Below are 57,094 nucleotides of genomic sequence, written 5' to 3' on the forward strand. Positions count from 1 at the left end.
GCCGATCGTTGCCTGCTGCCCGGCAATCTGCCTGCGCGCCTCCTCATCGTCGAACAGCCCGGCGTAGCTGGATGTAGCGCCGATCAGTAACAACAACAGCCAGAAAGCGCGCAACGGCACGGTCATTCGCCCTGATAACGTATATCTACACGGCGGTTTTCCGCCCACGAAGCCTCATCGTGCCCGGTAGCCCGTGGTTTCTCTTCTCCCAGGCTGACCGATTCGATCTGGGCTTCCTTCGCTCCTGATAGCGTCATGGCATACTTGACAGCGTCCGCCCGGCGCTGGCCCAGCGCAAGGTTGTACTCGCGGCTGCCGCGCTCGTCGGTGTTTCCTTGCAAGAGCACCCGGGCAGCCGCATTGTTGCGTAGATAGTGCGCGTGAGCCACCACAAGAGGCTTGAATTCATCCTTTACCACATAACTGTCGAAATCGAAATAAATGCTGCGCTTGGACAGGATGCTCTTCGGATCCGTAAGGGGATTGAGCGTCGGGCCGCCTGCCTCTGTCGTAGCCCTGGAGGTTTCGCCCTGCGGTTGCGTGCCCATGGACTTCTCTTCCACTTCCGCGGAAGGCTGGGGAGTGCTGGCGCATGCCGACAACAAACCAATCAATATTACGCCAAAAATTTTTTTCATTTTCGTTTCCTTTAAAGTTGACTAAAACAGCAGCGATAAAAATAGAATAAAAATTATTGCAGGCCCGGTAGGGGTCCCCACGCCGGCTCTCTTATATCACCGGCCTGGGTGGAAAGCTGTTGCCTGGTTTTGCCGTCGCTCGACACAGCGGACAATATACCACGGCCCTTTACCTCGGTTGCATAAAGGATGATCTTGCCGTTGGGGGCGAAGCTGGGGGATTCGTCGAATTTCGAATCAGTCAGCAACTGCACCTGACGCGTGGCAAGATCCTGTATCGCAACATTGAATCTGTCGCCATTACGGTGAATAAAAGCGAAGCTTTTTCCGTCCGGGCTGTAATGCGGACTGACGTTATAACTTCCCTCGAAGGTGAGGCGTTCCGCTGTCGTAGACGCACTTCCTGTCACTGGCATACGATATATCTGGGGGCTGCCGCCACGGTCGGAGGTAAAGATGATATAACGGCCATCGGGCGAAAAACTTGGCTCCGTATCGATGCCGGTACTCTGAGTGATTCTTTGCAGCCCGCTTCCATCCGCATTAATCAAAAAGATTTGCGACCCCCCCATCAGCGATAGCACCACCGCGAGCTTTTTTCCATCCGGCGACCATGCCGGGGCACTGTTGCTTCCTCTGAAATTGGCCACCGCCTTGCGCCCGCGTGACGCAAGCGTTTGCACATAAACAACCGGTTTCTTGTTCTCGAATGATACATAGGCCAGCCGCGTGCCGTCCGGCGACCACGCGGGCGATATGATCGGTTCGGTATATTCAATCACCGGCTGGGCATTGAACCCATCGGCATCCGCCACCTGCAGTGAATATTTTTTTCCCTGCTTCACCACATAGGCGATGCGGGTACTGAACACACCGACATCTCCGGTCAGCTTTTCATAGATCATATCGGCGATTCGATGAGCGGCCGCACGTAATTGCTCCGCAGGAACGGTCTCCGTATAGGCAGCCAACTGCGTCTGCTTTGCCACATCCAATAGCTTGACACGCAATGCCACCTGCCCGCCGGGCAGGATCGTGGTGCTGCCAATGACCAGGGCGCCGGCACCGCGATTCATCCAGTCGGGATAGACGACTTCGACCGGCTCATGCGGCCTAAGACCCCCCGGCTCAACCAGCCTGAACAATCCGCTGCGCTGCAAATCGGCAGCCACCACCGGAGTGATGCCTTGCTGAAGCTTTTCTTCAGCGGCGAAAGGGACGATCGCAATGGGAATCTGCGTTGCGCCACCACCAAAAATTTCAATGTTGAGGGTGGCATGCAGAGGTGTACTGATCAACCACAGGAGTAAGACACCCGCATATCCGGAAAGCCTGTGCAAGCGAATCGGCATGGAACACCTTCGAAAATCTGCAGAAATGCTATAAATTATACCAGTCATTCGTGGTAATGCACCTTGACACTCAAATTACGGAATTGCGGAAACATCGCGGGATCGGGCGGCAATGGAAGCGGTTTCGATAGATAGATTCCACGCTCAACGGCGCTGTCGAAAGCCGCGAAACCACTACTCCTGCTCAGTTTCACATCGAGGATGTCGCCGCCGGGAAGGAGGGTGACATTGAATTCCACGACCGGATTCCCCGGCAGGTCGGGGGGCATGACGATATTTCTTCTTATTTTGGCGAGAATCCGCGCCTTATATTCGGCTATTTCATTCATCAAGCGGGACTGGGCGGCCGCCTGAGCCTGAAGCCTGTCATTTGCTTCCTGCTGTCGCTGAATCTGCTCTATTTCGTCGGCCACCCTTGTCTTCTGCTCCTTCAGCTGGTCCTTCTGTTCTTTATGCTCCTTTTCGGCCGGCTTCTGCTTCTCCGGCGGTTTTTTTTCCACCGGTTTAGGTTTTTCTTTCTCGACCGGCTTGGGTTTCTCGATTTTTTCCTTCAGAGCAATGTCCGGCTTGGCGGGAGGTGGCGTCTCGGCCTTGGGTACCGGCTTGGGCTCAGGCGGCGGCGGAGCCGGCTTGGGTGCTTCCTTGATAGTTGGCTGGACAGGTACCTCTGGCTGGGGCAGGCTGCTCCATAAATCCACCACCATCCCTTCCGGGGGGTAGGTTTTCCAATTCAGGCCGAAAATCATAAGAGCAAAAAAAATGATGTGGACCAGCACGGCTAATACGCCCGCCGGTACCCTTCCCGGTTCGGGAGGCACGGAATTTCGCAGTACCGCCTCGGTCATCGCGTACTCATACGGGGTGCATCTAAAAATGCGGAGTTCTAGGCAAGCTCATTTGCCAACTGCGGACGCGAATAGAAGATGTTGGAGGCCATTGCTCACTTCGGTCTGGCCAGCAACCCCACCTTTTTTACCTGCTGCTGCTGCAAGATATCCATTACGTTCATTACTTCCTCATAGCGGACGCTTTTATCGCCAGCGATCACCACGGGCTGCTCAGTATTTTGTGCCTGTTTCCGTTTGATCGCATCGACCAGTTCCGAGCGGCTTATTTTCTGCTCGCCACCCGGTTTCGCACGATCATGCAACCGAAGACTGCCGTCCGCCTTGATGATCACTTCCAGTGGCGCAACCGGGGGTGTAAGCGATTTGCCGATCTGTGGCAATTCGATCTGGCCCGGGTTGATGAGCGGCGCGGTAATCATGAAAATGATGAGCAGCACCAGCATGACGTCGATATACGGCACGACGTTTATCTCATTCATCAGGCGGCGTCTGCCACGGCGCTCAGCCATGGGACCTTCTCTCCCTCATCCCCCTTATCCCCTTTCTCCCTCTTCCCATTTGCCTCGTCTTCATCCGCTCGCCTGCCGTTGCAAAACGTTCGACAATTCTTCCATGAAGCTTTCGAACCGCGTCGACAACCTGTCGATATTGCTGGCGTAACGGTTGTAAGCGATGACCGCGGGAATGGCGGCAAACAAACCCATTGCGGTCGCGATGAGTGCCTCCGCGATACCGGGCGCGACGTGGGCTATGGTGGCCTGGGTGACGTTGGACAGGCCACGAAATGAATTCATGATTCCCCATACCGTGCCGAACAACCCGACGTAAGGACTGACGGAGCCGACCGTCGCCAGAAATGACAAATGTGATTCCAAGTTGTCCATTTCGCGCTGGTAGGTAGCCCGCATTGCGCGGCGTGTGCTATCCATTACCGTACTGATATCCATTCCGGGCTGGCGTTTGTGTTTGATGAATTCACGAAACCCTGCCTCGAATATCCGTTCCATGCTGCCGGCCGTATGGCGTGAGCTGGCCGCACTCTGAAAAAGCGCGTTGAGATCGGTTCCTTTCCAGAAAACATTCTCGAACTCATCACTCCGCCTCACGGCCTGCCGGATGACGAACAGTTTGCGGAAGATGAACCACCATGACATGAAGGAAGTCACCAGCAACAGCGCCATGACCAGTTGCACCGGCAGGCTGGCACTGCCGATGAGATGGAGAAAGGATAAATCCTGAGTAACCGCGGGACTCATGAAGCGATCCCCAGCTTGGGGCGCAGCGACGCGGGCACGCTCACAGGCTTGAGGGTATCTGCGCCTACACATACTGCCTGGACAGTTGCGCGGGTAAGGATATCCGTACCGCGCATAACCTGCTGCGAGATCGTTATGCGGCTCCGGCCGAGCTCTACCGCCTGCGCGCTGACGTGCAGCAGGTCGTCCAGCAGCGCCGGCTTGAAGTATTCGATGCTAAGTGAGCGAATCATGAAAACCACCTTTTGAACCTGAACCAGTGAATGAATATCGAATCCTAATTCCCGCAGCCACTCATAGCGGGCGCGCTCCATAAAATCGAGGTAGGTCGAATGGTAAACCACCCCGCCCGCATCGGTATCCTGATAGTAGACGCGGACAGGCAGGGAAAAAGCTTCGCCTGAATGAGTGGAAAATTTATCAGCTTCTACCGTTTTATCAGTTCCTATCGTTTTCATACATTAAAACCGGGACATGAAAGACAGCTAAACCGGAATCAAGTAAGACGATCAGGCGCGGCACGTTATTACGAGGTACTTAGAGCGTTTGGCCATCTTCCCACAGCTCCCCGTTTAGCGCGTTCAACCCGATCTTCGGCAGCGCCAGGCCGAAGTGCTGGTAGGCGATAGCCGTGGCCATGCGGCCGCGAGGGGTGCGCTTCATATAGCCCTGCTGGATCAAATAGGGTTCCAGCACATCTTCGATCGTGCCGCGCTCTTCACTGATGGCGGCAGCCAGATTGTCCACTCCCACCGGTCCCCCGCCGAATTTCTCCATGACGGTCAGGAGCAGCTTTCTATCCATGACGTCGAGGCCGATCGCATCGACATCCAGCATGATAAGCGCTGCATCCGCCACCTGCCGGGTAATATGGCCGCTGGCCTTGACTTCGGCGAAATCCCGCACGCGCCGCAGCAACCGGTTGACGATACGCGGTGTACCGCGCGAACGGCGCGCAATCTCCGTCGCGCCTTCGGGCGAGATTTCCGCATTCAGCAAGCTCGCGGATCGCGTCACGATTTTGGTCAGCTCTTCCACCGAGTAAAATTCCAGACGCGAAATGATGCCGAAGCGGTCCCGCAAGGGGTTGGTCAGCATACCGGCCCGAGTGGTGGCCCCAACCAGGGTGAACGGCGGCAAGTCGAGCTTGACCGATCGCGCGGCAGGACCCTCGCCGATCATGATATCAAGCTGATAATCTTCCAGTGCGGGGTAAAGAATTTCCTCTACAACCGGTGAGAGGCGGTGTATTTCGTCAATAAAAAGGACATCGTTGGGTTCAAGGTTGGTCAGCAGCGCCGCCAGATCGCCCGGACGCTCCAGCACGGGACCGGATGTCTGGCGCAGACTCACTCCCATCTCTCTCGCGATGATGTGGGCCAGCGTGGTCTTGCCCAGGCCGGGCGGACCAAACAGCAATACGTGGTCGAGTGCTTCCCGCCGCCGGCGGGCCGCCTCGATGAATATCTGCAACTGTCCGCGGATCTTTTCCTGACCGACGTATTCATCCAGGTGCTTGGGCCGCAGTGCCCGCTCCAGCTCCTCTTCCTTGAAGGAAACGGGCGTGGAGGTGATTATTCGATCAGTCTCAATCATTCAACCTAAGTCCGGCAGTTATAGAGCTACTTTTCTTTTGATAGAAGCTTTAATGCCTGCCGTATACCGTCGGATACGGTGGTGTCTGGGGATAATTGCCTGATCGCCCAATTGGCTTCCCGGTCATTATACCCCAGAGACAATAGGGCATTGAGCACGTCACTTTCGTTCGAGGACAAACGCGTCGCCGCCGGCGTACCCGCCGCACCGGTCAGGCCGGGTTCCAGCTTGTCGCGCAGCTCAAGCAATAACCGTTCGGCGGTTTTCTTGCCGATACCGGGGATCTTGATCAGCCGCCCGCTATCCTGGGCAGCGACCGCTTGACGCAAATCGGCAACGCTCAAGCCGGACAGCAAGGCCAGGGCAGTCCTTGCGCCGACGCCGGAAATTTTCACGAGCTGACGAAAAGCCTGCCGCTCCGCTTCAGTGGCGAAGCCAAAAAGCAAGTGCGCGTCTTCGCGCACGACGAGATGGGTATGAAGCGTTATAAGGTTTCCTGTCGGCGGCAGGTTATAGAAAGTGCTCATCGGCACGTCGATTTCGTAACCGACGCCCTGGACGTCAACCAGCACCAGCGGCGGGAGTTTTTCCAGCAGCAGGCCGGTTATCCTGCCGATCATACCAGTCTCCCGCGTTTCATACGGTAGCCCGCTGTCGAAATCCTGCCCAGCCCCAGTCCCCCATGGGCGTGGCAGATCGCACAGGCCAGGGCGTCCGCGGCGTCCGCGCTGGGGCTGCCGCCAAGCTGCAGCAGCCGCCTGACCATTTCCTGCACCTGTTCTTTTTTCGCGTGGCCTTTGCCGACGACCGCCTGCTTGATCTGCAATGCGGTGTATTCGGCGACAGCGAGATTGTTCAGCACGGCCGTACAAATCGCGGCGCCGCGCGCCTGGCCCAGCATCAGTGTGGATTTCGGATTGACATTGACAAATACCTGCTCTACCGCGACCTGTTCGGGGCGGTGAAGGGCGATGACTTCGTTGAGATGATCCATAATGGACTTCAGGCGCGACGGCAGCTCGCCATCCAGTGTTTTGATACAACCACTGCTGATATAGGACAGCTTGCCGCCCGTTTGATCGATGATCCCGAAACCTGTAATGCGCAGGCCGGGGTCTATGCCTAAGATACGGATTTTTATACCCGTCGGGTAAGAGATCTATTCATCCATCATCGCGGTCGTGTAGACCTCCTGCACATCATCGATATTTTCCAGTGCATCCAGCAGCTTCTGCATTCTTGTTGCATCGTCCCCAGCCAATGTGGTTTCGCTGGCAGGCTTCATGGTCACTTCGCCAAGCTCCGCCTTGAAACCGGCCTTCTCCAAGGCCTCTTTGATCGCAACAAATTCGTAGGGTGCGGTGATGACTTCGATGCTACGGTCATCGTTGACGATAATATCCTCCGCACCGGCGTCAAGCGCCGCCTCCATCAGCTTGTCTTCATCAGTGCCGGGGGCGAATAGCAGCTGTCCGCAATGCTTGAACAAAAATGCCACTGAGCCGTCAGTGCCAAGATTGCCGCCATATTTGGTGAAAGCATGGCGCACATCAGCGACGGTACGCACCCGATTGTCAGTCATGCAGTCGACCAAAACGGCTGCGCCACCGATGCCGTAACCTTCGTAACGAATTTCCTCGTAATCCACGCCCTCGAGATCGCCGCTGCCACGCTTGATCGCGCGCTCGACGTTATCCTTGGGCATGTTGTGTTCATATGCTTTGTCGACGGCCAGACGCAGCCGTGGATTGCTGTTGGGATCACCCCCGCCCATGCGGGCGGAAACGGTAATTTCCTTGATGAGGCGTGTGAAAATCTTGCCGCGCTTGGCGTCCTGCGCGGCCTTCTTGTGTTTGATATTAGCCCACTTGCTGTGACCAGCCATGATGCGTATGCCTATTTCCTGTGTTGAGGTAGTGCAATGTTATCACCCCCGTCCCGCCTCACAAAGCACCATATGCCGTAATGCTATTCCATCGACCAAACCAGTTGCCGATGTTAGGTCGGCCTATCGCGGCCACTGGTAGGGTGTCACATCCACCGGCTGGGGTTTATCGAGAATGATGTTGGAGAGAAGGCGGGCGCTGCCCGGCGCCATGGTAACGCCGTAGCGGTAATGGCCGCTGTTGAGATAAAGATTGGAGATCGAAGGGTGGCGATCGATAACGGGTATATTCGCTGGCGAACCAGGGCGCAACCCCGCCCAATGACCGGAAACAGTTTCTTCGGTCAACGCGGGCACGAGTGCATGTGCCTTTGCGAGCAATATTTGCCGCGCTTCGGTAGTAGGGGATTTGTCGAAACCGGCTTCTTCCAAAGTGCTGCCCGCAAGAATATGTCCATCATGCCGGGGGATCAGATAAAAATAATCCCATTCCTGTAGCAGAATCGTATCGAGCAGGCCGGGCTGCGCCTTGAACAGCAGGATTTGCCCTCGCACCGGCCAAATATCAAGCTTTAACGCGTGCTCGCCCAGAAGCTGGCGACTCCACGGACCAGCGGCCACGATGTAATGGTCCGCGGAATATTCGTCACCCTGGCTCGTGCTGATCGACTGGGTGCGTCCACGCTCCACCCTCAAGCCGGCAACCGCGGTGTGTTCAACGATTTTCCCCCCGGCCAGATTCACCGCCCGTATCAGCGCCTGCAACAAGCGAGGGTTGCGTACCTGGCATACGCCCGGCAGCCAAAATGCCTCCTGGTCGCGGGCAAGCGCCCGAGCGATTTCACGAGAACGCACTCGTGTCATGGGGAAGGCGTTGCGGCCGCACCAGTCTTCTGCCATTTGGTTGCGAGCGTCTTGCCGCAAGCCCTTAGCGTCGCCGGAAGATTCGGGCAGCAACTCGGGCAATACCAGCATGCCGCTGGCCTGATACTCGGGATCGATGCCTGTTTCCGTAGTGAGTGCTTCGATAAATTCGGGAAACAGGCTGTTGCTCAACTGCGCCAATCGGGCCACCGACTGGGGGTAATCCCATGGCAGGAGCGGGGAAAGAATGCCGGCGCCCGCCCATGACGCCTCCAGGCCGCAGCGACTGCGCTCGAGTATTGTCACGCTTGCGCCAGACCGGATCAATTCGTGGGCTGTGGCAAGCCCGGCAATTCCGCCGCCTATGACAATTACGTCGCTGCTCAAATGGTCAATTCCCTAATACACCGGCGTCTCAAAACTGAATTCCTACGATGAACGGGATAGCGAAGCAATTATGCAACAAGCGAGCTTGATCCAAAAAACTTTATATCAAGTAGGTGAGCCGGTATAATGCACTCCCCTCGTATCTATGGGCCGTTAGCTCAGCCGGTAGAGCAGCGGACTTTTAATCCGTTGGTCGGCAGTTCGAATCTGCCACGGCCTACCAAATAAAACAGCAACTTGAATATTGAACGCTGTTTGTCACTCTTAATTAGTAGCCTCATAGTAGTATAAAATTGTAAGCCTAATTCAATAGAATTTTTTAGGCTCTTCTAACCCTTCATGCAACAATGTGTTTTTTGTAAGTCTGAAACGGCACCTTTCACAACGCGCGAGCATATTTTGCCAGAGTCCTTAGGTGGTGGCGATTGGGCGTTACTTCGGGAGGGGCTATTTTGCGATCATTGTCAGAATCGCTTCGGCTCTGAAATCGAACAGCAGGCGCTCAGTGATTATCCATTCTCATTCTTTCGCGTCTTTCTTGGAATTCCCACAAAAAAGCATAAAGCACCGTGGCTCAGATCATGGGAAGGCACTGTGCAGGCAGCCATGAAGGCTGGGCAATTTGGTTATGATCCGGCTCGCTGCTTTGAGCACGCAATGAGCGAAGGTAGGAAGACAGAAATTCGATTACTGGCACATCCGCTCCGGCCCCATATGATTTGCCGCACCCTTCTAAAAATGGGAATTGAAGTGGTTGCAAATGATAGTCCGACAGACGTCTTTCATGAGCGTTACGATGCGGCGCGGGAATACGCCCTAGAAGGGCGTAAGCAGGGCAATTGGTGGTATCTTCAGCGGGAAGACATGCAGGCAGCATCGCGGTTTATCACTCAGGGGGTAAGCTGGGATGATTGGAAGAAAGGGGTTGTCTTATCAGTCACTGAGATTGAGGATAACGCAGAAATGTTCCATCTTCGGTTGCTTTATATGGACCTAATAGTTCCACTGCATCCTCGAATTCAGGCTCCGCTACCAACTGACCTGCGAGAACCCGAGTTTCGGCTTTTTAACATTGAATAGCAAAGAACTAATTCATCAGCTAGCAGAAGATATAAACCCAAGAAGCGGGATTGGGTTGTCTGCCACCGTGCTTACAGCCCTTTACGAAACCAAGAAACTAATGGAGCGACATCTCAGCGAATGAGCCAACGCTGCTGCGACTGACTACTGAGCTTTAACATTGAACGTTGATTACAAGAAAACAACCTAACTGAAATTATCTAATGGGCGAGCTGGGGGTAGAAACGCATCTGAGACCCCATTATTTTTGGGAAAAATCCAAACCCGTTCATTTAATTCTTTGAATTCCCTCAAAGAAATGATTAATTACGTAGTGATCAAACCTGTCAAGATTTTTAACCGAAAGTTTTATAGACTGGGCACCACTTGCAAGAAATTGATCAATACAGTCGTGCAAACTCAGTGTTACATCGGCGAGATCGATTAATCCAGCATGATGAATTTTTCTAGAGATCATTCGCGGCAAGCCATATTCTTCTAGCCTGAAAACGTTTGGTGGCAAGAATGCGAAGGACACTCTTGCTGCAAACGGCGAAATGTCTATAGCCGTCTTAGTGATCTTTCTATAGATTAAGTTAACGTCACTAAGCAGTGATGCCAAATTATGTGTGATCGTGCGCTCCAGTTTAAAAAATTCATCCAGACCTATATCATACTCATTTAGCTCTTCAAGCATCTCTGGAATGGTATTTGTCCAATTATTGCTGATGACCTTCATGAAGGCGACGATCTTGTGATGTTCAGTTCCCCAAATATCAGAGCGTAGCCGAATTGTCTTATATAGCAATCTGTCCCAGTCTTCTGGGTTTTCAGAATTCAGATAGCCAAGCCCATTCCAATCCTTTGCATTGCTATTGATTGCGCTGGCGATATCCCGAATGAGCGTCGAATTGCTACTCTGGAGTTCGTTGCCATTTAACAACTCTGCGACGCTATCCTCATGTAATAACCCTCGCATCTCCTCCTTATACGCGGCAATCTTTGCGATCTGTTCAGGTGTTAGGTCCCTGGAATATTTCACTTCATCTATACTTCCAAGTAACTGATCAGGCAAGGTTAGCTCTAGCTGAGTATTGGTTGTGGCGGGTGGCTCTTCGAGAATATAGATCTTTCCCACAAAATGCCGAAACATGCGTGCGCCACGTCCGATGATATTTTTATACGTGAAGTCATCAAGTTTTGGATTCCCTCGTCCTCCCTTTTTATTGCTCCATATGACTATATTTTCCGCTGAGGTATTTACCCCTTCAATAATGGAGGAGGTTGAGACGATAGTATCTAGGCCATCTGGGTCTTCGAACAGCCTTATTTGAATTTGGCTCAGAGATCGGTGGAGTTGACCGTTGTGTATGCCAACTCCCCGTTTCACTAGCTTTGTTAAGTGCCAGTTTCGACCGTAGTTTGTTGAAAGCCAGGCTTCAAAATCATGAAGCCGCTCAAGTTCTAAGGTCGGAAGTTTGTCAATCAAAAGCGTGGAAAGACTACTAATGTTTGAATAGGTGGCGGCATAGACCAACGTTTTACTTTTCGCAGACTGTAGTAGCTGTATCAAGAACTGACTTTTACGTTCCTCGTTCTTGCCCATTTGTCGGTAGAGCTCATGCTTTTCTAAGAACACGGTATTAAAATTTACTAGTGCAAACTCCATCCCCTTGGTGAAGAAATTGCCTTTCAGGTCGGAAATATTTGGGGCGAGGAAATACTTCTGCTTGGCGATGTCGCCTAATCTCAGAATAGCCCGAAGTAAGGCTGGCGAACGTTCCTTATCAAATACGGGGCTTGCCTTATAGAATTCATCTATCACAAGCAGGTCCAAATCTTGGATCAAGTTGGCATAATGAATTGCTCGCTCTTGTGGAAAAACAAGTATGTTTCTTTCCCCCAGAGGGACATCACCGGTTGTAATAATCTTGTATCGTCCCGAGAACTTTTGCTGAAGCCTTCTTCTTGTTTCATCGGTTAATGCTAGTGTCGGCACGATAATCACCACATTCTTCGGCTGCTTCAATGATATAAATGCATCGATGATGAAGCTCTTACCAAAGCTGGTAGGTGCGCTAACTGCTATATTCTTGCCATCGATCAGCTGTTTAAGAACGGAGGACTGTTCACGATGCAAAGTAACTGGCAGTTCCAAACCAACATCGACCTTAAATGCTTCATACGCACATCTATCTTCCCACGTCGCGGTTTCGGTCTTGAGATAGGGATAGAGACCAGATCGTCTAATCAAACGATTCACGAGCTCTGAATAAGGAATTTGCGTTTTCTCTAGGTAATCCAAAAGTTGGATAAGCTTATCCCTAGCTTCGACTTCCCTATCGAGTTCAAAAAGATCGTTTACTCTTGAGCAGGTATCGAAAATGTCCATATCAAGCTTTATGCTGTCCTACCTTGGTAACAAACCGGCTAATGATGGGGGCCTTATACGGAACGGGAAATAAAATAATGTGAAATCTAATCTCTGCGTATTTAAAAACATCTGAAAGACCTTTCACTTGTTTCTTGAAATATGCTGTTGCTCTCGATTTATGATAATCAGCAATCTGCTCCTTATATTTTTCAGTAAGTTCCTTTGCCTTCTGGGTAATTTCACATTCATGCAAAAGTAATATTGGAATATTGATCTTTGGCTTTAGCTCATCCAGAGACCTACCCTGTGCGAGAGATTCCCTGATCCTCGTCTTGATTTCGCGATCTATATCGAGGTCTTCGATATCTGAGACGTTTGTGATAATCGTATTCTCTTTGCGAAGCTTGTCTGCATGAAGAGAATTCTTTACAGAGTCAACGATCCTTGACAGATTCGCATCCTCAATACATTTGTAGAACTTCGCCTCCCCAAACCAAAGCGTGAAATCCCCATTTTTATGGATTACTATGTGAACGCTATCGGCGCCCTTTGCGTTGTCTTGTGAGTTTTGCTTGTAGAAAATCTTTGGAACTACGGGAAGCGCTTTGTAATGATGTTTCATTATTCCGTACAACACTATTTCAGCCAGTTCACTTCCTTTACCGATGTCACCATCTTTGTCAGTCAATCTCAGGTTTTGTGCAGCTGCGTCAAGTAGTGAATTCTCTTTGCCTGCAAGGCAATTTCGTTCTCGAAGGGACAGCGCGGTTTCTTTGATGTTGTCCCAAATAAAATTATGAAATTTTTTCGCTCGCCATTCGCCATCTTCGAAGTCGTTGATCAGACTTAGGACAGATTTATTGCCAATCGGGCCCTCGAAACGTTCTTTAGCGACATTTGCGAACGAAGTATCAATCAAGACTTCGAATTCCATATGCTCCTTTATTATTAGTAATTTCAAGCTCCATATTCGATTTGCAATTCTAACCTTGCTGCCTTTCAATCTCCCTAGTTCGAGCGTGCTATTTTTTTTATAAGGCCGAGGATGGTCCATTTTTATCGGGTTCAGAGACAACTGCCATTGGACTTTAGTACACCCAAAGCTGAGTAGGGACATTCAGGATTACCCAACTAATGCTGTAAAAAGCAGTTGGAATTCAATTGTCGCTTCTCATCGACAACTAGCTTCCCTTCTTACCGTACTGCGTACAGTTATTGACAGGACTCCAAGGTGGAAGGCCAAATCTGATGCAAGGTGATTACTGCCGCCCTTCCATTTGGAAGCGGCTTAAGCTCAACCAGCCTTTTTAAAATATTTGGCTCATACTCACGCCTAATAGTCCACTGATGAATCCGTGTAGGGAATACCGCGCTCACCCAAGCTATTCCAATGATTTTCTCCCCTTTGGGCTCCCTGTAACGGTTAGGCTCATCATTCCACTGCTTAGCCAGTGATATCGGGAAATCCTTGCGTTTCGCTTCCGGTCCGCCCATCAGCATCACATAACGGTCCCATTCGCCCTTATCCGCCGCTTGCCTCAGCTCCTTCAACTCTCCGGTTACTCCCATTTCACCCATACGGCGCAGCTCGCGCCATATCGTTACAGGCGGCCCGCCAATCTGCTGGAATTGGCGTATGCCCCAAGTGCTCGCCCAGGCTCTTACTCGCTCGGCTGCGGTTTCGGGGTTTCCGCCATCGATATCGCTATCCAAGCCAAATCCATCGATATTCTTAGAGATGTATTTGGCGATATAACCGGCCGCTGTTCCTTTTGATCTATCTATGCGTTCTTCCTTGTAACGGTGCTCTGCCGCGCCCGGCTCGTCGCCATCCTCGCGCAGCGCATAGTCACGGATAATGCTGCCAACCTTTTCGACGTTTTCCTTCGACATGAACAGCAACAGGTGCCAATGCGGCGTACCGTCGTGTTGAGGCTCAGCGACACGAAAACCATAAACATGTATCCCCATACGGTGCAGCTTGGCTCTTATCTGAGTCCAAAGCTTGGCTAGATAGGCTTGCGCTTGTCTCGGTGTCGTTTTGTCGTATTTCGGGTTTTCTTCGCCTGTTGCGGATAACCTCGCATGCATGCGCGAAGGACAGGTGACGGTATAGAACATCGCCTCATGCCCAAGAGACTGAGCAACAGCGTCAAACCCGGCAATACGGGTCATCAATTCAGCACGGCGTATCTTGGGGTTCGATACCGATAGCTCGGCTAATTGCTGTAACGTATATTCCTGCCCAAGCTCATTGATAGCGATGCAATGTTCAAGGACGGCCCGGTTACGGCGGATGCGCTTGCGTCTCCTGTTCAGCGTTTCATCGCTGACGTATTTTCCCTTGCGTCGGTGAACCAATCCCAACCTTACCGCCGCATGCTCGAATTTGCGTACATGGACTTTGCGCAATGCCCTCCGCCACCAATACTCATCCGCAAGGCGAGCTAGAATTCCTGTAGCGGTAATTCCTGTATCGGTAACGGTTACAGGAAGGGGAGAATCGGATTTTCCTGTTACCGTTACAGGAGTCTGCCTGTCTGTAACAGATACCGTTACAGGAAAAGCGGACGTTTTCCTTTCCATTAACGAAACAGGCTGTCTGTCTGTATCCGTTACCGATACGGGAAACTGCTCAATGGAGTTTCCTTTTGTTACTGGTACCGATACCGATACAGAAACTAGAGGGTTTCTTACCGCTTCCGTTACAGCTACGGATAAGGGTTTTACTGACAGAGAAACCGCCTTACCTGTTTTGCCCAGTGGGGTAGCGACTCCATATTTGCTCTCTGCCAGCTGGCAGAGAAACGGGGCTGCGATGGCGGGATTATTGAACCAGCGTTGCAGGCGGAAGAATTGATCAGCTACCTTTCGGGCAAAAACCTCTATTTCCTCATCCGTTGCCAAAAGGCTTAAAGGTGTGCTGACAAGCTGATCGGAAATTGCCGCAAGGTATGCTTCTGCCTTCTCTTCCCCTTGAGCGAGATACAGCCGGGCATACTCTAATGCCATTGGCTCCGCCAGACAGTCGGGGTGTTGGCTGAGAACGTTGGAAGTGAAAGGCTCTTTGTCCTCTTCAACGTAGAGAACAAGGCCATCATCCCAGACGTATGTTCCTTTTGGACTTGGGACAAGCCGGGGAGCAGCACTCATTTGCGGCCTGTATCGCTCGTGGATTTGCGAATGCAGGACTCGATATAACGCTCCAAGTCTTGCAAGCGGTAGCGGACGGCTCTGGAGCCGATCTTTATGAATGGGACCTTTGCTCCGGCCCAGCGGTCGCGCTCCAAAAATGCCTTGCTTAAGCCCAGATACCGGGCAGCCTGACTGGTGTTAAGAAGTGTAGTGTTTTGCATAAGCCCTCCTGATTGATCAAAGCAGGGCTCATGATTTCAGACTCTCAGGGTGAGGCGTTATACCTTTACGGTGCAGCCGTGTACGTCACCATTGCACACGTATACGTATGCGTTGCAGACGTGTAATAGATGAGACTATTGCTGAAGGGAAGGGCGCTGGCCTTTGAGAAGTTTCGAAAGCCCTTCGGTTAGGGTGCGCACTCGGTTATAGTGAGCCAGATGTTCAACCATTTCTGGAGACTTCTCACAGAAGAGTTGGGCGGCATGGCGCTTGGATTTGAATGTTCCGGACGAATAGAAGTCTTGCAGCGCCATAAGAGCGTTATTAGTTTTGCTGTGCCGTTGGATAGCCGCTCGCTGGTTGCGAGTCTTTATTTTCTGGGTGGTCTCGGCCATGCCGGATTCAAACCGGTGAGTGCCTTCAGCCGTCGCTACGGCATCCATAGCCTCGATCAGATACTCTGCTGAACGTGCGCAATTAGCGAGATTAAGGAAAAGGAAGTTTGCATCAGAATCTTTGTAGGGGCCACGAGTAGACGTATACGAAAAACTCGCTTGATCTATGAGGGCTAACGCCAGTACGGCAAAAAAATCCGCCCAGGTTCCATTGGGAAAGCTCTCATCCTCGGTAATGTCGTATTTGGATTGCCGTTCTTTCAACGCGTACGTAATGCTGTATACATTGCGCCTAGTGAGCCAATCGTGGATATTTCCGTCAAGCTTTATAGGTTTCCCATGCTCATCTTTTTCAAACATCTTGTTAATTTTGATATGTACCTCATCTTTTTCACGAGCCGGTGCCGGTGACTGATCGGTCATCCAGTTAATAATTTCTATTGCTGCAAATATCTCTTTCTCTGAACGCTGGGCAAGGAGCGCACGGGCTCGAAATACGATATCGCCGCAAAGTTCCGTGAATTCGGAAGTCAGCTTTCCTTTCAATGGATGAAAATTTTCAAAGCCGAGAATCATGATTGTTTTTTCCGAACTCGAACTGTACCGATATCGGTAACCCGTCTGTAACGGTAACAGTAACAGTAACAGTAACAGTAACTGTATCCGTTACGGTAACGGTATCAAGTGGCGCAGGTAGGCTTGTCTGTATCGGTAACTGTATCTATTACGGTAACGGTATACGTATCTGTATCGGTAACCGCATTCATGCTTGTAAGCAGAAAATTAGTGACCCTTTGCATGGGCTCCCTTAGCCGTTGCACATCGCTGATGATGTAGCCTGCGGTTACATCGTTTGCCATTTTGTGATTCGCTAACCGCTTCAGGGCATAACCCGAGATATCCAAACTTTCCGCAACCGTAATAAAGGTGCGTCTGAGGTCGTGTAATGTGAACTCAACCCCGGATTCCTCGATAACCTTGTTCATCTGCTTTCTTGGTTCGTTCAGATAGCCTTTAATGCCGTCTCCCGGAAAGACGAAAGGACTATCCGTTCTCTCCAGGTAGCGTTTCATAAGCAAATCATGTAAGAAATTGCTCAACGGCAATACATGCGGCTGCCGGTTCTTGGGGTCGGGTATCGTCAACGTCTTCGCCTTCAAATCCACTTGGCTCCATGCAAGGCTTAGCCCTTCCTCACGGCGGAGTCCTGTGAAGAGCAGTAACAACAAATAATCCTTGATTCTGTTGCGGCCTAGAGCGTCATCCTTGAGATTATTTACAGCTCTGAACCATTGGGGCAGGTCATGGGCTTTTATAACCGTATTGCGCCTGTCTACGCGATACCACGAGCGGGTTTGCGAAAGCCGCTTTGTCGGGTTGTTGGCAATGATGGGGTTGCCGGCTGAGTCCTCGTACTTGCCTATCGCAAAATTCAGAAGGGCTCGCACAAAGCGCATGGTGAGGTTTGCTTGGGCAGGGCTGCGCTCGCCTATTTCCCTGTGCTTGCGTTCTATCTGGTCCTTGCTAATTTCGACTAATGGCTTGGTTTGCCAGTCGGCAAGGTAGGTTTTCATCAACCGCTTGTAATCATATACGGTGCGAGATTTTAGGCTACCTCGCGCCTTTAGATACGCTTCAAACACCTCGGATAAAGTTACGCTTTGCGCCCGTTTGGCTTTAGAAACATCATTGGGATTGATATCCCGCGCGATCATGCCAAGGATGTTTTTAGCTTCTTGCCGGGCTTGCTCGGCGGTAAAGATACCGTGATGACCAATGCTGACGCGTATCGTCTTACTGTTGACCTTGCCTTCGGCGATATAGACCTTGCTGCTGGTGCCTACGCGAAGGCCAAAGCCTTTAATCTCTGAATCGCGGTAAAAGATTTGGCCGGTTTCGGGGTAGGGAATCGCATCGACAACGGATTTGGTGAGCTTGGGCATATGGGCTACTGATGAGATTTAGTAGCCGCATAGTAGACCCGATATATAAAGTTGAGTCAAGAAGCTTCAAAGGATATCAAACAATAAGTACTTGTTACATATTAATATTAATAGATCAGTGATGCTTGGTAAAAGGCTTTAAAACAATTAAATCAGAACTTTTAATCCGTTGGTCGGCAGTTCGAATCTGCCACGGCCTACCAATAAAAAAATAATTAGTTACCTCAGACGTGGGCTAATAGCTCACTATCTATGTGACACAAGTGGGGCATTCAGATCTCGCTTGTCTGCTCGACTCTATTCCATTCCTATTCGTTGGTGTTACTGTCGAAGTATTACCGCTTCGTTTATCACTCGCCTAGCGATGGATACCTTATACCTCCCCTAGCTGCCGACAATTACTCCCCTGTTTCCCGGTAGTAAAAACTCTTTATCCCTACTCCGTTAATTTTCCAGTCGGGGTGTCGTATCATCTCTATCCACAAAATGAACCTGCGGGAATTTTGATGGCTGTCAGATATGGAATCATTTTGATAACCGCTACAATCATCTTGGTATACGGGCTTCTGAAACCCGAGCACAACTGGGATATGGTTGCATACGTGGCCGCTGCATTTCATAAAGACGGCTATAGAGGAGGGGACCTAACGAGAGAAACGTACGGGGAAATAAAGAAAGAAGCAAGTACCAAACGATTTTTACCGCTCATAACGGGAGAATATAGAGAAACGGTATTTAAAGACCCCTCTTCTTTGGAACAGCAACTACCATTCTATTCAATTAGAGTCGCTTATATCCAATTGATACGGCTGCTCAAAGACATTGGCTTGAGTTACACAAAATCAACGTATGTAATTAGCGCCGTCTTCGCGTCGTTATCCGTACTAGTGCTCGGCTTGATTATTTTAGAGACGGCTGTCCCCATAGCAATGCTGCCAATTATTGTTGCGGTAACCGGATATACGGAAGTAGCACGGATTTCTACGCCTGATGCAATGGCCGGTTTCTTTTCCCTTGTGGGAATATATAGTTTGATTAGAAGAGGAAAGCTGGTGTTCTTTATCGCGGTCATCCTCCCTTTAATAAGAACAGATTTTATATTGCTGTCAGCGCTTTTAATGACGTTTACCTATTTTCACGGGAATAGGCTTTTTTCATTATTTTCTCTTGTATCTGCTGTTGTTATTTATGTGTTGGTTACTCAGCTAAACGGGAATTACGGATATTTGACGCTTTTTAACTTCACGTTTATCGGTTCTTTTACTCCCTACCCCGCTGATATCGTCATTTCACATAAACTTAGCGATTACCTCATACCTTACGCAAAGTTGTTAGAGAGCCTAATTGCTCATCCCCATTCGGTGGTATACGTGCTCGCGCTTTATTTGCTCTGGCTAAACCACGCTAAGGTAGAGGATAAGCTAGAGTTTTATTGCCTATGCGGCCTGCCATTTCTTTTTATTACCATGCATATGCTTCTATTCCCTTCCGATCACTATCGTTTCTTCGTTTTTTCGGTTTCTTTAATTCTCGTTTGGAGCTTGGACCTTGTTACACGATTAGCAAGAAAATCAGCGACTCTCTCTTCTGCGATTAGGTCCAAAACGTAGACGGGCGCGTATGCTTATATGGAAAATTACCGTAGGAAAATATCGACAGTTTCCATCGCCAGGCTGGGCAATGCTTCACCCATTTCAGGGTATCGTTGACGCTTATGATCGTTTTGCTTTCATCGATCTGATCAGCGCAGCTAACTGACCGTATTGCTCAATCCGAAGTCAACGCCATAGTCTTCTGTGCCTTAATACGGCGAGTCGCAATAAAGAATGTGTGCCGCCGGTCATACTTGCTGACACATTCCTTCCGGTCCAGATGTTCCATGTAAGTGCGCGCCAAGCGTAAATGAGCCTGGGTCAGATCTTCTTCGAGTCGTAATAAGTTGAGTCTGGGCGGCTATGTCGTAGCAGCACCGAAAGTTTGCTGTTCGAGAATAGTTCAGCTACGTCGTCCCGTTGCGCCGACTGATACTCTACTTTACGGCCGTAAACCAGTCCCAGGCAAGTAGCGCCGTGTTCGGCGTATGAGGATAGGGGGCCCCCTTACAAACCCGTGTCGGTATCCAGACGCACAGCAGACGGACCCTTCGTTCTCCAAACGTCCAATTCTGAAACAATGCGTTGAAATTATAACGGCAGAGCTGAGTCCGACAAATGATAAACTTATGGCACGTCAATTACCATATGACGAATGTACGGAATGGAAAAGGATTCCGTAAAATTATCAAGGGCATGCAAACTGGGTAGATCGTGCAGAAATCGATAAATTTGAAGAAAATTTGGCATCAGGTTCTGAATCCTTTCGCGCGTCCGCGGCTAAAGGCGGCTATTCCGGCAGAATTCAACTCCTGTGAGAGGGCGCCTCCCCCTGAACTGGACTGTCATATTTACCGGCGATTGCATGAAGACCTGGCTCACATGGGTGACAATCAGTTGCTTGAGCACTATAACCGCTACGGAAAGCCTGAAGGGCGTGTATCCAATGGGTTAGCCAATCGCAAACAGTTCGCTTCTCTGGTTGCCCCTGGAATGCAGGCGCTTGAGGTTGGTCCCTTTGCAACCCCACTGCTACACGGCGATAACGTTTCGTATTGCGATGTCCTGGACCGGGACGGATTGAAAAAACGGGCTGGAGATTTGGGATTGGATCCTGATTCCGTACCGACCATTCATCATGTTCTTGGACCGCAAGGACTTGACGGTTTTACGGGGGAGTTCGACGCAGTCCTGAGCAGTCACTGCATAGAGCATCAGCCCGATTTGATCCATCACCTTCAGCAGGTGCAGCGCAAGTTAAAAAATGACGGCGGACGTTACTTTATCTTGATCCCAGATAAGCGCTACTGCTTTGACAAACACATTGCCCCATCGACAATAGCTGAAGTTGTACAAGCGCATGAGGAACAGCGCACGGTGCATACTCTCCGCAGCGTGGTCGAACACCGCTCATTAACGACTCATAATAACGCGCGCCGGCACTGGCGGCCGCTTGACGCTGAGCAGCACTTCATCGATCCGGAAAAGGTTCAAAATGCAATAAACGATTGGCGCAACGCGAAAGGCCGCTATATTGACGTTCATGCGTGGTATTTTACCCCTGACAGTTTTAAGGAAATTATCGGCTTACTTCGTTCTCTCAACCTAATCAATCTGACAGCGGAGCGAATTTACAGCACGCGATTCGAGTCAAATGAGTTTTGGGCTGTTCTTAAAAATTAAGCGGACGCGCGGTGTCGGGATGGGCGGTGTCGGGTGCGTATTCCAATTCATTTCTTACCAATTCATTAAACTGGCACGCTAACTTCCCACGCTTCCGGCGGTCCATTCTTGTAAAGCAGCGCCGCCTCTCAGCAACCTCTTGGCGGTGCGGGCCCGTTAGCCTCCCGGTCGGTTAATCGTCTTCGGTCTGCGGACCATCAGGTGGCCATATCAGTTTCGGACTTCATTCAAAGCGGGACGACTCCGAGGGAGAAAGCTTATGTCAGAAATCAATACGGGCGCTGATCGCGTCGTAGACCTTAGCGCTGAATGCGGCAGCCTGCTGGATAATTTCCCCCTCCGCCTGTTCTTGAACCCTTCCCGTTTTATATAACTTCTCACCGATCCTAAAAGCGTTTTCCCACGCGGCGTTACATATGGGTGTGCCAAAAACATTTTTCTTTTGCGCAATATGCGCGGCCAGCCCGCTCAAAAACTTGTCATGAGTACCGGAAAAATAGCCGCCTATGGTACACAATTTGTAATCTTTTTCAGTTGCAATACTTGGGCTGGAAAAGGCCAGAAAAAAGATGGTTAGAAAAAATTTTATTCTCATGATAAGCCCTCAATAAATATTGAATCCTGCCGGCGGCACGCCGCAGGCTAATGAATTAATGCCGCAGAGCGCAGCACCCTATCCGAAGATATGCGCAATATAACTTTTAGCATAATAAATATACGAAAATGGCAGGCAACAGCCTTGCGCGCGTTCTCTAATTTTTAAATATTTTATTTGTTTACTTGCGACTGACCAAAGCCGGCGCTAAGGTAGGAAACATTCACCCAGCGAGAAGACGCATCTTGAGCAGAGGCAAGCACTGGCAGGAATGCAATACAGGCGCACTAACCTGCGGTGGGTGGCGGCGTTCGAGGCCGTTAAGGGTATTTTGGTACTCGCAACGGCCGCCGCCGCTTTTGAATTCTTCCATAAGGATGCTCAGCAGGCTGCCGAGCGGCTGGTCGGCCACTTCCATCTTAACCCCGCCAGTCGTTATCCTCGAATTTTTCTGGAAATGGCTTCCAATCTCACTAACATTCACCTGCTTGCGTTAGGCTTGGGCGCATTGGCCTATGCTGTAATCCGGCTGGTGGAAGCCTATGGGTTATGGCATGGCAAGCGATGGGCCTGGGTATTCGGAATGGCAAGCGCGGGACTTTACATACCGATCGAGGTTTATGAACTCATCAAGCACGTTAACGCGGCAGAGCTGATCCTGTTTCTGGCGAATATAGCGATTTTGGGCGCCTTATGGCTCGGTCGAGCGAAGTAGCGCCGCATATATCCATTCCGCCATCCAATGTGTTATGCCTGCATGGTTACCTGCTTTCCAGCCAGCACGGATACCCTGACGGATGTTTAACTCGGCAAGCCGTGTGATTATAATAGACCGAAACTCTGCCTTTGTGCTTCTAGCCAGACTGTGGGAACGTTAACTAACCGCTCAGCCTTCAAGGTGCTCAATTCATGGTAGTTGCTCAATTCATGGTAGTGTCTTTCAATCCGCTGATCGCCAATTCAGCGCCGGGTATAGCCTGCAAAGGCTGGGCGTGAATATCTCCTTGCTTCCCGTGCGCGCCAAACCTTACATCGCGCCTGCCTGGCTGCGGGGAGGCAATGCGCAAACAATTTATCCCTACCTGCTTTCCCGCCCGTTCATTCCCTTCCGGCGTGAGCGCTGGGAACTCGATGATGGAGATTTCATCGACATCGATTGGCTGGCTGGTCATCATGACGCGCCGCTGGTTGTGCTGTTTCACGGGCTGGAGGGAAGCTCAAGCAGTCATTATGTATTGAGCATCATGGGTATGCTGCAAGACCTGGGCTGGCGTGGTGCCGTTGTCCATTTCCGCGGCTGCTCGGGGTCTCCCAACCGATTGCCGCGCGCTTATCACGCCGGCGATTCAACGGAAATCGACTTGGTGCTTCGCCGGATAGCCGTACAAAACAAACGGCTGGGCTTCGCCGTGCCTGTTTTTGCGGTAGGCGTCTCATTGGGCGGCAATGCCTTGCTGAAATGGCTGGGCGAGCAGGGCAAACAGGCCTCCCGCTTGCTCGACGGCGTAGTAACGATTTCCGTGCCCCTGGATCTGGCCGCCGCAGGGAAGACTCTGGCTTCGGGTTTTAACCTTCTTTATACCCGTCATTTTCTCGATACGCTCAAGCGCAAGGCCTTGGAAAAACTCGATCGCTTTCCCGGCCTCTTCGACGCGGAGGCAGTGGCCGCATGCCAAACGCTGTATGAGTTCGACAATCTTGTGACCGCACCGCTGCACGGCTTTCGAAACACCGAAGATTATTGGGATCGCTCAAGCAGCAAGCCTTGGCTCAAGCACATCGAAGTGCCCACGCTCGTCATTAACGCGCTTAACGATCCCTTTATGCCGCCTTCCGCACTGCCTGGACCACATGACGTTTCATCCGCGGTGGTCCTGGAATTTCCCGAGCAGGGAGGACATGCCGGATTCCTGAATCCGCCTTTCCCCGGCAGACTGACCTGGCTGCCCGAAAGAATCATCAGTTTTTTCGAAGAGCGGGGGGCCGGGCTTGATTACAATCTGCAAGCAAGTAAGGCTGAGCTCGAGGTTTCCCGGATAACATCTTAACCTCTTACGCATACTGTATTGCGCATAGGCTGGGGCTGGGGCTGGGGTGGTGTCGGAAAGTTTTGCCGGCTGACCTTTGAATATATCCTTAGTGTAAAATCAGGGTCTGAAATTTCGATGCCGGATAGAAACCGGGTCGTTTCCTCATAAGCCTGGCCACCAGGTATAAACTCTCCGTAATCACCCAGCCCGGCCTTGCATTGCCATGCCCCAGTCATCCACTTTTGTCCATTTACGCTTGCACAGTGAGTATTCCATCGTAGACGGAATCGTGCGTATCGACGAGGCGGTAGCGAAAGCCGTGGCGGACGGCATGCCGGCACTGGCTTTGACCGATCTTTCAAACGTGTTCGGCCTGGTCAAGTTTTACCAGACAGCCCGCGATCACGGGATCAAGCCGATCATCGGCTGCGATGCCTGGATCACTAACGAGGACGACCGCGACAAGCCCTCACGCATCCTCCTGCTTTGCCAGTCCAATGCCGGCTATCTGCTGTTGTGCCGCCTGCTGTCGCGCGCCTATCGTGAAAACCAGTATAGAGGGCGTGCCGAGATCAGAAAATCCTGGTTCGGGCCAGGGGAGAACGGAACAGAAGGATTGATCGCATTGTCAGGCGGGAATCTGGGCGATATCGGCCAGACGCTGATGCAGAACGGCCCGGCGGAGGCTGAAGCACTGACCCGAGAGTGGATGAGTCTATTTCCCGGCCGCTTTTATATCGAAGTGCAGCGCGCCGGGCATGCGAATGCAGAGATACTGGTGCAGCGCTCGCTGGCGCTGGCATCCGTTTTGCGGCTGCCGGTGGTGGCGACGCAACCCATACAGTTTTTGAATCCAGAAGACTATCGGGCGCACGAAGCGCGAGTGTGCATTGCGGAAGGCTATGTCCTGGGCGATCGCCGCCGCCCGAGGCACTGCACCGAGGAGCAATATTGCAAAACCCAGGCTGAAATGGCGGCATTGTTCGCCGATGTACCGTCCGCCCTTGCGAACACCGTGGAACTGGCCAAGCGCTGCAACCTGACACTGGAATTGGGCGTTAACCGGCTTCCGCTGTTTCCCACTCCCCATAATGAAAGCCTGGAGCTGTATCTGCGCGAGCAGGCGGTTACCGGTCTGGGTGCGCGCATGAAAACACTTTTCCCCGATTCGGTCCGGCGTGAAGCGGAGATGCCGAAATATCGCACGAGGCTGGATTTCGAGGCCGACATCATCGTGCAGATGGGGTTTGCCGGTTATTTCCTGATCGTTGCCGATTTTATCAACTGGGCCAAGAGCAACGACGTGCCGGTGGGGCCGGGCCGAGGCTCTGGCGCCGGATCGCTGGTCGCTTATTCGCTGGGCATTACCGATCTCGACCCGCTGCGCTACGACCTGCTGTTTGAGCGTTTTCTCAATCCGGAACGCGTCTCCATGCCCGACTTCGATATCGACTTTTGCCAGGATGGACGCGAACACGTCATCGAATACGTGAAACAGAAGTACGGCGCCGAAAGTGTTTCCCAGATCGCCACCTTCGGCACCATGGCGGCCAAGGCGGTGGTGCGCGACGTGGGCCGCGTGCTGGATCTGCCGTACAACTTCGTTGACCAACTGGCAAAGCTGGTGCCGTTCGAGCTCGGCATGACCCTGAAAAAAGCACGCGAAGAGGAACCGCAACTGAACCAGCGTGCCCAGGAGGAAGAAGAGGTGCGCAATCTGCTGGAATTGGCCGAGCGCCTCGAGGGCCTCACGCGCAACGTCGGCATGCATGCCGGCGGCGTGCTGATCGCATCGGGAAAAATTACCGACTTTTGCCCGGTTTACTGCACGGATTCTGGCGATTCCGTAATAAGCCAACTCGATAAGGATGATGTGGAGAAAATCGGGCTGGTGAAGTTCGACTTTCTTGGCTTGCGGACTTTGACCATACTCGACTGGACGGTCAGGTATATCCGCCAAGGGGGAAGAACCGTCGAATCGGGAATACAGCAAGCGGAGCCCTCCGAACCTCCTTCGGAACCCTTCGCTCTCGACAACCTCCCGCTGGAGGACCCGGCGACCTATGCATTGCTACGGCAGGGCAACGCTGTCGGAATTTTCCAGTTTGAATCGCGCGGAATGAAAGACCTGTTGCAAAAGGCGAAGCCCGACCGTTTCGAGGACATCATCGCACTCGTGGCGTTATACCGTCCTGGACCGATGTCCCTGATCCCCGAGTTCATCGAGCGCAAGCACGGCAAGCGGGCAGTTGAATATCTTGACGCCCGGCTGCGGCCCATACTCGAGCCTACCTATGGCATCATGGTTTACCAGGAGCAGGTCATGCAGATCGCCCAGGTGATAGGAGGATACAGCCTTGGGAATGCGGACCTTCTGCGGCGCGCGATGGGTAAGAAAAAGCCCGAAGAAATGGCTCTGCACCGCGATATTTTTGTATCGGGAGCGGTCAAGAATGGCCTGACTGAGCATGATGCCGCTGAGCTCTTCGATTTGATGGAAAAATTTGCCGGCTATGGATTCAACAAGTCGCACGCAGCCGCCTACGCGCTGATCGCCTTCCAGACCGCATATCTGAAAGCGCACTATCCGGCTGAATTCATGGCCGCCACCCTATCCGCGGATATGGACGACACGGATAAGGTACACGCCTTTTTTGAAGACAGCGTCGCCCATGGGCTCGTCATGCTGCCGCCCGACATCAACCTGTCCGGTTACCGTTTTGTCCCGGTAGATAAAAAAACCGTACGGTATGGCCTCGGAGCGGTTAAGGGAACGGGAGAATCGGCGATTTCAGCGATTATCAAGGCTCGGAACCAGGACGGGCCCTTTACTGATTTATTCGATTTTTGCCACCGCGTGGATAAGCGCATCGTCAACCGCCGCGTTATGGAGTCGCTCATACGCGCCGGTGCGTTTGACTCCCTCAACAGCCATCGGGCAGCGCTGCTGGCATCGGTAGGCATTGCGCTGGAATCGGCTGAGCAGGCCGGCCGCGCGGCCAACCAGGTGAGTTTGTTCGGCGAAGCCGATACGTGCATGGAACAATCGAGTTTGATTAATGTTTCGCCATGGCCCGAGAAGGAAAAGCTGAAAAATGAAAAGATGGCGCTTGGGTTCTACTTGAGCGGGCATCCATTCCATGCTTATGCGGAAGATGTCAGGCAGTTCGTACGCACCGGGTTGAACCGGTTGAATTCCCAGCGCGAAACCCAGGTTGTGGCGGGCATTATCTACGCGATACGCACTCAGATAACCCGCCGTGGCAGGATGGGAGTGGTGGTGCTGGACGATGGCAGCGCGCGCATTGAAATGGTTGTGTACAGCGAATTATTCGAGTCCGCCCGCGGATGGCTGAAAGAAGACCAGTTGCTCATAGCCGAGGTCAGGGTAAATACCAGAATGGGCGACGATGAATATGGCGGAGCCATGCGCATCTCCGCCGAACAACTGTACACACTGGACAGCGCGCGCTCACATTTTGCGAAATGCATGGAAATTCATTGCAATGGGATGGCGAACGCAGCGAGGTTGAAGGAGTTGCTGGGGCCTTATCGCAGCCATAACAGCGCCAGCAATTCCAATGGAAACAAATACCCCGGCAATAATGGCTTGTGCCCGGTACGGGTGATTTATCGAAACCAAAGCGCCGTTTGCAAAATCGAACTGGGTGAAGCATGGCGCGTGAGCCTGCAGGAGAACCTGATGCAATTGCTGACAGCACATTTCGAGGCAGAGAATATCAAAGTAATTTACTGATATGATTCCTGCTCTCAAAATCAGGCAATGAAGTATGGCATTGACAGGAATCGTCCACCGTTTGTCCGACTGCGAATGATCGATGGACTGCACATGGCTGGCGCGCACTTGTTCTTGACCGTAAAGGTGAGCCGCCCTACTATGCTTATACGCTCATTATTTTTATAGCAATATAGCAGATCGCACCGAGAGGTTGACGGTCAATTTAAACCCAAATCCGGCAGTTGACCGCTCATTTTTTGTTTAAGACTATGACTCTCAAAAACTTTTTACGACACTTAGCCCTCACCTTTTTAGTGAGTCCGCTACAGGGCGGATTGTAAGTTTTTTGCGGCAGATGGCTGCGTTGCAACTCCATTGGAATGGAATGGCGATTCCGCGTCGTTGCGTCTTGCACTGTATCCCAAAAACCGCACACTCCACCCCGCCCAACTGCAGGATTTAGGTTAAAAGGAAAAAAATGGAACCCAATACGACAAGCATCGCCTCGGGTTTGGAAAAGGTAAAGGCCCGCATCGAGGCGGTCGCAAAAAGAACAGGCCGGCAGCCGGAAGCCATCACGCTTCTCGCCGCAAGTAAAACCAACCCTCCCGAAGCTCTACGCGAAGCCTTCGCAGCCGGACAGACCATTTTCGGAGAAAATTACCTCCAGGAGGCTCTGGTCAAGATCGAGGCGCTAGCCGATTTGCCCATCGAGTGGCATTTTATAGGTCCGATACAGAGCAATAAAACGAGGCGTATCGCGGAAAATTTCGCCTGGGTGCACAGCATCGATCGCAAAAAAATTGCCGACCGCTTGTCGAAGGACAGGCCCGACTCGCTGCCCCCCCTTCAGGTGTGCCTGCAAGTCAACGTGAGCGGAGAAGATAGCAAGAGCGGGGTAGCGCCCGAGGAGATCGCCGATCTGGCTGCACACGTTGTCACGCTGCCCCGCCTGAAGCTGCGGGGTGTAATGGCTATTCCCGAGCTTACCAAAGCAACCGCCCTGCAACGCAGCCAGTTTCGCATGGTTAGGGAAGCTTATGATCAGTTAAGACAGGCGGACTATGAGGTCGATACAATTTCGATGGGTATGTCAGAGGATCTCGATGTTGCCATCGAAGAAGGCGCAACCATGGTACGCGTCGGCACTGCGATTTTTGGGCCGCGACGCTATCCCATACCCGAGGAACTGGCTGCCCTAGCTGCTAAGAATGCAGAGCCTGCCCGGTAAGGGTGAGATATTTTTCGTACAATTGCTCCCTGGTTTCGACAATGTCCGGATTGAGAACGATGCAATCCACCGGACATACTTCCACACACTGCGAGGTTTCGTGATGTCCTATGCACTCCGTGCATAGGGCCGAGTCGATAACAAAGATTTCCTCCCCTTGCGAAATAGCCGCGTTGGGGCATTCCGACTCGCATACGTCACAATTGATACATTCATCCGTAATCATCAACGCCATATCAACCTCAACAAATTCGAGCTATAGCTGACCGGTTATACTTGCGTAGTTATAGCCGCCCGGTTATACCTGCCCGCTTATACCTGCCATTTAGTCCGAAGCTGCGCCGCAACCAGGGGATGCACGAATTTGTCCACGCTTCCCCCTAGCAGGGCAATTTCCCTCACAATGGAGGCGGAAATGAACATGTACTGTTCGGACGGCGTCATGAATACAGTTTCAACGCCAGGGTACAGACTGCGGTTCATCCCTGCCATCTGGAACTCGTACTCGAAATCGGATACTGCGCGCAAACCCCGCAGAATTACCTGCGCATTTTGCTGCTGCGCGAACTCCATCAAGAGGCCCGAAAATGCCGTCACCTCGACATTGTGGCAATCCCCCAGCACTTGCTGCGCCATATTCACCCGTTCGCTCTGAGTAAAAAATGGCTTTTTGCCGCTGCTGGTCGCCACCCCCACCACCACGTGGTCAAATAGCCGAGAGGCGCGCCGAACCAAATCCTCATGACCCCGGGTGACGGGGTCAAATGTGCCCGGATAGATCGCCTTATCCATTCTTTTTTAACAATTGGTAATATACGCTGCCCGCCCGGTCTTTGCGCCAAACCAACCAGTCCGCGCCAGGCTCGAAAAAATTGTCGTCTTCCATATAGACGAGTCCTTCGTCCGCAAGATGTAAACGAAGCTTGGGCAATAGTCTGGGGAGTAATTTTAACCGATAGGGCGGATCAAGGAAAATCACGTCAAACAGTTGCCGGTCGGAATCCATGAATTTTAATGCATCCATCGGCACTAACTGGATTCGCGCCGTGCCCAGCTTTTGAATGTTGGCTCGCAGCGATTTCAACACTCCAGGATCGGATTCGACCATCACAACCCGCGCTGCGCCACGTGACGCGGCCTCGAAGCCCATCGCGCCGCTGCCCGCAAACAAATCCAGGCAATTCTTGCCGCTCAGATCCTGTCCCAGCCAATTAAATACGGTTTCGCGTACCCGATCGGGAGTTGGACGCACATCTGTACCCTCTGACAGTGTAATGATGCGGCTACGCCATTCGCCCCCTACGATGCGGATTTTGTTTTTCAAGGAATTAGGGAACCTCTGAATAGGTCCCACCTATCGCTATACCCACGCTCTTCCTTTATTTTTTTTCCATGACCCCCACGACAACAGTCACCATTCCCTTCGGATCGATACGTCGCTGGAAAGCATCCCTGATCTGAGCGACAGTGACCCTATCCACCGCCTTGATGTAGTCATCCAGATAGGTAAGAGGAAGTTGGTAAAAACCGATCAGGGCGAGATAGCCCAAGATTTTCTTGTTGCTGTCTATACGCAGCGGGAAGCTGCCAATGATGTTTTGCTTGGCCTCGACGAGCTCCTTTTCAGTGGGACCTGCCGCCACGAAATCGGCCAGGACTTTTTTCGTCAGCGCGAGCGCGTCTTCCGATTGTTCCTTCCTCGTTTGCAACCCGATTTCAAATGGGCCCTTTTCCTTGAGTGGAACGAAATGGCTATGAACGCTGTAGGCCAGCCCTCGTTTCTGGCGAATTTCTTCCATCAGGCGCGAGGTGAACCCGCCACTGCCCAGTACGTGATTACCTACGAGAAGCGGGAAATAATCGGGATCGTCGCGTTTGAGGCCCGGGTAGGCAAGCAATATGTGACTCTGCGTAGCCGGATGAGGAATTCTTTTGATTTCCGGGACAGGCAGGCTCACCGGCGGCAGGGCATCCGCGGGCTTGCCTTGCGGCAAATCCTTCGTTAGCGATTCGGCGATATCCGCCGCTTCACTGCGGCTCACGTCGCCCATGATGGCGACCACGGCATTTGCTGCTGTATAGTTGGACCGGTAGAAATTTACCAGATCCTCATACCGCAACGCCTTCACGGTATCAATTTCACCCGAACCACGCAGGCCGTAAGGATGGCTGCCGTACAGCATTTTCATCAAGGCTCGGTCGGCAATAGCACCCGGTTTAGTATCGGCTTCCTTCAATCCGGCAATTATCCTTGCCTGCTCCCGTTCCAGCACATTTACCGGAAACTCGGGGTGCTGTATGACGCGAGAAAATATGTCCAGTGCCTGCTTGCGCTCGCGCGCGCTGCTTAACGTGCGAAGCGTAATACCTGCGCGATCCTGATCGAAATGAGCGCCGAGTTGTGCGCCGACATCGGCCAGCGCTTTTGAGATCTGGTCCTCGGACAGGCCTCCCGCGCCCAGGTCCATCAGATGCAGCACCAGGCCCGCGCGGCCGGATTTATCCGGCGTGTCGGTGCTGCTGCCCGCGCTGAAATCAACGCTGACATCCAGGATCGGCAAATCGGGGCTTTGAACGAAATATACCTGGGCACCAGAGGCCGCCTGCCAATGCTGAATCGGGAGCGTCGCAAGGGTTTGCTGGGAATAAATCCCTAAAAACAGGACAAACAAGAAACGCATCATATGCGTGGAAGAGTTTCTGGACATTTCTAGGAAGCGCCTTTTTTAAATTGCCATATTTTCAATCGCAATGGCCAATTGACAACCGGCCAATTGACAACCGAATTCTCAAACCGGGCTGCGTGGGGATCTCTCAATGCCGCAAACCGGTGGGAGGCGCCGCAAAGGTTTTCTGTTCGAGCGGCTGCGGGTCGAGCACCGCAACCGTCAAGCTGTCATCCTTCAGATATTTCTTCGCCACATCACGCACTTGCTCGGCAGTTACGGCTTGCAGTTTTTTCAATATGATATCGACGTCGCGGTGGGACAACCCGATGCTTTCAAGCTGACCGATCTGCATCGCCTGAAAAAACATCGAATCGAGCTGAAAGACGTGACCAGCCACCACCTGCGCCTTGACACGCGTGAGTTCCTCTTCAGTTATACCGTCACGCACGAGTTTCTCCACCTCGCCGCGCAGCGCGGTTTCCAGGTCGGCCACGGTCTTTCCTTCGCTGGGAGTACCGTCGAGGTAAAACATGCCGGGACCCCGACCTGTCGAATCGTAGCCGGCGCCTGCCGAGCTCGCGATGCGCTGATCGCGCACCAACTCTTTGTTCAGGCGCGCGGATTGATTACCGTCCAGCACGCCGGCCAGGATCTCCAGCGCATAGGGTTCCCAATCAGTGCCTGGATTGCGCAACACTGGCGCATGGTAACCCATCGCAAGATAGGGCAACTGCGCCGGTGCCTTTACCACAAGCCGCTTGATACCCACTTGCGTGGGTTCAGTTTGTGGCTTGCGCTTATCCAGAGGCAGTAACTGCCGTGGTTTGGTCGGGCCATAATACCTCTGCGCCAAGGCGAAGACTTCCTTCGGATTGACATCGCCAACCACCACCAGCACGGCATTATTGGGCGCATACCAGTGGTCGTACCACTCCTTCGCATCGTGGACAGTCATATTCTCCAGATCGTTCATCCAGCCTATTACCGGGCGGCGGTATGGATGCGATTGGAAGGATGTGGCCATCATTTTTTCATGCACCAGCGCGCGCGGCTGGTCATCTGTGCGCAAACGCCGTTCCTCCATTACCACCCTGATTTCCTTGGCGAACTCTGCTTCTGTGAGTACCAGGTTGCGCATCCGGTCTGATTCCAGCTCCATCGCCAGCGGCAGTCTGGCTTTTTGCAACTGCTGAAAATAGGCCGTATAGTCACGACTGGTGAATGCATTTTCACGCCCGCCGGCTGCGGCGATACGCCTGGAAAACTCGCCGCCAGGAACCTTATGCGTGCCTTTGAACATCATGTGTTCCAGCACATGGGCCACTCCTGTCGCGCCATTCAATTCATCAGTACTGCCCGCCTTGTACCAAATCTGGGAAATCACTACTGGAGAGCGATGATCCTCCTTCACGATCAGCTTGAGGCCGTTGGCAAGCATATATTCGTGGACAGTAGCGAAGGCGCTGGATGAAATCAGCGAACTCAAAAGCATCGCAACTGCCTTCAGGCCGAAAGAACGAGTAATGCGGCGATAAAGCGTCATTTTAAATAACCAAAAATCGGTAAAGGGAATAAAATCGGGGGAATAAAATTGGGGAATAAAATTAGCGGAATAAAATTGCGAAATAAATTGGTGGAATACATTAGCAGAACAAAATCGGCAGCATAAAATTATGACCCCTCCACTTAAGCATGAGTTTCTACTGATGTTGACAGCCTACCAGAATGCCAGGTTTCTTTAAATCCAAAAATAGCTCGGGGAACAACTCTGTCTCCGTCGAGTCCGGGCCCGAGTCCGCCAACTGGACGGCCAGGATGAGGGCGGGCCTTTCCCGGACCCGGGATAACTTAGGGAAACGCATCTCCGGTTTGCTTGGCGGAGGCAAGATCGACGAAACCCTCTACGAGGAGCTGGAAACCATACTGCTCACCGCCGACACAGGCGTGGATGCAACCAACTGGCTGCTTGACGAACTTCGACGAAAGGTCAAACGCAACAATCTTACCGACGCTGCGCAACTCAAGGATGCGCTGCAGGAGGCACTCATTACCCTGCTTGAGCCATTGGCGCAGCCCCTCCACACGGATACGCACAAACCTTTCGTCATCATGCTGGCTGGCGTCAATGGGGCGGGAAAAACTACCACTATCGGTAAACTCGCGAATCATTTTCAGCGGCAGGGCAACACCGTGCTGCTTGCCGCTGGCGACACCTTTCGGGCCGCAGCGCGCGAACAGCTCATGGCCTGGGGCGAGCGCAACCGGGTCGCGGTCGTCGCTCAGGAGAGCACCGGGCAGCAAAAAGCCGATCCTGCGGCCGTGATATTCGATGCGGTCAATGCCGCGAAAGCCCGGGGTACCGATATTGTATTGGCGGATACCGCGGGCCGGCTTGCCACGCAGTTGCATCTGATGGAGGAGATAAAAAAAGTAAAGCGCGTGATTGCCAAAGCTGAACCCGGTGCGCCTCATGAAACGCTGCTGGTGCTCGACGCCAACACAGGACAAAATGCAATCAATCAGGTGACCGCCTTCGACGATGCGCTGGGCCTTACTGGTCTCATCATTACCAAACTCGATGGTACGGCCAAAGGCGGGGTCATTGCCGCAATCGCCAGGCAACGCCAACAAAAATCGCCTTTGCCGATCCGCTTCATAGGAGTAGGCGAAGGCATGGATGATTTGAGGCCGTTCGTCGCGTCGGAATTTGTCGAGGCTTTGTTTGACTAAGCAAATTCGGCAAGGACAGCGATAGCAGTAAACGTCAATGATTAGCTTCAGTCAGGTCTATAAGCGGTATCCCAACGGCTTCGAGGCCCTCAAGAATGTCGGTTTTACCCTTGAGGCGGGAGAAATGGCTTTGATTACCGGCCATTCCGGCGCGGGCAAGACCACTCTCCTGAGGCTTATTGCAGCGATTGAACGGCCCACTTCCGGCAGTATCATCATCAATGGCCAGAATGTCAGTGCGCTCAAGAGCGGCGCCATCCCTTTTCTTCGCCGCAATCTCGGGCTGGTCTTCCAGGATCAGAAGATTCTGTTTGACCGCAATGTATTCAATAATGTATTGCTGCCTTTGCAGATCAGCGGCTTTAGTTCCAGGGCAGCGACCGGACGCGTCCGCGCCGCGCTGGATAAGGTGGGATTGTTGGGCAAGGAGAAAGCCCGGCCCATCACGCTTTCAGGAGGTGAACAGCAGCGCCTGTGCATCGCCCGCGCGATCGTCAACCGTCCTTCCATACTTATCGCGGATGAGCCGACGGCCAATCTTGACGCCGACTATGCGCGGGACATCATGGATATGTTCAGATCGTTTCATCAGGTGGGTGTTACCGTGTTCATAGCCACCCACGACGCTGAGCTGCTCGGAAGCACGCAGCAGCGTGTTTTCACGCTTGATCATGGCGAGCTGACGACATGAGTGCGTGGCTTTCGCATCATTTTCATGCCTTCGCCCTGGCGATCAAACGGCTCGCCGGCGCACCCTTCGGTAGTCTGCTCAGCATCGGAGTAATTGGAATCGCTTTCAGCCTGCCCGCCGGCATCTACGTGATGCTGGAAAACCTGCAGGCTTTATCGGGCCGGTTTTCCGGCGCGCCGCAATTAAGCCTGTTTCTCAAACTTGAGACGAACCAGGATCAGGTAGCGGAGCTCGAGTCGCGCTTGAAGCAGAATCCGAATGTGGCAAGCTTCAGGTTCGTTTCCCGGGACCAGGCGATTGAACAGTTCAGGCAGGGAAGCGAATTGGCGGACGTGCTGGATGGACTTGCACGAAATCCCCTGCCCGATGCTTTTGTAATTACCGCCAAGACCCCATCGCCCGAGGCGCTGGAGGGGTTGCGTGCCGAACTGGGGAAATTACCGCAGGTAGAGCATGTGCAGGTTGACTCAGACTGGGCCAGACGCCTCGATGCCCTGCTCAAATTGGGACGATTGGCGGTATTAATGCTGGCAGCCCTGTTGAGCTTTTCTGTTGTGGCGGTGGCGTTCAACATTATCCGCCTGCAAATTCTCACAATGCGGGACGAAATAGAAGTGGCAAAGCTGATTGGTGCGACGAACCGCTTTATCCGTCGGCCTTTTTTATATTTTGGCGCTATTCAGGGGATAGTCGGAGGTGCCGTGGCATGGCTGATTATCTCGCTGGCAATTCATTTGATCGATGAACAACTGGAGCAGTTGATGCGGCTCTATGAGATCAATTTCCACCTCTATCATTTATCCTTAGAGGATAGCCTGAGCCTGCTGCTATTTTCGGCGTGGTTGGGCTGGACGGGTGCGTGGATATCGGTCTCAAATCATTTTCGGCAAATAGAACCTCGGTAATTCATGAGGTTAACTGTCCCCGTTGGGAACTTTCCCGGAGCACGATGCTCTTATTTGAAAAAGATTAATTGACCAGGACCCAGGAGGATACATGAATTTTGCTTTAGCCCTGCCTTCAGCCGGGAGTATCGAAAGCTACGTTCAATCTGCCAATCGCTTTCGCATTCTTTCTCAGGAAGAAGAGACTCGCCTGGCGCGCGCCCTGCGGGACGAGGGTGACATCGAGGCTGCCCGTCAACTGGTATTGTCTCATTTACGAGTTGTGATCGCCATTGCCCGTGGTTATAGAGGCTATGGGCTGCCCCAGGCCGACCTGATACAGGAAGGTAACGTTGGCCTAATGAAAGCGGTCAAGCGCTTTGACCCCGAAAGGGGGGTGAGACTGGTTTCATTTGCGGTACACTGGATCAAGGCGGAAATCCATGAATTCATTCTGCGTAACTGGCGATTGGTAAAAATCGCCACTACAAAAGCGCAACGTAAGCTGTTCTTTAACCTGCGCAGTATGAAACCGGTTCTCGATACAATGAACCCGGACGAAGTTAATGCTGTAGCCCGGCAGTTGGGGGTTAAAGCGGAGGAAGTGGTGGAAATGGAGACCCGCCTCGGCGGACGGGACATCTCGTTCGAACCACTGTCCGAAGACGATGATGACGAGTCATTCAGCCCCATCGCTTATCTGACCGATGGCGCCGAACCTTCACGCGTACTGGAGGCTGAGCAAACCGAGCGCCTGCGCGGAGAGGGATTGGAACAAGCGCTGGCCAGCCTGGATGAACGCAGCCGCCACATCATCGAGTCCCGCTGGCTGCGGGAAAAAGATACCGCAACGCTGCACGATCTTGCGGACGAACTGGGCGTGTCCGCCGAGCGTATCCGCCAGATTGAGGCCAAGGCGATGCAAAAAATGCGATTGGCTATGGTGCCGGCCGCGTAATTCTGCAATTCGGTAATTCTCTATTACGCAGGGACCGCCCGGCAGGGCGGTTATCCTTAATTCCTCCTGTATCCCTCCTGGATACACTGCGCCTTGTATGACCTGCCGCGGGAGGCGTCCCGCGGCAGGTCATAGAGATCCTCCAAAACCCCTCGAGGTCCTTAAGCCGCCCCCTCAAGCCCCTCAATCTCTTACGCCTTTCGTTAGCTCCGGTTGCTCTCCGCCCATTGTTCCGGCGTCAGTGTTTTCATGGACAAGGCGTGAATCTCCTGCTTCATCCTGTCGCCGAGCGCACGGTAGACCATTTGATGCTGCTGCACCATATTTTTTCCGCGAAATTCAGCGCTGACAATAATGGCGCTGAAGTGAAAACCGTCATCCCCTTCCACATGCACCAGTTCGCACGGCAAAGTCGTTTCAATATGATTTTTTATGCTGTCTGCTGTAACCATGCTTTGTCCCTTTCGCTTTTAACCAAGTGAGCTTCAATAAGCCATTTCCGATTCACAACGAACTCATTTGATTCGTTGCCAACGAAATATAGAAAATATCAGTGACGGATCTTGTAACCCGTCTTCAGCATCTGCAGTGTCAGCCATGATACTGCCACGAAGCATCCCGCCACAATCCCGAGGCTGACGTAGGGTGAAATATCAGAAACATTGAAAAAACCATACCTGAAACCATCGATCATATAGAAAAACGGGTTCAGATGAGACAGCACCTGCCAGAAGGCCGGCAAGGAATGGATCGAATAGAACACACCCGATAAAAATGTCAGCGGCAGTATGACAAAGTTTTGAAACGCGGCAAGCTGATCGAATTTATCCGCCCAGATGCCGGCGACAAGTCCCAGCGCGCCCAGTAGGGCGTTGCCCATCAAGGCGAAAACAAATACCCACCCAAACGAAGATAAGGGTACATCGAAGAACCAGAGCGTCACGAGATAGACGCCCAACCCCACGGCCATGCCGCGTACTACGGAGGCCAGAACATACGCAAAAAATATTTCCCGATAGGAAAGGGGCGACAACAGGACAAATACCAGATTGCCTGTGACCTTGGATTGAATCAGGCTGGATGACGAGTTAGCGAAAGCGTTTTGCAACATGGCCATTATCACCAGGCCGGGAATCAGGAACACCGCATAATTTACACCGGGATATGGCTGGACGTGATCTTCCAGTACATGGGAAAAAATCATGAGATAAAGGAGGACGGATACAATCGGTGCGAATATCGTCTGGAACCCGACTTTCCCGAACCGCAGCAGTTCCTTATAAAGCAGCGTAAGAAATCCGGTCATATGGCAGTAACTTTGATGCAGATTATATGGATAAGGCTTGTGTCGTTCTGGTTTCACTCATTGTTTTTACAAATACCTCTTCCAGGTCGGGCTGCATTATGTGCATTTCAAGTACTGTGGATGCTGCTGTACGCACCGCTGCCATGACGTCTTCAAGTTGGGCGTATTCCTTGAGCGCCAAAACGTAGTAGCCATCCTCGTGGCTGATCATCAGCGGCTGTAGCGCCGGAGGAAGTGTGTCTGGCGACAACCGCAGCCGTATGGCGCATCCTGGAATGGTCCTGATGAGGTTTCGGATGCTGTCGAGCGCAACAATATTACCCTGCTTCAACATAGCGACCCGGCTGCACAACGCCTCAGCCTCGTCAAGGTAATGCGTGGTGAGTACAATGGTATGCCCATTGCGGTTCAGTTGCTTGATGAAGCGCCAAAGCCCCTGGCGCAGTTCGACGTCCACGCCAGCGGTCGGCTCGTCCAGTACGATTACCGGCGGCTTGTGGACCAACGCCTGAGCCACCAGTACCCGACGCTTCATGCCGCCGGACAAAGTGCGCATATTGGCGTCAGCTTTTGCGGAAAGATCGAGATGATGGATGATTTCGTCTATCCACGCGCCGTTATTCTTGAGCCCATAGTATCCCGACTGAATGACGAGGGTCTCCCGAACGGTAAAGAACGGGTCAAAAACCAATTCTTGCGGCACCACACCCAGCACGCGACGAGCTTCACGATAGTCGGCCACCACATCATGCCCCATGACCCGGGCGCTGCCGCTGCTGGCGCGAACCAATCCGGCAATGATGTTGATCAGCGTGGTTTTGCCTGCGCCATTAGGACCAAGCAGGGCAAAGAATTCACCGGTTTCGATTTCAAGATCAACACCAGCCAGAGCCTGCACGCGGCCAAAGCGCTTGTGCATCTGTTTGACTTCGATTGCGTAAGTCATTGGCAAAAGTACTCAGGCTCAGGGGACCGCGTGCGGCAGTAATTCCGCTGGACGATCGGGCTGGACGGCACATGCTGCGTTTGTGCCTCAGTTAGCGGAGGCTGCCTTAGACGCCGAGGCAAGGTCAGGCTTGCTTTCCGTACCCCAATCGATTAATTCTGCAACACCGTACAGCCGCATCAGACTTTGAAGTTTGTGCGGCACGTTCATAAAACGTATTTTACGGTTGCGGCGGCGAGCCTCGCGCTCCCACGTCAGCAACATGCTGACGGCCGATGAGTCCACGTCCGTTACCTGAGCCAGATCGATGGTGATATCTTCGCGATCAAATAAAACAATACCGCGCTCGACTACTGCAACGACATTAACGATCGTTACCGCCCCCTTGACGCTTAGTGTATTTGCGCTCAGTTCGCCACCTTCGCGGAGAACCACTTCAGCGATTTCAGCAGCCATGGCAACTAAGCATCAGGGATTATTTCGGACCATGGGCCGGCAGAATTTTCGGCTACTTGGAAGCGGCCTTCTTATCGGATGCCTTATCCGAGGCGATCAGCGATTTATTTTTGTCCGACAATGTTTTGATCAGCTTTTCCACGCCGCCTTCGCGTACCTGGCTGTCGAAAGTGCTGCGATAGTTGGTTACCAAACTGACACCCGCCACTGTCACATCGTATACCTTCCAGCTATCGCCGGCTTTTTCCATACTGTAATCGATAGGAATCGGCTGCTGGCCGCCATCCTGAATCACCTTGGTTTTGACCAAAGTATCCGAGGCCGGGTCTCCCTTGAGCGGCTCGACCTTGATGGTATGGTTACTATAAGTGGACAGGGCGTTGGAGTAAGTGCGGACCAGCAGGGTACGAAATTCATTGACCAGGGTCTGCCGTTGCTCGGGCGTGGCTTTGGACCAGTTCTTGCCCATCGCAAGCTGTGTCATGCGGTTAAAATCGAAATGAGGCAGTATCTTGCCTTCGACCAGGTCAAGAAGTTTGGCATGATTGCCTGCCCGCAATTCTTTATCCTGCCTGATAATGGTGAGCACTTCCTGCGCCGTATTGTCCACCAGAGTATCGGGACGTTCCATCGACCACACGGGAAACGCAAGCAACCACCCCAGCATTATGGGGACACCAAGATATCCTTTCATTATTTCCTCACTAAATTTTGACAGTATTAATAAAACGAGAACAAAAACGAGAACGCATACCGCGCGATTACATTACCTTATTTCTTGCCACTGGTTCCACTTAGATCGGTATCCGATGACTTGTTTTCCGAAGCCTTGTCGAACAGGAACCGGCCGATCAATTCTTCCAGAACCATCGCCGAGTTGGTCTTCATTATTTTATCACCGCCCTTCAGCACGGCGTCATCGCCGCCAGCGGCCAGGCCGATGTACTGCTCGCCTATCAGGCCTGACGTGAGAATACTGGCGAAAGTATCCTTCGGGAATTTATAACGGCTGTCGATGCTCATGGTCACCAATGCATCGAAAGTCTCAGTGCTGAATTGAATATCCGCCACACGCCCTACCACAACGCCGGCGCTTTTGACCGGTGCCCGGACTTTCAAACCGCCTATGTTCTCGAAATTTCCGATCAGAGTGTAGCTGTCGGCGGCGCTATAAGTACCCATGTTTCCGACCTTTAATGCCAATACCAGCAAAGCCCCTATTCCGGCCATGACGAACACTCCCACCCATAAATCCATTGTTGCACGCTGCATCAGCTCATTCCCCTGAACATGAACGAGGTCAAGATAAAATCGAGTCCCAGAATCGCCAGCGATGACGTCACGACGGTGCGAGTGGTTGCGCCGGACACGCCCTCTGCCGTGGGTGATGCATCGTATCCCTCGAACACCGCTATTGCCGTGACCGCGACACCAAACACACAAGTTTTTATTATGCCATTGACAATGTCATACCTGAAATCCACCGCGCCCTGCATTTGCGACCAGAATGAACCCTCATCCACACCGATCAGGACAACCGCTACCATATAGCCGCCAAACACGCCTACGGCGGAAAACATGGCCGCCAAAAACGGCATCGAAATGACGCCGGCCCAGAATCGCGGAGCAACCACTCGCGCAATCGGATCCACCGCCATCATTTCCATTGCCGCCAATTGCTCAGTGGCCTTCATCAGGCCGATTTCGGCCGTAATGGCTGAACCAGCGCGGCTGGCGAATAATAGCGCCGCCACCACGGGCCCGAGCTCACGTACGAGCGACAGCGCAACCATGGTGCCTACGGCCGATTCCGCTCCGTATTTCTGTAATGTCTCGTATCCCTGCAGACCCAGCACCATTCCGACGAACAATCCCGACACAATGATAATGATCAGCGACAGCACGCCGGTGAAATACACCTCGCGGATGATCAGTCCGAAGCGGCGCAGGCTGGTACCCGATTTCAGAAGCGTCAACATGAAAAAGCGGCTGGCATAGCCCAGCCGCCAAACACTGTCTACCACGCGATGACCGATCCCCCGGATGCCAGCAACGATGCGACTAGGCAAAACTGCCCTCCAGCTGCAGGTCGCTCGCGTAGGCCGGAGCAGGGTAATGAAACGATACGGGCCCATCTTCTTCGCCATGCACGAACTGATGCACGAACGGCGCTACCGAGTCCCGCACTTCCGGGGGAGTGCCATGCGCAGCAATCACCCCGTCGGCAATGAAATACACGTAGTCAACAATTTTCAAGGATTCCTGCACATCGTGCGTCACGACAACCGAGGTCATGCCCAACGCGTCAGTCAACCGGCGGATTAAATTTCCGATGACGGTTAGCGAAATGGGGTCAAGTCCGGTAAACGGCTCATCATACATGATGAGTAGGGGATCAAGCGCGATCGAACGAGCCAATGCTACTCGCCGCGCCATCCCTCCCGAAAGTTGCGCGGGCATCAGCCCTTGGGCGCCACGCAGGCCGACAGCCTGCAACTTCATCAATACCAGATCGCGAATCATGGGCTCCGGCAAATCGGTGTGCTCCCGCATCTGAAAAGCCACATTATCGAACACCGACAAATCGGTAAAGAGCGCGCCAAACTGGAACAGCATACTCATCTTTCGGCGCATGCGAAAAAGCTCGTTCCGGGAGAGCTCGTGCACGACTTGGCCCGCAACTTTCACATAACCGGAAGATGGACGCATCGCACCGCCGATAAGCCGCAGCAAGGTCGTTTTGCCGCTGCCGCTGCCGCCCATGATAGCAATGACCTTTCCGCGAGGCATCGTCATGTTGATGCCCTTCAGAACGGAACGCTCCCCATAGGAAAAATTAAGGTCTTTTATTTCGACCAAGGTGTCAGATGCCATGCTTCCGGGGAGTGGACGCCTCTGTTGACGGGATTTCGGATTTTAACCTAAATCCGGCAGTTGGGCAGGTGGAGCTTGGGTTCTCGGGCACAAAGCGAGACGCAGCAACCGGAATGTTATGCCGATCGAGGTGTCGGCTTGCGCCAACCCAGCTCCTCAGATAAAGAGATGTGGAAGAGGCGTAAGAAGTACCGGGTGCTTCTAGGGGTTGGGATAAAGTAGCGAGAGCCGATATCCGGCAGCATTCAAATTGCCGGTATCGAGGTGGAGCTTGACGTTGAATTCGCTACCCGGAGAAACGGTCTCCACCTTATTCGCCTCTTCTCCAAGATACGCGTCGGGTTTAAAGATGCGGCTCGCAAGAGGCCGATTTTGGTTATCGATGAAAGTAAGCTCAAATAAAGGAAATGCTTGAGGAGAAGACCCGTGGTTGCGCACCGTGGCATTCAGCGTTATGACGCCGGGGTGCCGGGGATCTGCGTGCATATCGGAGGATTCGATATTCAACAAGCGCGGATGCCGCGGGACGGATATCGAGCATTGCAACAGCTCGCAGTATTGTTCCAGATACGGTTTGGCCGCAGGCACAAGGGCAGCCAATTCAGCCCTGTAAAAATAGATTGTCTGTCCCGTGAACAGGATGAGCAGAAGCAGACTGGCGAAACTCCATGCAGGGGATATATCGCGCGGCGGCACCGCATCAAAAGCATAATTTTCGGGGGCAGCCTCATGCCCAACCTCCCGCCTGGTTTCCTGCTCCCCCCGCATTTCCCGCTCATGCATCTCCTCTGCGGGCTCTTCCTTCGCATGAGCCTGCGCGGCATAGGGCCCCGTCGCATGCGTTTCATTTGCACCGATTCCCGACTCATCAGCCCCGAGTTCCCGTGCCCCCGGCTCCTGGGCCTCGGGCTCCTGGGTCTTGGGCTCCTGGCCCTCTGACTCGCTGCTCTCCGGTACGTGAGGTTTTTCCGCGGCACTGGCCGTATCGGTGACTGATCCGGTCGAGACTTGTTCCGCAGCCGCTGGTTCCGAAACCGGCTGCTCCTGAAGCAATATGTCCGTCTTTGCCGCTGCCGGCCCGCCCACTTCCGGCATCGTCGCGTCCGGTATCAGCGCTTCCGTAATTTCAGCTTCCGGAGTTGCCGTCTCCTCAGTTACAGATCTCGCGTGGGCTTCAGTCCGTGTTACTTCATCACCAGGTGCCGGAGGTGGGCCCGCGTGACCGGATACCTCCAATGCGGGCGATTGGTCCGTAGGCCGGTCTTTGGTCTTCTCTTCAGTCGTCTCTTCAGCTTTTCCCTTGGCCAGATCAGCGGTTCCCGGCTCCTGGATGGTGGATAGTGTTGAGTACGCGTTGAATACCTGAGCACAACGTCCGCAACGCACATCGCCACCGTGCGCCTGCAAGTGCAGAGGCGTTACGCGGAAAGTGGTCGCGCAGTGGGGGCAGCGGGTGATGAACGCCATGGCCGAAATTTATGGAAAATTGAGTTTCAGTTCTTCGTTCCCGTCAGTAACACCCACCCCGCCTGCTCCTGCGCAACATACATATCAAAGCAAGGACGGTAAGCCTGCATCACGTCTTCCGCCTGTTCCGCGAGAATACCCGACAGGGCGATACGTCCCCCGGGGCGGGTAGCACCCGTTAAAATCGGGGCCAGCATGATTAGCGGGTTTGCCAGGATGTTGGCGATAACTATATCTGCCCAGGCTTTTTGCCGGGTACCTGCCTGAGCCGCAGAATGAGCCAATGAGAACTCTACATTCATTTCGCAGTGATTGAGCATCGCGTTGCTGCGGCTTGCCGCAACCGCCTGGGGATCGATATCTACACCGACCACGCGGCGAGCGCCCAGCTTTGAGGCGGCGATGGCAAGTATGCCGGAACCACAACCATAATCCAGAACATCTTCGCCCGCTTGAAGGTTTGAGTCAAGCCAGGCGAGACACAACTGGGTGGAAGGATGGCTGCCCGTGCCGAACGCCAATCCGGGATCGAGTATCAGATTGATCGCGGCCGGATCAGGCACAGCATGCCAGCTCGGAACAATCCACAGCCGTGATGATATCCTGATCGGATCGAATTGCGATTGAGTGAGACGAACCCAGTCCTGCTCTTCCACATGCGTGATGCGGTAGCTGGGCAGACTGGAAAGCCGGGCAGTTTTCGCCACAGCCTGCACAATGGACAGTATGTCCACGTCTGCTTCAAACAAGGCAGTGACTTCCGAAGCAGACCAGATTTCACCTCGGGCCTCGCCCGGTTCGTCAAATAACGGCTGCTCTCGTTCGGTGCCCGCAGCCGCATCGTGAGTATCCGTTGACAATGCGCCCAGTTCGAGCAGGGCGTCGCTCAGAACATCGGCATGAACATCGTCGGTATCAATGGCAAGCGAAATCCACATTTCGAGGTGATCTCCCGCTCGTGGACAGCTATTCGAAAATGCTTAATTGTTTAAGGAACCTCTGAATCGGTTCCACGCAGGCGCGAGGAGGATTTATTCAGAGGATCCTCAATATTCAGCAGCGTGTGGTTTTACCATGATGCACCATGGTTCACGGTGCGTGTCAGCCCGGTTTATTGTAATTCGCGAGCTTTTGCTCCAGAAAATGGATGCCGATGGGGCCGTTGAGGAAAGCTGCATCGGATAAGAGATCCAGGTGTAACGGAATGTTGGTGCTTATTCCCCCGACAACCATCTCCGACAGGGCAATGCGCATCCGGGCAATTGCCTGATCACGATTATCGCCATAAGCGATGACCTTGCCGATCAGGGAATCGTAGTAGGGCGGCACCATATAGTTATTATAAACATGCGAGTCTACGCGAATGCCAGGCCCGCCCGGCGTGTGATATTGTGTAATGCGGCCGGCGGATGGCGTGAGCTTGTAAGGGTCCTCAGCATTGATGCGGCATTCGATGGCATGCCCTCTCAACACGACGTCTCTTTGACGAATGCTAAGTTTTTCGCCCGCCGCAACGCGAATCTGCGCTTGCACCAGATCAATTCCGCTGATCGCCTCGGTAACGGGATGTTCCACCTGGAGACGCGTGTTCATTTCGATGAAATAGAACTCGTTTCTCTCAAACAAAAACTCAAACGTTCCGACGCCACGATAACCGATGCGCCGGCATGCATCGGCACAGCGTGTGCCTATTCTGTCGCGCAACCGGGGCGGAATGCCCAAAGCGGGTGCCTCCTCGAGAATTTTCTGATGGCGGCGCTGCATGGAACATTCCCGCTCGCCGATATAGATGGCATTCCGGTGTTCGTCAGCCAGAACCTGGAATTCGATGTGGCGCGGGTTTTCAAGGTATTTCTCCGCATAAACCGTCGGGTTGCCGAAAGCGGCTTGCGCTTCATTGCGCGTGATTACCAGCGCGTTCGACAACGCGGCCTCGGTATGAACGACGCGCATCCCGCGTCCGCCGCCACCCGCTGCAGCTTTGATGATGATCGGATAGCCGATGGCGCGTACGATTGCCCTGACTTCTTCATGGCAATCAGGCAGGGCTCCGGAACCAGGAACGCAGGGTACGCCAGCTTTTCTCATGGCGTTCTTGGCGCTCACCTTGTCGCCCATTATACGAATTGTCTCGGGGCGCGGCCCTATGAAGACAAAGCCGCTTTTTTCCACGCGTTCGGCAAAGTCGGCATTTTCCGCGAGAAATCCGTAGCCCGGATGGATAGCTTCAGCATCGGTCACCTCTGCTGCGCTGATAATCGCGGGTATGTTGAGATAACTTTGGGCAGAGGGTGCCGGTCCGATACATACGGACTCATCGGCCAACTTTACGTATTTTGCGTCGGCATCCGCCTGGGAATGCACGGCCACTGTTTTAATGCCCATCTCGCGGCACGCGCGCTGTATGCGCAGCGCAATCTCGCCGCGATTGGCTATTAGTATTTTTTCAAACATGTTACCGGGAGTATTTTATTGAGGGTCGAACTGTTGACTAAACTTATATGCTCTACCAGGAAACGGTTATTGGGATGGCTCGATTACAAATAACGGCTCGCCGTACTCGACTGGCTGACCGTTTTCAACCAAAACCGCTTTAACCACACCGCTCGCATCCGACTCGATCTCGTTGAGCAGCTTCATCGCCTCGATGATGCACAGAGTTTCGCCTTCTTTTACCGTCTGCCCCACTTCCACAAACGCATTGGCGCCCGGAGCGGAGCTGCGATAGAAAGTACCAACCATCGGCGATTTCACCACATGGCCTTCAGGCAATTTTTCGGCTGGCGCAGGGCTTGCGGCGGACGCTGCCACAGTTCCCGAAACAGCGGGCTGTAGCGTCGGCTGCGAGCCCGATGTTCCTGCCGTGGTGACTTGGCTCTGCGTGGAAGATACGGACTTGCTGATGCGGACCTTTTCCTCCCCTTCGGTAATCTCCAATTCGGCGATTCCCGATTCCTCAACTAGATCGATTAATTTTTTTAGCTTTCTCAGATCCATAATAACCTCCTGGGGCAGAACCCCACTATCGGATAACAACCGAGGAATTACCGGCTCGTCAGGGCATACTGCAACGCCAGCTCATAGCCTTTCGCTCCCAAACCGCTGATTACACCTCGCGCCAGATCGGAAAAATAGGATTTGCTGCGAAACGGTTCCCTGGAAAAAATGTTGGAAAGATGAACCTCTATGAAAGGCAATTCGACAGCGGCAAAGGCATCTCGGAGAGCGATGCTGGTATGAGTATAGGCCGCCGGATTGATGATAATGAAATCCACGCCATCCCGAACCGCCTGTTGAACCCGATCAATCAATTCCGCCTCGGCATTACTTTGGAAAGCCGTTAATTTTATACCAGCCTCGGCGGCCAAGTTCGCCAAATTTCCGTTAATTTCCTCTAACGTCACACTTCCATAAACCCCGGGTTCGCGCTTACCCAAGAGATTCAGGTTGGGCCCATGCAGGACCAGCACATGTTTTACTGTAGAATTCGTATTTTTCATGGGTGCCAAGTGTGACTCAACAACGAAAAATTGTCCAGTGTTCGCGCACGTTCACCGAAAATCAGGGAAAATCATCCATAAAACGCGTTCCAGTTGGCTGAAACGCTGTTTCTGGGAAAAACCAGGATTAACGCCACCGTTCAGCTGAATTTCCTGATTAGGTACGGATTGGCGGAGATCGCGAGGATATATGGATTACGCAATTGGGACCCGCCGAGATGCCAGATTTCCTCGTTATGACGAATTTTAGTCTTTTAGCTCCCGTTTGCCGGTCTATCCGCAAACCTCTATAATTGGGAGCGCCGGTTCTTGTCGGGCTGTTGTAGCTCAGTTGGTAGAGCAACTGATTCGTAATCAGTAGGTCGGAGGTTCGACTCCTCTCAACAGCACCAACATTATCAGTGGCTTGTAAATGCTGCTCGAAGCGGTCGCCAAATAATGTAGACGTGGTGTAGACGATAGACGCTGGACTCGCTTTCAAATTTATTACTTTAGCCGTCTGAACTCGTCGAAACTTAGGTATTTCATGCGCCTCATAAGCCACGCTGGTATTAGCTTATGGGCAGAGGAAGGGCCACGGAATTGAAAGTAAAACTCACTCTCGATAAGTTCTTAGAGAGTAATCCTGTCAGGGCCTATAAGGTAGCCAAGGGAAAACTACTCAAGAATTAAAAAGGAAGTATTTCTTTATCAATGTAAGCAATTCTTTCTACCGCGATCTATTTCAATTTTCATGCGTCAAACGAAGAATTTGCTAACGTAACTGAAAAATATCAGAAGAACCCGAAGAATCTTGAAGACCCGATAGGGGGTTAGGAAAAGCAGGTCCTTCAAATAACATCGTCAGCAAAACGGCGGCAATAGGTGGCGCTACCGCATTGCCGATCATCTCGCGGAGAGCGGTAAGTTTCTTAATGGGAGCGAACTTGAAGTAATCCGGAAAGCCTTGAATCCTTGCTGCCTCATGAGGGGTAATCATACGGCGCTGAGTTGGATGAACAAAACGACCTTGGCCCATAGAGCCAAACCCGCTGGTGATAGTTTGCGCGGGCAAGTCGGCTTGCAACCTTCCATACATGGACCGATAGGAATGTTGCTTTTCCCTGTGACAGGGTGGTCTTAAGTGGTTCGGCAAATCGAAGCGATTTGAAGCAAAAAGAAACATAATTCGTTGTTGGTTGCGGAGAGAGATTTTTGAACGCCTGCTGGAGAAATGAGCCAAATCCTCGGATTCAGTTTCTAAATCACCAATAAAATCCCAAAGACGAATATTGTTCGGTCGTCGCGGAATTTTAGCAAAGAGTTGACCAAGCTCCTCTCCTGTATGCATACGCGAAGCGATCAAAAAATGTCTTTTGCGCGTCTGGGGCAATCCAAAATCCTGTGCATCAGCGAGGAATTGAACAACAGAGTAACCTCCCGCACTTAATGCCTCTAATGCAGCTGTCACAACTTGGCTAGTCGCGTGGATAACACTAGGGACATTTTCCACTACTATAACCTTTGCTTTTGTCTGTAGCCCAAAGGCCACGGGAACTGTATATAGCATGTTCCGCGGATCGTCCCTGCGGCTAGAGTTATTAAGATCGGAATGCCCCTGACAGGGCGGACCTGCTACCACTACGTCTACCAACCCAGCGGCGTCGGCTAGCTTCAGCCCTAAGTTGGACAAATATAACGATTCGGGCCCCTTAACTATTAGCGACAAGTCTAACGTCGAGATAGTATCGAGCACCGAATGAAAGTTCGTTTGATAAACATCGTTGGCATCCGACCAAACATCTGCTGCTAATACAACTCTCAACTTCCGATCGAGCTGTAGACAGGCGATTAGCGCGCCCAGCGTGAGGCCTCCGCAACCCGCGAATAGATCAACCACTCTTAACTCGGGAGCAGCCGTATTCAGCTTGGGCCAGTCCACTTTTCGGCATTCTATAGACCAATACCTTGAAGCCAACGTCTGCATCGCTTTGGCTTGTTGCTTCTCAATATCATGAAAAGTTAACTTATGTGATAACAAGATACTTGAGGTCACTTGTAAGCCTTTAAGTTAAGAAAACCCTCAAAATCATAAATTACACGCTTTAACACGGCACTCGTCTTGTCGTGAAAGCTGCGTAATTGCTTTGCCGAATAATGTTTTCCGCAATCTGAAAAAGATTTAATTCCATGTGCAAGCTCGTTTCGTTCATGTTTTACTGTTTGTAAAACCGTTTCCTGGTACTTATGAGTGCTCCGGACACCGAGGTGCTTAAGCGTCTCTTTAATCGTTTTGCAGTCTAAATTTCCAGAAAATACATCGGACCTATCAAAGCATGCCACTGCTAACCCCATTGCGGATGTTTGCATCTTTTCTACTAAGCTACTCGGTTTCCGCTTCTTACTATACCCAAGCACAAGTGTCTTCATCGTGGCGTTTAGCGAATCGAATTCAACGTTATTCGAATGAAGATGATCAAAAACATCCTGAAGCAAATTTGTCATAGTCGATTCGATACAGTTGTAAATCATCAGTAAAGCCGAAGATTTCATAGTATTCATTATGCCGATGGGGAATCCGGTTTCCAACTCAAGAGTTTCGAGATGCAAAAGATACTCTTTAATTTCGCTCTCTCTTTTTTCAAATTCGGCCTGAGCATTAAGCATTAGGCCTCCAGTAAACGGTCTCTGACATATTCGATTCGGCCCTTAAGTCTCGGTAAGGAATTGCTTGCGTCAGAGACAACCTGGGCGCGGAATTCGTCCGAGTCGATCCATCTCTCAATAGAGTCTTTACTTGGGTTTAAATCGGGATTTATGCGTTGCGCAAGAGTAATTCCGCAGGCTAAGGCTTCAAAACGAACACGCGCTACACTAGAAGAATCTTTGCTTTTTCTAAAACCATAGGGGAAGTGGCTGTAAGCGAACTGGATCATCTTTAAGAACTGCGAAAGCATCCTATCTCTTTCAAACTCTTGTTGGTGAGTCTTCAGATAATTGTCTAGAAAGTTTCGCACGTCATGTCGAAAACTCTGATAGGTATCGCTGTATGAAAAATATCTCAGCACAAGCTCTTCCGCCTCTTCCCTGCGCTGCCTTGAGTTAGAGATAGGACAAACGGTCTTAAACGCTGGGAGCGACGCACATTCCCGAATAAAATCATAAAAAGGCCCCGTGTAGATCCCTTTACGCTTTTCCATAGCCCGCAGCTCATCACTGCCGGTATTTATGCGCTCGAATATATCTCGCCGAATCTGTTCTGTTGCCCTGTCTGATAATTCGATAACGCGAATTCCTTGTCGTTTTATCTTACGTTGCCGCGAAACCTCAAGGTCGGAAAAGCGAAACCCATTAAGTTTCTCAAGCTTGTTCAATCCTGTTAGGCGCAAATCATCCTGTAGAAAGGCTGCGAGCGTTCTGATACGTTGTGAGCCGTCCACTATTTCTGCTCGACCCTCATCACTCAGTATGTCTTTCGGCAGCGTTGCAATAAAGATATAAGGAATAGGCAACTCAAGAATAATGGACTCGATAAATTTGCTCTTTCGATCATCGGTCCATACAAACGCACGCTGGTAGGTTGGAATAAAGATTTCGTTCTCATCCTCTTCTTTACCCTCCATGTACTTGTCCACGATTACTTCGATCGTGAATTCCTTTGTTGAATAATCAACGTTGTGCTTCAACTCACGGATTTGTACTTCTGCAGCAAAACGCTCCTCTGTGGTGATCTCCTTTTGGCTAATCTTCTTTTGTCGCACCGCGCTATTCATAAATCTCCTTACTAAGGTTCCATCGTTAAGCTTGTATTATCTTCTGGTCACGCACTCAGGCGCCCGCTGATAATCCTCCGCCATCAAATCTCGGTGTTTGTTAGGCTTAGCGGTCCAAGCAGGGGACAATTCGAAATCTTTTTTGAAATTATCCCATTTCCTTAGAGCAAACTGTCTCAAAATTAAATGTCCGTCAGCAATTAAGTCACCATCGCCTCGGCTGTTCGCGGACTATATTGACCGTATCGCACATATTAGACGGAACCATACGTTTGCCCCAGCCTCTTGCCGTACAGTTATTGACAGTACTCCAAGGGTTCAGGCTTAGCCGGATGTAGCGGAATTATTGCAGCGCTTATATCCGCAAGCTCCGAAAGCTCAGCCGATTTTTCTTGCTTACTCCCATCGCATTTGCGCCTGATAGTCCATTGGTGAATCCGGGTAGGGAATATGGCGCTTGCCCAAGCTATCCCAATGATTTCCTCGCCCTTGGGCTCCCTGTAACGGTTGGGCTCGTCATTCCATTGCTTAGCCAGTGATATCGGGAAATCCTTGCGTTTCGCTTGCGGTCCGCCCATCAGCATCACATATCGGTCCCATTCGCCTTTATCCGCCGCTTCCCTAAGCTCTTTCAGTTCTCCGGTTACTCCCATCTCACCCATACGGCGTAGCTCCCGCCATACCGTTACAGGCGGTCCACCAATCTGCTGGAATTGCCGTATGCCCCAAGTACTGGCCCACACTCTTACACGCTCGGCTGCGGTTTCGGGGTTTCCGCCATCAATATCGCTATCCAAGCCAAACCCATCGATATTTTTGGAAATGTATTTGGCGATATAACCAGCCGCACTCCCCTTTGTTCTGTCTATGCGTTCTTCCTTATAACGATGCTCTGCTGCGCCGCGCTCGTCGCCATCCTCGCGCATCGCGTAGTCACGGATAATGCTGCCAACCTTTTCGATGTTTTCCTTCGGCATGAACAGTAACAAGTGCCAATGCGGTGTGCCGTCGTGTTGAGGCTCGGCAACGCGAAAACCATAAACATTTATTCCCATACGGTGCAGCTTGGCTGGTATCTGAGTCCAAAGCTTTGCCAGATAGGCTTGCGCTTCTCTTGGTGTAGTTTTGTCGTATTTTGGGTTTTCTTCGCCTGTTGCGGATAACCTCGCATGCATGCGCGAAGGGCAAGTGGCAGTGTAGAACATCGCGTCATGCCCAAGGGATTGCGCAACGGCGTCGAAACCAGCAATGCGGGTCATCAATTCAGCACGGCGTATCTTGGGGTTCGATACCGACAGCTCGGCTAATTGCTGTAAGGTGTATTCCTCGCCCAGCTCATTGGTGGCGATACAGTGTTCGAGAACCGCGTGGTTACGCCGGACCCGTCTGCGCCGCCTGTTCAGCGTTTCATCGCTGACGTATTTTCCCTTGCGTCTGTGAACCAATCCTAACCGAATCGCCGCATGCTCGAATTTGCGTATATGAACCTTGCGCAGTGCTCGCCGCCACCAATACTCATCCGCAAGTCGGGCTAGAATTCCTGTAGGGGTAATTCCTGTATCGGTAACGGTTACAGGAAGGGGAGAAGCGGATTTTCCTGTTACCGTTACAGGAGCTTGGCTGTCTGTAACAGATACCGTTACAGGGAAAGCAGAGGTTTTCCTTTCCACTAAAGAAACAGGCTGTCTGCCTGTATCGGCTACCATTACAGATACAGATGTAGGGAGATCAATTTCGCTATCTCTATCCGTTACTGATACGGGAAACTGCTCAGTGCTTTTTTCTCCTGTTACCGGTATCGATACCGATACCGATACCGATACAGCGGACAGAGGGTTTCTTCTTACCGCTTCCGTTACAGCTACGGACAAGGGTGTTGCTGACAGAGAAACCGTCATACCTGTTTTACCCAGTGGGGTAGCGACTCCATATTTCCTTTCTGCCAGATGGCAGAGAAATGGGGCTGCGATTGCGGGACTGCTAAACCAGCGTTGCAGGCGGAAGAATTGATCAGCTACCTTTCCGGCAAAAACATCTATTTCCTCATCCGTTGCCGAAAGGCTTAAAGGGGTGCTGACAAGCTGATCGGAAATTGCCGCAAGGTATGCCTCTGCCTTCTCTTCCCCTTGAGCCTGATACAGCCGGGCATACTCGTTTGCCATAGGCTCCGCCAGGCAGTCTGGATGTAGGCTGAGAGGGGAAGTGAAGGGTTCCTCTTCCTCTTCACCATAGAAGGCAATGTCGTCTTCCCAGTCGTACGCGTTTTCCGAATACGGCGTACGCCGTGCAATCGCGCTCATTTGCGGCCCGTATCGCTGGTGGACCTGCGAATGCAAGACTCGATATAGCGTTCCAAGTCTTGCAGCCTGTAGCGCACTGCTCGGGAGCCGATCTTGATGAATGGCACCTTCGCTCCGGCCCAGCGGTCGCGTTCAAGGAACGCTTCACTGACGCCCAGGCATAAAGCGGCTTCTTTGGTATTAAGTAAATTCTGTTGCATGCTTCTGTCCCCACAAGTTGTTAAAAGGCGGAGAAAGAATGCGATAAATTGGAGCAAGAAGGAACGTCCTGTTACAGTCTATTGACAAATGAAGGGTTTTGTGTGGAAAACCTAAATGAAGAGGAAATAAATATATCCATTTGATTTATCATCGTTTCTACATCTGAGAGATTGACGTATGGCTTGTAGTTGACGTAAAAACAACAGTCTTTTGGCAACTCAAAGTCACCCTAATTTCGGATACTTTTGAAAAAGAGGCATTAATCCCCTTTTATTCGAAGCTTAAAAGCGACTTTTTCGTAAAAAAAATAAATTTTTTATCAAAAAAATCGAATACGGGGCTTAAGCTAGCGACACAAAATTTTGGAAAGGATTAGGTGCAGAATGGGACAAGCAAAATTACGTGGCAGCAGGGAAGAAAGAATTGCACAAGGCAAAGCGAGAAAACGACCACCCGAAAAAGGGGGCTATGTCTCGACAAAAAACCCGATTGGCATGCGCTTTGTGGTTGAAGATGTGACGCTTGATGAGGATGAAGAGGGTTTTTTTCTGGTTCAGGTGATCGATGAATCTAGTGATGATGATACGAGTGCGTTGGGTGATGAGCTTGATCCAGAGGAATGGTTTACGTTAGTGGACCGATATGGGTTAGTTAAGTCTGAAGCAAAGATGTAGGAGTCAAGATTTGATCTGGACGTTGGTTGTCGAATTCAAATTACCGTTTCAACATATCTCACGGAAACTTTATTGATGGTGCATCTACAAGCGATTATGCGTAGTGTTCGTGCGCCCGGAACAGGTACGAAAACGCGCCAACATTAACTGCCTCCGGGCTTTCCAGTCCCAAAATGGAACCAGCTCCTGCAAGGGCTGCGCCAAGGAGATCACCCGAGGCCGCGGTCCACATTGCTCCCGTGAAGGCAAGCGCAAAGGACGCAGGTTTTCTCCATGCCTTTCGGGACCTTCGCTTCAGCTCGCTTGCCATCTTGTCTAATTGCGCTTGTCGATCCTCAAATGCAAGCTCCTTTTGTTCCTTCGACATACGGCTGAGCTCGTAAGCGAATCGGCGCACCGACCGCCGATACTCCGTGAATGCGTCACTATTCTCGCGTCGAAATGCGAGAACCTCATCGATTGGAACGGGACCCAAATCTACCATGACGGTATTAAGATCAAACGTGATTACCTGGCCGTGAGACGGGGCAGTGGGCAGCGACAGCATATCTGCGAGAGCAGCGATAAGAAGTGGCCGATCTGTCACGGGTTCTAGGCTAACGTTCCGGTTGGCTCCGTATTGCCGCAATATTTGCGAAAGAAGGGTCAGAATAAGCGATCGCACCATGGGATGCATCGGAATGGAACGCCCGTCCTCGGTATCGCGTGCCAGTCCTCGTTTCTTAAGTTGCCCGAATATCATGTCTGCAAGCTTCTCATCGCCATAATACCCAAGGCGTGATCGCGATAATGCATCGAACGCTGTGGAATCCTTTGCGAGCGAGTCAAGCGCCCCGGAGACGATAATGTCGGAGAGAATATATCCAAGTTGCTCCGTCGCCTCCTTTCCAACTGCTTCTTCGGCCTTGATGACGTGGAGGAGACCATGCTTTTCAAGTCCCACAACAATCGCAGGATCAAAATGCTCAAGCTTGTCTTGCATGTACTCGGGAACAAGGAGAGCAATTCCGTCGAAGAACAAGATTAAATTCTTCACCCAGTCTCCGCGTTTCCAGATCGGATTCGGGTAATAGAAGGCGAGTTCGGGTAAATCTGGCTTCGATGTCACAGTAATGTCCAATCGCTACACATAGCAGTTAATACAGCTCTGGCGCCCCAATATCAAATAGTGGCGATATCCCCGAAGCCCTGTCTCCATGTGCCTCAGTCACGGCTGGTCGGTGCCGAAAATTGTTTCTTCCACCGACGCCCGACAGGGGACATGCAAAGCTAACCTCAATTTTCAAGAGATGAAAACTCTGCTTTTCGGATTAACTCGACGATTATGAAGCATATGAACGAATGCTTCCAAGTATGTGATCGGTGATCCGCTGCATGGGCTCCCTCAACCGCTCCACATCATTGACAATATAGCCCGCAGTGACGTCGCTGCTCATTTTGTGATTCACAAGCCGCTTTATAGCATAAGCGGAAATGTCGATACTTTCAGCAATGGTGATATAGCTCCGCCTTAGATCATGAAGCGTAAACGAGACTTCGGATGCTTCAATCACTTTTTGAACTTGAGTACGAGGCTCAACCAAATATCCGCTCTTTCCCTTTCCTTCAAAAACATAATCAGAATCTGATGTAGCTTTCCTATTCTGCAAAAGGTCGTAGAGGAAATCCGTTAGTGGCAAGGTCAATGGTTGTCGGTTTTTAGTATCACTGATTGTAATCGACCGACCTCCTAGATCGACGTCGGACCATTTTAACGTTGCCGCTTCCTTACGGCGCAATCCTGTAAACAACAAGAAAAGCAGATAATCGGCAACAAGGGCAGACTGTTGCGAGTAATTGTCATTTTTAAGCGACACGACGCCTCGATACCATTGGGCAAGTTGGTGAGGTTTTATGACCGTCTGGCGTCGCCCGACTCGATACCATGCACGGGTTTGTGTAAGTCGCACAACCGGGTTTTCTCGCAAAATGGAATTACCGTTGCCATCCTCGTATTGCGCGAGCGCGAAATTGAACAATGCCCGTAAAAAGCGCATGGCTAAGTTAGCGTAAGCTTCGCCGTTTTCTGTGCCCATCTTGGTATGACGTTTGGCAATCATCTCCTTGCTGATGTCAACCAGAGGTTTATTTTGCCAATCAAGGAAAGCAACTTTCATTAGCCGCTTGTAATCGTAAAGTGTGCGCGGCTTGAGGCTCTTTCTCGCAAGGAGGAAATCATCGAAGGCTTTTTGTAGTGTTGTGGCTTGCAGTTCCTTTTGCTTCTTTTCCGCAATAGGATTGCTTCCAACAGCAATCTGACCTAGCAGCTTATGAGCTTCCTTTCTGGCTTGCTCTACAGTCAATTCGGGATATCGGCCAAGGGTAAGCCGTTTTACTTTGCCGTCGATACGTTTTTCCAAAATGAACGACTTGGCGCCAGAGGTAGTAATGCGGACCGCGAAACCCTTGAGTTCGGAATCGCGGGTAAAGGTCTGCCCAGCTACGGGGGCATTCAACCTATCCACGACAGATTTTGTGATCCTAACCGGAATTGCTGAGGCGGGTGTAGACACGTTTTAACTTCCTTTATGTAGACACAGTGTAGACAGGATGTGTCAAACTGCGGGCGGAAGTTTAAAACAATGTCAGTAAGAAAAGCAAATGAAAACAGTTGGTTTAATGCTTATTCAGGTATTTTCAAACAAGCTCTAACAGTGCTAATTAGAATTCGTAATCAGTAGGTCGGAGGTTCGACTCCTCTCAACAGCACCAAAAAAAAATAGTTAGTAAAATAACAAGCCCGCCTCTAACGTTAATAGGCGATCGCGGTTTATGGTCAGTATTGCGTAAGCAAAATCCCTTGCTGTTTGTGACATTAACTTG

The 57,094-nt window shown here is 51.8% G+C and carries 56 protein-coding genes and 2 tRNA genes (1 of these 58 running past the window's edge); 14 read left to right on the forward strand and 44 right to left on the reverse strand.

The features are described from left to right. The 12 genes from ybgF to thiO all read right to left on the reverse strand — a co-directional run. A protein-coding gene (gene ybgF / locus BMX00_RS06900) for a tol-pal system protein YbgF (RefSeq protein WP_245727880.1) crosses the window boundary here: on the reverse strand, positions 1–126 show its 5' end (the start). It extends 774 nt beyond the left edge of the window; only the first 126 of its 900 coding nucleotides appear in the window; the start codon lies at positions 124–126; its stop codon lies off the left edge, out of view. Next, positions 123–638, reverse strand: coding sequence for a peptidoglycan-associated lipoprotein Pal (gene pal, locus BMX00_RS06905; RefSeq protein ID WP_090828295.1), 516 nt, complete (start codon positions 636–638; stop codon positions 123–125). Before pal ends, ybgF begins: the two co-directional genes overlap by 4 nt. Before the next feature lie 53 nt (positions 639–691). Further along, positions 692–1,990, reverse strand: a complete 1,299-nt coding sequence (gene tolB, locus BMX00_RS06910; RefSeq protein WP_090828296.1) for a Tol-Pal system beta propeller repeat protein TolB — start codon at positions 1,988–1,990, stop codon at positions 692–694. Positions 1,991–2,034: 44 nt separating this feature from the next. After that, entirely contained in the window at positions 2,035–2,835 is an 801-nt protein-coding gene (locus tag BMX00_RS06915; protein WP_090828297.1) for a TonB C-terminal domain-containing protein, read from the reverse strand. A gap of 95 nt (positions 2,836–2,930) precedes the next feature. Next, positions 2,931–3,347, reverse strand: coding sequence for a protein TolR (gene tolR / locus BMX00_RS06920; protein WP_090828298.1), 417 nt, complete (start codon positions 3,345–3,347; stop codon positions 2,931–2,933). A gap of 60 nt (positions 3,348–3,407) precedes the next feature. After that, positions 3,408–4,094, reverse strand: coding sequence for a protein TolQ (tolQ, locus tag BMX00_RS06925; RefSeq protein ID WP_090828299.1), 687 nt, complete (start codon positions 4,092–4,094; stop codon positions 3,408–3,410). Continuing rightward, on the reverse strand, positions 4,091–4,552 hold the full coding sequence (gene ybgC / locus BMX00_RS06930; RefSeq protein ID WP_090828300.1) for a tol-pal system-associated acyl-CoA thioesterase: 462 nt from the start codon (positions 4,550–4,552) through the stop codon (positions 4,091–4,093). Before ybgC ends, tolQ begins: the two co-directional genes overlap by 4 nt. Positions 4,553–4,631: 79 nt before the next feature. Next, positions 4,632–5,690 carry a Holliday junction branch migration DNA helicase RuvB gene (gene ruvB / locus BMX00_RS06935; protein WP_090828301.1) on the reverse strand — a complete coding sequence of 353 codons (1,059 nt, stop codon included), beginning with the start codon at positions 5,688–5,690 and terminating at the stop codon, positions 4,632–4,634. A gap of 26 nt (positions 5,691–5,716) precedes the next feature. Further along, entirely contained in the window at positions 5,717–6,310 is a 594-nt protein-coding gene (gene ruvA, locus BMX00_RS06940) for a Holliday junction branch migration protein RuvA (protein ID WP_090828302.1), read from the reverse strand. Continuing rightward, the gene (ruvC, locus tag BMX00_RS06945) at positions 6,307–6,825 is read right to left on the reverse strand and encodes a crossover junction endodeoxyribonuclease RuvC (RefSeq protein WP_090828303.1); all 519 of its coding nucleotides are present in this window, start codon (positions 6,823–6,825) and stop codon (positions 6,307–6,309) included. Before ruvC ends, ruvA begins: the two co-directional genes overlap by 4 nt. 24 nt (positions 6,826–6,849) lie before the next feature. Next, the gene (locus BMX00_RS06950) at positions 6,850–7,575 is read right to left on the reverse strand and encodes a YebC/PmpR family DNA-binding transcriptional regulator (RefSeq protein ID WP_090828304.1); all 726 of its coding nucleotides are present in this window, start codon (positions 7,573–7,575) and stop codon (positions 6,850–6,852) included. 123 nt (positions 7,576–7,698) lie between these two features. Then, on the reverse strand, positions 7,699–8,826 hold the full coding sequence (thiO, locus tag BMX00_RS06955) for a glycine oxidase ThiO (protein ID WP_090828305.1): 1,128 nt from the start codon (positions 8,824–8,826) through the stop codon (positions 7,699–7,701). Positions 8,827–8,973: 147 nt separating this feature from the next. On the opposite strand from thiO, the gene BMX00_RS06960 reads away from it, so the two are divergent. Beyond that, a tRNA-Lys gene (locus tag BMX00_RS06960) sits at positions 8,974–9,049 on the forward strand. A gap of 116 nt (positions 9,050–9,165) precedes the next feature. Continuing rightward, positions 9,166–9,906 (forward strand): HNH endonuclease, encoded by a 741-nt coding sequence (locus BMX00_RS06965; RefSeq protein ID WP_090828306.1) that lies wholly within the window; start codon positions 9,166–9,168, stop codon positions 9,904–9,906. A 268-nt stretch (positions 9,907–10,174) separates the two neighbouring features. Here BMX00_RS06965 and BMX00_RS06970 read toward each other — a convergent pair whose 3' ends face one another. The 6 genes from BMX00_RS06970 to BMX00_RS06995 all read right to left on the reverse strand — a co-directional run bounded on the left by BMX00_RS06970 (position 10,175) and on the right by BMX00_RS06995 (position 17,954). After that, complete coding sequence (locus BMX00_RS06970; RefSeq protein WP_090828307.1) at positions 10,175–12,277, reverse strand: DEAD/DEAH box helicase; 2,103 nt, start codon at positions 12,275–12,277, stop codon at positions 10,175–10,177. 1 nt (position 12,278) lies between these two features. Continuing rightward, complete coding sequence (locus BMX00_RS06975; RefSeq protein ID WP_090828451.1) at positions 12,279–13,193, reverse strand: HamA C-terminal domain-containing protein; 915 nt, start codon at positions 13,191–13,193, stop codon at positions 12,279–12,281. A 278-nt stretch (positions 13,194–13,471) separates the two neighbouring features. Next, the gene (locus BMX00_RS06980; protein ID WP_090828308.1) at positions 13,472–15,412 is read right to left on the reverse strand and encodes a replication endonuclease; all 1,941 of its coding nucleotides are present in this window, start codon (positions 15,410–15,412) and stop codon (positions 13,472–13,474) included. After that, on the reverse strand, positions 15,409–15,615 hold the full coding sequence (locus tag BMX00_RS06985) for a helix-turn-helix transcriptional regulator (protein ID WP_090828309.1): 207 nt from the start codon (positions 15,613–15,615) through the stop codon (positions 15,409–15,411). Before BMX00_RS06985 ends, BMX00_RS06980 begins: the two co-directional genes overlap by 4 nt. A gap of 135 nt (positions 15,616–15,750) precedes the next feature. Next, entirely contained in the window at positions 15,751–16,587 is an 837-nt protein-coding gene (locus BMX00_RS06990; protein ID WP_090828310.1) for a hypothetical protein, read from the reverse strand. Positions 16,588–16,691: 104 nt separating this feature from the next. Beyond that, a complete protein-coding gene (locus BMX00_RS06995; RefSeq protein ID WP_090828311.1) occupies positions 16,692–17,954 on the reverse strand; it encodes a tyrosine-type recombinase/integrase in 1,263 nt (420 codons plus the stop codon). A gap of 506 nt (positions 17,955–18,460) precedes the next feature. Here BMX00_RS06995 and BMX00_RS07000 point away from each other — a divergent pair. Together BMX00_RS07000 and BMX00_RS07005 are read left to right on the forward strand one after the other, a co-directional pair. Next, positions 18,461–19,564, forward strand: coding sequence for a hypothetical protein (locus tag BMX00_RS07000; RefSeq protein ID WP_090828312.1), 1,104 nt, complete (start codon positions 18,461–18,463; stop codon positions 19,562–19,564). Between the two features lie 696 nt (positions 19,565–20,260). Further along, positions 20,261–21,229 carry a class I SAM-dependent methyltransferase gene (locus tag BMX00_RS07005; RefSeq protein ID WP_218141511.1) on the forward strand — a complete coding sequence of 323 codons (969 nt, stop codon included), beginning with the start codon at positions 20,261–20,263 and terminating at the stop codon, positions 21,227–21,229. Positions 21,230–21,491: 262 nt separating this feature from the next. Here BMX00_RS07005 and BMX00_RS07010 read toward each other — a convergent pair whose 3' ends face one another. Further along, positions 21,492–21,824, reverse strand: a complete 333-nt coding sequence (locus BMX00_RS07010) for a hypothetical protein (protein ID WP_245727882.1) — start codon at positions 21,822–21,824, stop codon at positions 21,492–21,494. A 271-nt stretch (positions 21,825–22,095) separates the two neighbouring features. Between BMX00_RS07010 and BMX00_RS07015 the strand changes: the two genes are divergently transcribed. From BMX00_RS07015 to BMX00_RS07030, 4 genes are all read left to right on the forward strand, one after another. After that, positions 22,096–22,539 carry a DUF2127 domain-containing protein gene (locus BMX00_RS07015; RefSeq protein ID WP_090828313.1) on the forward strand — a complete coding sequence of 148 codons (444 nt, stop codon included), beginning with the start codon at positions 22,096–22,098 and terminating at the stop codon, positions 22,537–22,539. 277 nt (positions 22,540–22,816) lie between these two features. Further along, a complete protein-coding gene (locus BMX00_RS07020; RefSeq protein WP_090828314.1) occupies positions 22,817–23,872 on the forward strand; it encodes a YheT family hydrolase in 1,056 nt (351 codons plus the stop codon). Between the two features lie 205 nt (positions 23,873–24,077). Then, entirely contained in the window at positions 24,078–27,611 is a 3,534-nt protein-coding gene (gene dnaE, locus BMX00_RS07025; protein WP_090828315.1) for a DNA polymerase III subunit alpha, read from the forward strand. A 460-nt stretch (positions 27,612–28,071) separates the two neighbouring features. Next, on the forward strand, positions 28,072–28,824 hold the full coding sequence (locus tag BMX00_RS07030) for a YggS family pyridoxal phosphate-dependent enzyme (RefSeq protein ID WP_090828316.1): 753 nt from the start codon (positions 28,072–28,074) through the stop codon (positions 28,822–28,824). Here the strand turns inward: BMX00_RS07030 and BMX00_RS07035 are convergent. The 5 genes from BMX00_RS07035 to BMX00_RS07055 all read right to left on the reverse strand — a co-directional run bounded on the left by BMX00_RS07035 (position 28,799) and on the right by BMX00_RS07055 (position 32,985). Continuing rightward, the gene (locus BMX00_RS07035; RefSeq protein ID WP_090828317.1) at positions 28,799–29,059 is read right to left on the reverse strand and encodes a YfhL family 4Fe-4S dicluster ferredoxin; all 261 of its coding nucleotides are present in this window, start codon (positions 29,057–29,059) and stop codon (positions 28,799–28,801) included. The genes BMX00_RS07030 and BMX00_RS07035 overlap by 26 nt on opposite strands. 77 nt (positions 29,060–29,136) lie before the next feature. After that, positions 29,137–29,616 carry a pantetheine-phosphate adenylyltransferase gene (gene coaD, locus BMX00_RS07040; RefSeq protein WP_090828318.1) on the reverse strand — a complete coding sequence of 160 codons (480 nt, stop codon included), beginning with the start codon at positions 29,614–29,616 and terminating at the stop codon, positions 29,137–29,139. Beyond that, positions 29,609–30,148, reverse strand: a complete 540-nt coding sequence (gene rsmD, locus BMX00_RS07045) for a 16S rRNA (guanine(966)-N(2))-methyltransferase RsmD (RefSeq protein WP_090828454.1) — start codon at positions 30,146–30,148, stop codon at positions 29,609–29,611. Before rsmD ends, coaD begins: the two co-directional genes overlap by 8 nt. A 55-nt stretch (positions 30,149–30,203) precedes the next feature. After that, on the reverse strand, positions 30,204–31,532 hold the full coding sequence (locus tag BMX00_RS07050; RefSeq protein ID WP_245727884.1) for a M16 family metallopeptidase: 1,329 nt from the start codon (positions 31,530–31,532) through the stop codon (positions 30,204–30,206). Between the two features lie 106 nt (positions 31,533–31,638). Beyond that, on the reverse strand, positions 31,639–32,985 hold the full coding sequence (locus BMX00_RS07055) for a M16 family metallopeptidase (RefSeq protein WP_425433877.1): 1,347 nt from the start codon (positions 32,983–32,985) through the stop codon (positions 31,639–31,641). Between the two features lie 233 nt (positions 32,986–33,218). On the opposite strand from BMX00_RS07055, the gene ftsY reads away from it, so the two are divergent. The 4 genes from ftsY (at position 33,219) to rpoH (ending at position 36,756) form a co-directional block, all read left to right on the forward strand. After that, positions 33,219–34,223: a signal recognition particle-docking protein FtsY gene (gene ftsY / locus BMX00_RS07060; protein WP_090828320.1), complete on the forward strand. Its 1,005-nt coding sequence runs from the start codon at positions 33,219–33,221 to the stop codon at positions 34,221–34,223. Between the two features lie 37 nt (positions 34,224–34,260). Further along, the gene (gene ftsE, locus BMX00_RS07065) at positions 34,261–34,914 is read left to right on the forward strand and encodes a cell division ATP-binding protein FtsE (protein ID WP_090828321.1); all 654 of its coding nucleotides are present in this window, start codon (positions 34,261–34,263) and stop codon (positions 34,912–34,914) included. Next, positions 34,911–35,819 (forward strand): permease-like cell division protein FtsX, encoded by a 909-nt coding sequence (gene ftsX, locus BMX00_RS07070; protein WP_090828322.1) that lies wholly within the window; start codon positions 34,911–34,913, stop codon positions 35,817–35,819. The genes ftsE and ftsX overlap by 4 nt, the downstream gene beginning before the upstream one ends. Before the next feature lie 91 nt (positions 35,820–35,910). Continuing rightward, the gene (gene rpoH / locus BMX00_RS07075; protein WP_090828323.1) at positions 35,911–36,756 is read left to right on the forward strand and encodes an RNA polymerase sigma factor RpoH; all 846 of its coding nucleotides are present in this window, start codon (positions 35,911–35,913) and stop codon (positions 36,754–36,756) included. Positions 36,757–36,959: 203 nt separating this feature from the next. Here rpoH and BMX00_RS07080 read toward each other — a convergent pair whose 3' ends face one another. The 13 genes from BMX00_RS07080 to aroQ form a co-directional block, all read right to left on the reverse strand. Next, a complete protein-coding gene (locus BMX00_RS07080) occupies positions 36,960–37,208 on the reverse strand; it encodes a BolA family protein (protein ID WP_090828324.1) in 249 nt (82 codons plus the stop codon). Positions 37,209–37,306: 98 nt separating this feature from the next. After that, a complete protein-coding gene (locus tag BMX00_RS07085; RefSeq protein WP_090828325.1) occupies positions 37,307–38,062 on the reverse strand; it encodes an ABC transporter permease in 756 nt (251 codons plus the stop codon). A gap of 22 nt (positions 38,063–38,084) precedes the next feature. After that, positions 38,085–39,008 (reverse strand): ABC transporter ATP-binding protein, encoded by a 924-nt coding sequence (locus tag BMX00_RS07090; RefSeq protein WP_090828326.1) that lies wholly within the window; start codon positions 39,006–39,008, stop codon positions 38,085–38,087. A gap of 87 nt (positions 39,009–39,095) precedes the next feature. Beyond that, a complete protein-coding gene (locus BMX00_RS07095; protein WP_245727886.1) occupies positions 39,096–39,464 on the reverse strand; it encodes an STAS domain-containing protein in 369 nt (122 codons plus the stop codon). A gap of 52 nt (positions 39,465–39,516) precedes the next feature. Beyond that, positions 39,517–40,158: an MlaC/ttg2D family ABC transporter substrate-binding protein gene (locus BMX00_RS07100; RefSeq protein WP_090828327.1), complete on the reverse strand. Its 642-nt coding sequence runs from the start codon at positions 40,156–40,158 to the stop codon at positions 39,517–39,519. Between the two features lie 77 nt (positions 40,159–40,235). Next, a complete protein-coding gene (mlaD, locus tag BMX00_RS07105) occupies positions 40,236–40,736 on the reverse strand; it encodes an outer membrane lipid asymmetry maintenance protein MlaD (RefSeq protein WP_090828328.1) in 501 nt (166 codons plus the stop codon). Next, positions 40,736–41,533, reverse strand: a complete 798-nt coding sequence (gene mlaE / locus BMX00_RS07110; protein ID WP_090828329.1) for a lipid asymmetry maintenance ABC transporter permease subunit MlaE — start codon at positions 41,531–41,533, stop codon at positions 40,736–40,738. The genes mlaD and mlaE overlap by 1 nt, the downstream gene beginning before the upstream one ends. Further along, positions 41,526–42,338 carry an ABC transporter ATP-binding protein gene (locus BMX00_RS07115; protein WP_090828330.1) on the reverse strand — a complete coding sequence of 271 codons (813 nt, stop codon included), beginning with the start codon at positions 42,336–42,338 and terminating at the stop codon, positions 41,526–41,528. Before BMX00_RS07115 ends, mlaE begins: the two co-directional genes overlap by 8 nt. A 201-nt stretch (positions 42,339–42,539) precedes the next feature. Then, a complete protein-coding gene (locus BMX00_RS07120; protein ID WP_090828331.1) occupies positions 42,540–43,805 on the reverse strand; it encodes a DUF3426 domain-containing protein in 1,266 nt (421 codons plus the stop codon). A 26-nt stretch (positions 43,806–43,831) separates the two neighbouring features. Next, positions 43,832–44,743: a 50S ribosomal protein L11 methyltransferase gene (gene prmA, locus BMX00_RS07125; RefSeq protein WP_090828332.1), complete on the reverse strand. Its 912-nt coding sequence runs from the start codon at positions 44,741–44,743 to the stop codon at positions 43,832–43,834. 163 nt (positions 44,744–44,906) lie between these two features. After that, complete coding sequence (gene accC, locus BMX00_RS07130; RefSeq protein WP_090828333.1) at positions 44,907–46,259, reverse strand: acetyl-CoA carboxylase biotin carboxylase subunit; 1,353 nt, start codon at positions 46,257–46,259, stop codon at positions 44,907–44,909. A gap of 66 nt (positions 46,260–46,325) precedes the next feature. Then, positions 46,326–46,802, reverse strand: coding sequence for an acetyl-CoA carboxylase biotin carboxyl carrier protein (gene accB / locus BMX00_RS07135; RefSeq protein ID WP_090828334.1), 477 nt, complete (start codon positions 46,800–46,802; stop codon positions 46,326–46,328). Between the two features lie 47 nt (positions 46,803–46,849). Then, a complete protein-coding gene (aroQ, locus tag BMX00_RS07140) occupies positions 46,850–47,305 on the reverse strand; it encodes a type II 3-dehydroquinate dehydratase (protein ID WP_090828335.1) in 456 nt (151 codons plus the stop codon). A gap of 316 nt (positions 47,306–47,621) precedes the next feature. On the opposite strand from aroQ, the gene BMX00_RS07145 reads away from it, so the two are divergent. Then, a tRNA-Thr gene (locus BMX00_RS07145) sits at positions 47,622–47,697 on the forward strand. Positions 47,698–48,059: 362 nt separating this feature from the next. Here BMX00_RS07145 and BMX00_RS07150 read toward each other — a convergent pair. The 5 genes from BMX00_RS07150 to BMX00_RS07170 all read right to left on the reverse strand — a co-directional run bounded on the left by BMX00_RS07150 (position 48,060) and on the right by BMX00_RS07170 (position 53,557). After that, positions 48,060–49,340: a DNA cytosine methyltransferase gene (locus BMX00_RS07150; RefSeq protein WP_143053055.1), complete on the reverse strand. Its 1,281-nt coding sequence runs from the start codon at positions 49,338–49,340 to the stop codon at positions 48,060–48,062. Further along, positions 49,337–49,951: an MAE_28990/MAE_18760 family HEPN-like nuclease gene (locus tag BMX00_RS07155; protein WP_090828337.1), complete on the reverse strand. Its 615-nt coding sequence runs from the start codon at positions 49,949–49,951 to the stop codon at positions 49,337–49,339. The genes BMX00_RS07150 and BMX00_RS07155 overlap by 4 nt, the downstream gene beginning before the upstream one ends. Continuing rightward, positions 49,951–51,057 carry a DUF262 domain-containing protein gene (locus tag BMX00_RS07160; protein ID WP_090828338.1) on the reverse strand — a complete coding sequence of 369 codons (1,107 nt, stop codon included), beginning with the start codon at positions 51,055–51,057 and terminating at the stop codon, positions 49,951–49,953. Before BMX00_RS07160 ends, BMX00_RS07155 begins: the two co-directional genes overlap by 1 nt. Before the next feature lie 296 nt (positions 51,058–51,353). Then, positions 51,354–53,357 carry a replication endonuclease gene (locus BMX00_RS07165; protein ID WP_090828339.1) on the reverse strand — a complete coding sequence of 668 codons (2,004 nt, stop codon included), beginning with the start codon at positions 53,355–53,357 and terminating at the stop codon, positions 51,354–51,356. Then, the gene (locus tag BMX00_RS07170; protein WP_090828340.1) at positions 53,354–53,557 is read right to left on the reverse strand and encodes a helix-turn-helix transcriptional regulator; all 204 of its coding nucleotides are present in this window, start codon (positions 53,555–53,557) and stop codon (positions 53,354–53,356) included. Before BMX00_RS07170 ends, BMX00_RS07165 begins: the two co-directional genes overlap by 4 nt. Positions 53,558–53,941: 384 nt before the next feature. Between BMX00_RS07170 and BMX00_RS07175 the strand changes: the two genes are divergently transcribed. Continuing rightward, positions 53,942–54,232 carry a DUF8087 domain-containing protein gene (locus tag BMX00_RS07175; RefSeq protein WP_090828341.1) on the forward strand — a complete coding sequence of 97 codons (291 nt, stop codon included), beginning with the start codon at positions 53,942–53,944 and terminating at the stop codon, positions 54,230–54,232. A gap of 94 nt (positions 54,233–54,326) precedes the next feature. On the opposite strand, the gene BMX00_RS07180 is transcribed toward BMX00_RS07175, so the two are convergent. Both BMX00_RS07180 and BMX00_RS07185 read right to left on the reverse strand, forming a co-directional pair. Further along, positions 54,327–55,340 (reverse strand): hypothetical protein, encoded by a 1,014-nt coding sequence (locus BMX00_RS07180; protein WP_143053056.1) that lies wholly within the window; start codon positions 55,338–55,340, stop codon positions 54,327–54,329. Between the two features lie 214 nt (positions 55,341–55,554). Continuing rightward, positions 55,555–56,736, reverse strand: a complete 1,182-nt coding sequence (locus tag BMX00_RS07185; protein WP_245727888.1) for a tyrosine-type recombinase/integrase — start codon at positions 56,734–56,736, stop codon at positions 55,555–55,557. Between the last annotated feature and the right edge of the window lie 358 nt (positions 56,737–57,094).

The organism is Nitrosovibrio tenuis, from assembly GCF_900109785.1.
GTDB lineage: Bacteria > Pseudomonadota > Gammaproteobacteria > Burkholderiales > Nitrosomonadaceae > Nitrosospira > Nitrosospira tenuis_A.

What these genes read in the sequence shown, in the direction of transcription:
- BMX00_RS07165 (WP_090828339.1), bottom strand. Translation starts at nt 53,357, where the DNA reads ATGAGCGCGATTGCACGGCGTACGCCGTATTCGGAAAACGCGTACGAC.
- BMX00_RS06990 (WP_090828310.1), bottom strand. Translation starts at nt 16,587, where the DNA reads ATGATTCTCGGCTTTGAAAATTTTCATCCATTGAAAGGAAAGCTGACT.
- ruvB (WP_090828301.1), bottom strand. Translation starts at nt 5,690, where the DNA reads ATGATTGAGACTGATCGAATAATCACCTCCACGCCCGTTTCCTTCAAG.
- ftsE (WP_090828321.1), top strand. Translation starts at nt 34,261, where the DNA reads ATGATTAGCTTCAGTCAGGTCTATAAGCGGTATCCCAACGGCTTCGAG.
- prmA (WP_090828332.1), bottom strand. Translation starts at nt 44,743, where the DNA reads ATGTGGATTTCGCTTGCCATTGATACCGACGATGTTCATGCCGATGTT.
- ybgC (WP_090828300.1), bottom strand. Translation starts at nt 4,552, where the DNA reads ATGAAAACGATAGGAACTGATAAAACGGTAGAAGCTGATAAATTTTCC.
- BMX00_RS07015 (WP_090828313.1), top strand. Translation starts at nt 22,096, where the DNA reads ATGCAATACAGGCGCACTAACCTGCGGTGGGTGGCGGCGTTCGAGGCC.
- BMX00_RS07160 (WP_090828338.1), bottom strand. Translation starts at nt 51,057, where the DNA reads ATGAATAGCGCGGTGCGACAAAAGAAGATTAGCCAAAAGGAGATCACC.
- pal (WP_090828295.1), bottom strand. Translation starts at nt 638, where the DNA reads ATGAAAAAAATTTTTGGCGTAATATTGATTGGTTTGTTGTCGGCATGC.
- coaD (WP_090828318.1), bottom strand. Translation starts at nt 29,616, where the DNA reads ATGGATAAGGCGATCTATCCGGGCACATTTGACCCCGTCACCCGGGGT.
- BMX00_RS06995 (WP_090828311.1), bottom strand. Translation starts at nt 17,954, where the DNA reads ATGCCCAAGCTCACCAAATCCGTTGTCGATGCGATTCCCTACCCCGAA.
- BMX00_RS07120 (WP_090828331.1), bottom strand. Translation starts at nt 43,805, where the DNA reads ATGGCGTTCATCACCCGCTGCCCCCACTGCGCGACCACTTTCCGCGTA.
- tolR (WP_090828298.1), bottom strand. Translation starts at nt 3,347, where the DNA reads ATGGCTGAGCGCCGTGGCAGACGCCGCCTGATGAATGAGATAAACGTC.
- BMX00_RS07035 (WP_090828317.1), bottom strand. Translation starts at nt 29,059, where the DNA reads ATGGCGTTGATGATTACGGATGAATGTATCAATTGTGACGTATGCGAG.
- BMX00_RS07080 (WP_090828324.1), bottom strand. Translation starts at nt 37,208, where the DNA reads ATGGTTACAGCAGACAGCATAAAAAATCATATTGAAACGACTTTGCCG.
- dnaE (WP_090828315.1), top strand. Translation starts at nt 24,078, where the DNA reads ATGCCCCAGTCATCCACTTTTGTCCATTTACGCTTGCACAGTGAGTAT.
- BMX00_RS06970 (WP_090828307.1), bottom strand. Translation starts at nt 12,277, where the DNA reads ATGGACATTTTCGATACCTGCTCAAGAGTAAACGATCTTTTTGAACTC.
- BMX00_RS06980 (WP_090828308.1), bottom strand. Translation starts at nt 15,412, where the DNA reads ATGAGTGCTGCTCCCCGGCTTGTCCCAAGTCCAAAAGGAACATACGTC.
- BMX00_RS06950 (WP_090828304.1), bottom strand. Translation starts at nt 7,575, where the DNA reads ATGGCTGGTCACAGCAAGTGGGCTAATATCAAACACAAGAAGGCCGCG.
- BMX00_RS07050 (WP_245727884.1), bottom strand. Translation starts at nt 31,532, where the DNA reads ATGTCCAGAAACTCTTCCACGCATATGATGCGTTTCTTGTTTGTCCTG.
- mlaD (WP_090828328.1), bottom strand. Translation starts at nt 40,736, where the DNA reads ATGCAGCGTGCAACAATGGATTTATGGGTGGGAGTGTTCGTCATGGCC.
- BMX00_RS07175 (WP_090828341.1), top strand. Translation starts at nt 53,942, where the DNA reads ATGGGACAAGCAAAATTACGTGGCAGCAGGGAAGAAAGAATTGCACAA.
- rpoH (WP_090828323.1), top strand. Translation starts at nt 35,911, where the DNA reads ATGAATTTTGCTTTAGCCCTGCCTTCAGCCGGGAGTATCGAAAGCTAC.
- aroQ (WP_090828335.1), bottom strand. Translation starts at nt 47,305, where the DNA reads ATGAAAAATACGAATTCTACAGTAAAACATGTGCTGGTCCTGCATGGG.
- tolB (WP_090828296.1), bottom strand. Translation starts at nt 1,990, where the DNA reads ATGCCGATTCGCTTGCACAGGCTTTCCGGATATGCGGGTGTCTTACTC.
- ftsY (WP_090828320.1), top strand. Translation starts at nt 33,219, where the DNA reads ATGCCAGGTTTCTTTAAATCCAAAAATAGCTCGGGGAACAACTCTGTC.
- BMX00_RS07115 (WP_090828330.1), bottom strand. Translation starts at nt 42,338, where the DNA reads ATGGCATCTGACACCTTGGTCGAAATAAAAGACCTTAATTTTTCCTAT.
- BMX00_RS07170 (WP_090828340.1), bottom strand. Translation starts at nt 53,557, where the DNA reads ATGCAACAGAATTTACTTAATACCAAAGAAGCCGCTTTATGCCTGGGC.
- BMX00_RS07055 (WP_425433877.1), bottom strand. Translation starts at nt 32,985, where the DNA reads ATGCTTTTGAGTTCGCTGATTTCATCCAGCGCCTTCGCTACTGTCCAC.
- BMX00_RS07095 (WP_245727886.1), bottom strand. Translation starts at nt 39,464, where the DNA reads ATGGCTGCTGAAATCGCTGAAGTGGTTCTCCGCGAAGGTGGCGAACTG.
- BMX00_RS06915 (WP_090828297.1), bottom strand. Translation starts at nt 2,835, where the DNA reads ATGACCGAGGCGGTACTGCGAAATTCCGTGCCTCCCGAACCGGGAAGG.
- tolQ (WP_090828299.1), bottom strand. Translation starts at nt 4,094, where the DNA reads ATGAGTCCCGCGGTTACTCAGGATTTATCCTTTCTCCATCTCATCGGC.
- BMX00_RS07085 (WP_090828325.1), bottom strand. Translation starts at nt 38,062, where the DNA reads ATGACCGGATTTCTTACGCTGCTTTATAAGGAACTGCTGCGGTTCGGG.
- ruvA (WP_090828302.1), bottom strand. Translation starts at nt 6,310, where the DNA reads ATGATCGGCAGGATAACCGGCCTGCTGCTGGAAAAACTCCCGCCGCTG.
- BMX00_RS06975 (WP_090828451.1), bottom strand. Translation starts at nt 13,193, where the DNA reads ATGGAATTCGAAGTCTTGATTGATACTTCGTTCGCAAATGTCGCTAAA.
- BMX00_RS07000 (WP_090828312.1), top strand. Translation starts at nt 18,461, where the DNA reads ATGGCTGTCAGATATGGAATCATTTTGATAACCGCTACAATCATCTTG.
- BMX00_RS06985 (WP_090828309.1), bottom strand. Translation starts at nt 15,615, where the DNA reads ATGCAAAACACTACACTTCTTAACACCAGTCAGGCTGCCCGGTATCTG.
- BMX00_RS07100 (WP_090828327.1), bottom strand. Translation starts at nt 40,158, where the DNA reads ATGAAAGGATATCTTGGTGTCCCCATAATGCTGGGGTGGTTGCTTGCG.
- BMX00_RS07010 (WP_245727882.1), bottom strand. Translation starts at nt 21,824, where the DNA reads ATGAGAATAAAATTTTTTCTAACCATCTTTTTTCTGGCCTTTTCCAGC.
- BMX00_RS07155 (WP_090828337.1), bottom strand. Translation starts at nt 49,951, where the DNA reads ATGCTTAATGCTCAGGCCGAATTTGAAAAAAGAGAGAGCGAAATTAAA.
- BMX00_RS07090 (WP_090828326.1), bottom strand. Translation starts at nt 39,008, where the DNA reads ATGACTTACGCAATCGAAGTCAAACAGATGCACAAGCGCTTTGGCCGC.
- accB (WP_090828334.1), bottom strand. Translation starts at nt 46,802, where the DNA reads ATGGATCTGAGAAAGCTAAAAAAATTAATCGATCTAGTTGAGGAATCG.
- accC (WP_090828333.1), bottom strand. Translation starts at nt 46,259, where the DNA reads ATGTTTGAAAAAATACTAATAGCCAATCGCGGCGAGATTGCGCTGCGC.
- BMX00_RS07030 (WP_090828316.1), top strand. Translation starts at nt 28,072, where the DNA reads ATGGAACCCAATACGACAAGCATCGCCTCGGGTTTGGAAAAGGTAAAG.
- ftsX (WP_090828322.1), top strand. Translation starts at nt 34,911, where the DNA reads ATGAGTGCGTGGCTTTCGCATCATTTTCATGCCTTCGCCCTGGCGATC.
- BMX00_RS06965 (WP_090828306.1), top strand. Translation starts at nt 9,166, where the DNA reads ATGCAACAATGTGTTTTTTGTAAGTCTGAAACGGCACCTTTCACAACG.